Below are 57,671 nucleotides of genomic sequence, written 5' to 3'. Positions count from 1 at the left end.
ATAAAGTTCATCAACCAACCCCACCAGAAGTTCCAAATGGAGTTCCTTCGGATTTGTTATTAAGAAGAGCTGATGTTGCTGCAAGCCTAGAAAGACTAAAGGCAACAAACTTCTTAGTAGGCGTAGCAAGAGCTGGTTATTTTCCAAGTTTTTCATTAACTGGAATGTTTGGATACACAAGTATGGAATTTGATAGATTATTTATAGAAAATGCCAATAGCTGGAGCGCTGGAGGATCTTTAGTCGGTCCGTTGCTTGATTTTGGAAGAAGTGCAAAAAGAGTTGAGATAGCAAATTTAGAACAAAATGCAAGTTTTATAAACTATGATAAAACTTTAAAAAATGCCTTTGGAGAAGTTAGAAACGCCCTTGTTAGCAGAGAAAACGCGATTTCAAAACAGGCCAATATGGCAAATTTACTAAACTCACAAGAAAAACTTTATAACATTGCAAATGAAAGATTTAAAACTGGCTATAGTGACAACTTAGAATTGCTAGATGCCCAAAGAGGATATTTATCAGCTAGACTTGAATATGCAGCTTCAAATTTAGAAGTTTCAAATAGCATTGTTGAAGTATTTAAGGCTTTAGGTGGCGGGTTTAAAGTTGAAGATAACAAAACAAAGCAGATGCTTGAATCAAACGCAACTATTATTCCAACCTCATCAATAAATCCATTTAAAAATTTGAAATAATCATACTTAACCAAGTTAAAAAGCTTGGTTAAGTTTTTTAAATTTATTCTTTAATAAAAGCTTTTAAAATAAATATTAAAAAATTTATAAATTGCTATAGTTTTATAATGTAACCTCCCTATTATGTTGTAAAATTTAATCTACGAAAATTAGTGAAATTTAAGATATAATCATGGTCATATCTTAAATTTTTTACTACAAATTTTGTAAAAATACATTTTATGCAAGAAATAAGGATAAAATTTGATTTTTCTTGACATTTATAAAAAAATCTTGTATAATTCTCCTTTACTTTTAAGTTACGGGGCGTAGCGCAGTCTGGTAGCGCATCTGGTTTGGGACCAGAGGGCCGAAGGTTCGAATCCTTTCGCCCCGACCATTTACAGATGGTGAGTGTAGCTCAGTTGGTTAGAGCATCAGATTGTGGTCCTGAGGGTCGTGGGTTCGATCCCCATCACTCACCCCATTTAAAGAATGTTTGTTGCGTTCGTAGCTCAACTGGATAGAGCAACAGACTTCGGATCTGTAGGTTGAAGGTTCGAGTCCTTTCGAGCGTACCATTGTTAATAATATTTTATGCGTCCTTAGCTCAGCTGGATAGAGCAACGCCCTTCTAAGGCGTAGGCCAAAGGTTCGAATCCTTTAGGGCGTACCATTTATAGCTAGTGCGGATGTGGTGAAATTGGCAGACACGCCAGACTTAGGATCTGGTGCCTCACGGCGTGAAGGTTCAAGTCCTTTCATCCGCACCATTAAGCTACTTTTATACTTTACTTTTTTTATCTTTATAAAATTAACAAAATCATAAATTTTAGTCTTAATTGATGTAAAAAATTCTTGTTCAACTTTAATAACTAAAATTTTATTTTTATATAAATTTAAAATTTAAAGTGATAAAATATATTAAATTTTCAAAAAAAGGACTAAAAATGGATATTGTAACTCGTTTTATAAACTACATTAAAATAAATACTACAACAAACAGAAAAAATGGAAGTCTTGGTATAATGCCTTCAAATCCAAACGAAACAAAGCTTGCCAAACTACTTGAAAGTGAGCTAAAAGAACTAGGTCTAACAAATATAAAAAGAAGAGATAATGCCATCACAACTGCCGTACTTCCCTCAAATTCATCTAAAAAATTACCCAAAATAGCATTTTTTGCACATCTTGATACAAGTGCAGAGCAAACAAACGACACAAAAGCTCAAATCCACAAATTTAATGGTGGTGAAATTTGTCTAAATAAAGAACTCAATATCTATTTAAAAGATGAAAGTTTAAAAAACTACATAGGTGATGAAATTATAACAACTGATGGAACAAGCTTGCTTGGAGCTGATGATAAAGCTGCAATTGCTTCTATTATGAATGCGGTGAAGTATTTCGTTGATAATCCAAAAATAGAGCATGGTGATGTTACAGTATGTTTTGTGCCAGATGAAGAACAAGGATTACGTGGTGCAAAAGCCTTAGATATAAATGAAATTGATGCAGATTTTGGATATTGTTTGGACTGCTGCGAAATTGGAGAGCTTATCTATGAAAACTGGAACGCAGGAAATGCAGAAGTTACATTTAATGGGGTTTCAGCTCACCCTATGAATGCAAAAGGAAATTTAATAAACTCACTTTTACTAGCACATAAATTTATATCAATGCTTCCAAGTGGCGAAGCACCAGAATATACAGAAAATAAAGAGGGATATTTTTGGGTAAAAGAGTTAAGTGGAAATAGTGCTCAAACTATTTTAAAGCTTGATATTAGAGAATTCGATGAAAAAAAATACCATGAAAGAATGAAATTTTTAAATGAGCTTACAAATTCTTTAAAAAAACTTTGGGGTGATGAAAGAATTTCTATAGACTTAAGTCATAGATATAAAAATGTATTTAATTATCTAAAAAGCGAGGATGCAACTCCTATAAAACTTGCTAAAAAAGCGTTTAAAAATTTAAACATTACTCCAAAAATAAAACCGATGAGAGGTGGATATGATGGCTCAGTAATATCAGAAAAAGGAATTCCATGCCCTAACTTATTCACAGGAGCACATAATTTTCACTCAATTTATGAGTTTTTGCCAGTTAGTTCATTAAAAGCTTCGAGCAACACAGTAATTGAAATAATCAAACTCGCTGCTAATTTAGAAAAATAACTAAAAAATTTAAGGCTAAAATATTATTAAATTTAGCCTTAAAAAAACATCGCTTTAAATTTGCTAAATTCAAAGAGTAAAGCCTTAGAAAATCTAAGACTTTTTAAATTTTATAAGACGAAAAACGCTATCGCACAAACTGATAAAAACATTCCAAGAGCTGTTCTTTTAGCTATTTCTATAGGATTTACTCCAGCAAGTCCTGCACAAACTATGCAAGCTCCTGCTATTGGGGAAGCACTTCTTCCAAGAGCACCTGAAATAGCAGCTGCCATACCAAGCTTATCTTGTGCAAAACCTAAATCATTTGCATGTATTGTTACTGCTTGATTAAAAGCAAATGCTGCTGCATCGCCTGAGCCGGTTACAACACCCATTATAAATGGCACGAAAGTTCCACCAAATTTAACAAAACTTTGGTCATTTTTAAGCCAACTTATAACAAAATCAATTGCCCCACAAGCAGAAAGTCCTGCAACAAACACTCCTGCTGCTATGATAATACCGATAATATTTGCATACGCATTTCCCATTCCATTAAAAAATTCTTTTGTAATTTTTTCAGGATTTGTAAGAGTTACAATTATAGTTATAACAGCTCCTAAAATCATCGCTTCTGCAACACCCATTTTTGTCCAAGTTAAAAATGAAATTTTATTTAAACTAGTTCCTCCAATTATCAAAATAACAAGTGGAACAATTGGCATTAATGCATGAAGTGGATTTATTTTTTCACTATTTTCAGATGTGCTTTTGGAATTTGTTGCATCTAAAAGATAGTTTTTTCCTTTTGAGTAGTCCTTTAAGATTAGCGCCATAATAGAAATCATAATTAAAACTATAACTAAAGAAATAACAGCACTTTGAAACTGTACCTTTATAACATCTTGAACTGTATAAAGTGGATTTGTAGCTTTTACCATATCTGTTATAAATATATTGTGAGCTGAACCTGGACTTAAAACACCTCCAAAAGTTCCAGCAAAAACAGCTGCTCCAGCCATCGCTGGTCTAACACCTGAAGCCATTAAAAGTGGTATCAATGTCGCTCCAACGGCAGCTGAACATCCAGCAGCTGATGGAATAGCTATGTTTATAAGATAAGTTAAAAACATAGTAAATGGAATTAGCAAAAAGCCAATGTTTTTCATAGGAAGAGTCAAAGCATTAACGAGCTGCTTATCACATTTTGTATATTTCATAACAAATGCAAAACCCATTGAGGCACAAATTGCTTTTATAAGTCCTGCTTTTGTCATATACTCAGTAAATGCATCAAACGCATTCATAGGCTTTAAACAAAGTAAGCACAAAATTAGCCCAACGCCTATTAAAACGGTTTTAGTTTCTTTTTTCATAACCAAAAGCACAACAACAACGACAATGCCAAGAAGTGCTAAAATAAGCCTTAAGGTATCCATCATATTCCTTTAATTTGAAATTTTTGGAATTTTAGCAAATTTTAAATTTTATTTAAATAAATTTTTATATCTTTTAAGTGTAATAGTATTTTTAATATCTTAAATAAAAATACTTTTTTTTATAAACATAAATTTATATCACATCTATAATATTAAGATACTTTTTATATTTATATTTTTACTATTTTGATAAATTTGGCTTAAAGGGCTTATCCAAAAATATTTAAAATGCTAAACTACTGCTTAGCTTTATTAAATTTAATGTAAAATTTACTATATCTATCCAACAAAAAACTCTTTTGCCCTATCTTTGCTTTCAAAAGCTTTTACACTAAATTCATCACCACCAACTATCATCTTATAGTTTTTTGAAATATCTGCTTTTGAATAAGTTAATGCAAATCTTGCTGCTAAAATTTTATCATCCAAACAGGCGTTCTTACTTATTAAAACATACGCTCCAACTATCCCACTTGGCAAATTAATTTCTATAAATTTATCATTTCGTATATTTTTTAGTTTTAAATTATCATTTTCATCTTTGCCAATTATTAGCTTTGCTCCACCTTCTAGTCTTAAATGCCTTCCAAATTTTAAAATTTCACAATCATTTGGTGTATCAAGCCCTTCATGATTTAATGCATCAGTTAGTTTTTTACTATAATTATCAAGAGTTAGTAAGCATCCTCCAGCTGGACTTTCAAAATCATCAAAACCAAACTCTTTAGCTAAATTTAACTGAGTATGACGCCCACGACCGCTGATACTGAGAAGCTTTTCTCTATCAACCCAGCCATTTATTTCAGGTGCTGTTGGCTTTAAAAGCTTAGCACAAAGTGGTCTTAAAATAAGTAAATCTTCATCGCCTGATAAACTTAAAACTTGATTTAAAGCTTCTTTTCTTTGGCTCATCGGACGCTGCCCTAAAACTTCACCCGTGATTAAAAAGCTAGCATCTTGGCTTTTAAGCATACTTAAAGCAGTTTTAAACATATAAGCGTGACAGTCAATACAGGGATTAAAGTGCTTTCCATAGCCATATTTTGGATTTAAAAGTACATTTTGAAGATATTTATCTCTTATATCAACGATTTTAAAATCAGCTCCTGCCATATTAGCCCTTTTTTTTAAAAGCTCGCTTTTATCTTCCTTGCCGCCAAATCCTATATCCATATAAATTGCCGTTACTTTAATGCCTTGCAAGGTTATAAGTTTTATAGCAAGCATACTATCAAGTCCGCCACTAAAAAGTGCTAATGCTTTCATTTTACTCCTTTAAGCTTTATTATTCTTCTTTGTATTTGTTTGATTTCTTCTTGTTTATTTTCCAAATCACTATTTTTCAATTTTTTTAACATATTTTCATAAGTATTTATAATTAAAATTTTATAAGCTTCAGAAAGCTCATCAATGCTTTTAAACTCATCGATGCTTATATCAATGCTTATTTCCCTTAGCATTATCTCATCTTCTGGGGTTTTTTGAGTATGTAATAAGGCCTTAAATTCATCTTCATGAGTTTGAAATTTAGCATCTAAAAACATATCCTTGCACTTATTGAAAAACTCCTTATTCAAATAAAGGGTTTTTATAATCTGAAGCTCCAAATAGTCCTTTTTTTTCTCAAATTTAGCAAAATTTGGAATACTTTTTATACTATTTTTACCAGAATTTGAAAGCGAAAAACTATCTATTGATATTCCTAAAATCATACTTACCAAACTTTTATAGCTATCAGCAACTATTGGATTTAATGTTTTTGTAAAATTAACTATTTCGTCTAATGCAAGTTGTTTTTGAACTGGTCTTTGAAGCTCAAATTTATTTGCAATTTGACGGATTACAAACTCACCAGCTTCTGTTTTTAAGTTTAAAATTTTATCTAATTCTTTTAAATTTCCAGCTTGAACCAAATCTGCTGGATCAGCACCCTTTGGGATTACAACGACACTTGTATCAAAATCGTTTTGAAGTAGAAGTTTTGAACTTTTAAAAGCTGCATTTATACCAGCACTATCGCCGTCAAAACAAAGAGTTATTTTTGCATTACTTCTTCTTAAAAGTGGCAGATGTTTTGGAGTTAGAGCTGTTCCAAGTACGGCAACTGCATTTTTATGACCAGCTTTATGAAGCATTATGGTGTCCATATAACCCTCAGTTATAATTATCTCTTTTAGTTTGTAAATTTCATCTTTTGCCTTATCATAAGCATAAAAAATTTGAGATTTATCAAACACAGAACTTTGTGGGCTATTTACATATTTTGCTGGATGATTTGTGATAGTTCGTCCTCCAAAACCAACAATTTTTCCTGCATGATTATTTATAGTAAAAATTATCCTATCTATAAAACTTGCATATAAATTTCCACCCTCGCCTACTTTTACAATACCCAAATTTATAGTATCTTTTGGATCTATTTTTTCATTTGCAAGTAAATTTAGTGTATTTTGCGAATTTGGAGCATAACCTAGCTCAAATCTAGCAATCAACTCATCGTTAAAACCTCTACTATAAAGATAGTTTATAGCAGCTTTGTTTTGATATAAAAGACTTTGATAGTAAGCTTTTACAATGCTTAAAGCCTCTTTATCAAGCTTTTTAAAATTACTTTTTTCATCTGTATATTCAAGTGTAAAATTTTGCATGGAGGCTAGTTTTTCAACAGCTTCTGGGTAATTTAGTTTTTCATACTCTTTTATGAAATTTACAGCATTTCCCCCAGCCTTGCAAGAAAAACAGTGATATATATTAAGTTCTGGACTTACACTCATACTTGGATTTTTATCATCATGAAATGGGCAAATTCCTACGAAATTTCGCCCACTTCTTTTTAAATTTACATATCTTGAAACAACATCTACGATATCAGTTTGTTCAATAAGTCTTTGGATGCTTTCAGGTTTTATCATAAGCTAGATTATACAAAAACTTTGTTATAATTAGGCTAAATTTTTTTAAAGAGGTTTTTTGGAAAGTTTTTTTATAGATTACAGAGATCCTATTTTTGGACTTATTATCCTGATTGCGGTTGCTTTTGTAGTGGCATTTTCAAGTTATGTTTGGGCGATTTTTTCTAAAAAAGATGAAGAGACAAAACTTAAAAATTTCATTAGCAAATTTGAAGATTCAAGCTCACTTAGTCAAAAACATATTGATCTTTTAAAATCTATTAATCTTGATATTGATACTTTTAGTGCTTTAGGGCTTGTCTTTACTAAAACAGGAGATTTTTCAAGGGCTATAAATATCTATTTAATCGCACTCGAACAAGCAAAAACAAAGGCTCAAAAAAACTTTATTTTATTAAATTTAGCAAAAGCATACTTTGAGGCAGGATTTTTAAAAAAAGCTGAAAATGTCTTTTTGCAAATTTTAAAATTTAATCCAAGAAATGAAGAAGCTTTGCGTCTTTTAAGTGTAATTTATGAAAAACTAAAAATGTATAATGAAGAGCTTGATGCACTTGATGCTTTAAAAGAACAAGGTGTTGATGTGGATGAAAACTTAGCTCTTATAAAAGCTCAAATTATCGCAAACGACAATAGCCTTAAATTTGACAAAAAAATAAAAGAAATCTCAAAAATAGAATTTGATTTTACAAAGCGTTTTATACTTGAACTTTTTATTAAAACGAACGAACCACTTTCTAAAATCAAAAAATTTCCACCTTTAAAAAATGTAGTTGACATAATATGGTTTTTAAACGAACCTATAAATTTAAAAGATGATGAATATAAAGCTTTATTTTACGCCAAAGCTTTGAGTAATGAGTATAAACAAAGTTCATTTTTTGAGATAAATGCCATCTCAGCGATGCGAAACTCAGGCTTTTTTGACGCGGATTTAAGTTTTAAATTTATGTGCAGTAAGTGTAAAAACTCATTTCCATCATTTTTTTATAGATGCCCTGTTTGCTATACCTTAAACAGTATTCAAATTCTACCAAAAATTATAAGAAAAGATAATGAAGCAAATCTTACTTTTTAGTGATGGATCTTGCCTTGGAAATCCTGGAATTGGTGGCTGGGCATATATATTAAGGTATAAAAACCATGAAAAAAAAGAATTTGGAGCAAATGAGCTTACTACAAATAACCAAATGGAATTAACAGCAGTTTTAAAAGCTTTAAAATCACTAAAAGAGCCTTGCAAAATCGAGCTTTTTACTGATAGTAGCTATGTTGCAAACTCGATAAATTTATGGCTTGATGGCTGGGTTAAAAAAAATTTTAAAAATGTTAAAAATGTTGAGCTGTGGAAAGAGTATTTGTCTCTTTCAAAATCTCATCAAATAACGGCATTTTGGGTAAAAGCTCATGCTGGACATAAAGAAAATGAAGAGTGCGATGATATGGCAAGAAATGCAGCACTAAAACTAAAAGAACAACTAAAAAATGGATAAAAAATGCTAGAAAAATTACAAAAAAAATTAAATTATAACTTTCAAGATTTAGACCTTTTGCAAAGAGCCCTTACTCACAAAAGTTCAAATAAACCTTATAGCAATGAAAGATTAGAGTATTTAGGTGATGCGGTTATGGATCTTGTAGTTGCAAAATATCTTTTTGAAAAATTTAAAAATACGCCCGAGGGTGATTTATCAAAATTAAGAGCTGCTTTAGTAAATGAAACAAGCTTTGCAAAACTGGCAAAAGCTTTAAATTTAGGTGATTTCATTATAATTTCAAGTGCTGAAGAAAGAAATAATGGAAGAAATAAAAACTCGCTTTTATCTGATGCATTTGAAGCGCTCATAGGAGCTGTTTTTTTAGAAACAGGCTTTGAAAAAACAAGCAAAATTGCTTTAAATTTACTTGAAAAAGAGTATCATCATATAAGTCTTGAAGAGATTGTAAAAGACTATAAAACAAAGCTTCAAGAAATAACTCAAAGCATTTTAGGGTTAATTCCTACTTATATACTACTTGATTCAAAAGGACCAGATCACAAAAAAGAGTTTAAAATAGGTGTTTTTTTAGGAGATGAAAAATATGGCGAAGCAGTTGGAAAAAGTAAAAAAGATGCCGAACAAAAAGCTGCTAAAATAGCTATTGAAATTCTACATAAAAAAGGAAGAGCTTGAATACTTTTGGAGCAAAACTTAGACTTACAACTTTTGGAGAAAGCCATGGCATAGCAATTGGCGGCGTACTTGATGGTTTTCCTGCTGGAGTTAAGATAGATTTTGATTTTTTACAAAATGAACTTGATAAAAGAAAACCTGGCTCAAAATTTGCTACAAAAAGAAAAGAAAGTGATAAAGTAGAAGTTTTAAGCGGAGTTTTTGAAGGGCTTAGCACTGGAACTCCAATTGGTTTTATTATAAAAAACGAAGATCAAAAAAGCAAAGACTATGGAAATTTAAAAGATATTTTTAGACCAGGACATGCAGACTACACATATTTTCATAAATACGGCATAAGAGATTATAGAGGTGGTGGCAGAAGTAGCGCAAGAGAAAGTGCGATAAGAGTTGCTAGCGGGGCATTTTGTCAAATGCTTTTAAATGAGTTTAAAATAAGCGTTGAAAGTGGAGTTTTTAGCGTTGGAGGGATAAATTTTAACGCCGATTTTAACGAGGAGTTTAAAAAAGGAAATTTAGACTTTGAATTTGCTAAAACTTCGGAAATTTTCTCACTTTTTAAAGGTTTTGATGAAGAGTTTAAATCTGAAATATTAAAAGCCAAAAACTCTCATAATAGTGTTGGAGCCTCAGTTATAACTATCATAAAAAACTCACCTATAGGACTTGGGGAAGTTTTATATGATAAATTCGATGCAAGATTAGCAGCTGCCATGATGGGGATAAATGCTGTAAAAGCTGTTGAAATTGGAAATGGAATAAAATCAGCCAAAATTTATGGCGATGAAAACAATGATGAAATTTCAAAAAATGGTTTTTTAACAAATAATTCAGGTGGAATTTTGGGTGGCATTACAAACGGCAATGATATTTTAATAAAATCGTATTTTAAACCAACACCATCAATTTTTTTAGAACAAAATACTATAAATTTAAGTGGAGAAGATGAAATTTGTAAGCTCAAAGGAAGGCACGATCCTTGCGTTGGAACTAGAGGAAGTGTAGTTGCAACTGCTATGGCAAGGTTAGTTACGGCTGATATGTTACTATTAAACACAAGTTCAAATTTACAAAATCTTAAAAAAATTTATGGCTAAATCTAAATTTAACACAACTAAATCACTAAATAAATAAAAAATAAATAAATTTAAAATTTAATTTTATATTTTTAAATTTATTTAAGATATTTCATATAAAAATTAAGATAAAATTCCAAATATAGCTTTTTTATAAAAGATGCCTTCTATGAAAAAGCCGATCTCAAGCTAAGGAAAGAATATGAAAAAGATATTTTGCTTAATGTTTATTTCGATCTTAGTTGCTTTTGCAAAACCAACTGTCTACATACTTGCAACTGGTGGAACTATCGCCGGTGGAGCAGATAACGAGTTAAGTGGAGCTTACAAATCAGGTGCTATCGGTGTTGATAAATTAATTGCAGCAGTTCCTAAAATAAATGAAATTGCAAACATTAAAGGTGAACAAATTTCAAACATAGGCTCTCATCATATGAATAATGATGTTTGGCTAAAACTTGCTAAGCGTGTAAATGAAATTTTAAATGATGAAAACGCTGACGGGGTTATCATAACTCATGGAACTGATAGTATTGAGGAAAGCGCATATTTTTTAAATCTAGTGATTAAAAGCAATAAACCTGTTGTTTTTGTAGGTGCTATGAGAGCAGCAACTTCAATAAGTGCTGATGGTCCTTTGAACATTTACAATGCAGTCAGTGTTGCTACAAACAAAAAAAGTTTTGGTAAAGGTGTCTTGCTTGTAATGAATGATGAAATTCATAAAGCTCGTGAAGTTACCAAGTCAAACACCACAAATGTTGCTACTTTTACTTCACCAAATAGCGGTAAAATAGGCATTGTAAATTATGGAAAGATTGAATATTTTGATGATAAATTACACACTACGAATAGCGAATTTTCAACTGAAGATTTTAAAGAACTTCCAAAAGTTGATATTTTATATGCTCACACAACAGACAATGGTGATTTGGTTGATTTTTGTGTAGAAAATGGAGCAAAAGGCATAGTTATTGCTGGAATGGGCAGCGGAAGCCTTTATCCAAGCGTAGAAAAAGCTTTAGTAAATGCTATGAAAAAAGGTGTGGTTATCGTCAGATCAAGCAGAGTTGCGAGTGGATCTACAGATATGGGTCCAGGTGTTAATCTATATGACGAAAAATATGGTTTTATTGCAGCTGATACGCTTAATCCACAAAAAGCAAGAATTCTTTTAATGCTTGCACTAACTAAAACAAATGAAATAGAAAAAATAAGAGAAATCTTTAGAACATATTAAAGGAGATAAAATGGATCAAATTTCACAAAAAATAGTTAATTTAAAAGATGAGATTGTAAAAACAAGAAGATATTTTCACTCTCACCCAGAAACTGGTTGGTTTACATTTTTTACAACGGCAGTAATTGCTGATAAAATGGCTAAAATGGGCTTTGATGTAAAACTTGGAAGAGAAGTTGTAGATCCTGATGCAAGACAAGGTCTTGGTTCAAAAGAAGATTGCGAAAAATATCTAAAAAGAGCAAGAACTCTTTTAAATGAAGAGCAAGCTAAATATTTAGACAAAATGGAAGATGGACTAACTGGACTTGTTGCAGAAATCGATACCAAAAAACCAGGCAAACTTGTAGCATTTAGATTTGATATTGATGGTGTTGATGTAACTGAGTGTAAAGAAGAAACTCACCGTCCTTTCAAAGATGGCTTTAGAGCCGATATTGATGGTATAACTCACGCTTGTGGGCATGATGGACATATCACAATAGGACTTTTTACAGCAAAATTAATAAGTGAAAATTTAGATAAATTTCAAGGAAAATTTAGATTTATTTTCCAAACTGCAGAAGAGGGAACAAGAGGTGCTGTAGCAATGGAAAAAGCAGGAGTTGTAAAAGGTGTGGATTATTTGCTTGGCGGACACATCGGCTTTCAAGCAACTACAATGAAAGGTATAATTTGCAAAACTGACAAACTTCTTGCAACAACTAAATTTGATGTTATTTTAACTGGTAAATCAGCTCACGCAGCAGGAGCACCACAAGAGGGAAATAACGCACTTTTAGCGGCTGCTCAAATGGCACTTAACATGCATGGAATCACACGAAATGCAAAAGGTGTCACTCGCATAAATGTAGGTGTTTTAAAAGCTGGAGAAGGAAGAAACGTAATTGCACCAAATGCCTATCTTGCATGCGAAACAAGAGGTGAAACAACAGAGCTTAATGAGTTTATGAAAAACGAATGCGATAAAATAATTAAAGGTGTTAGTGAAATTTATGGCGTAAAATACGAAGTAAAAGTCACAGGCGGAACAAGTGGTGGAGATAGTGATTATGAAGTTGCACAAATTTATGAAAACGCAGCTAAACAAAGTCCATTTATCGATAATGATAAAATAGAAAATGAGCTTAGCTTTGGAGCGTGTGAAGATTTTGCTCATTTTATGCACGCAGTTCAAAATCAAGGTGGAAAAAGCTCATATTTAATGATAGGAACAACATTAAAAGCAGGTCACCATAATGCTAAATTTGACTTTGATGAAGACTCACTTTTAGCTGGAATTGATGTTTTTGTAAGAAGCGCATATGCAATAAATAAAAACGAAAATAAATAAGGATTAAAAAAATGAAAGCTTTACTTTTAAGCGCATCAGGCTATAAAGATACAGGATATTTAAACCATTCAAAAGGTTGGATAAAAGAGTTTTTAGGCAAAGATTGGGATGAGGAAATTTTATTTATCCCATTTGCAGGAGTTACTCGAACAAATGATGAATATGAAAAAAGAGTTAGGGATGCATTAGAAAATCAAAACATAAAAAGCATTCACCGCTACAGCGATATGAAAAAAGCTATAAAAAATGCAAAGTCAATCTGCGTTGGTGGTGGAAATACATTTATGTTAATGGCAAAAATTTATGAATTTGACCTATTGGAAGAAATTCAAAATGCAGTAAAAAATGGAACAAAATATTTTGGTTGGAGTGCAGGAGCAAATATAGCTGGAAAAACTATGATGACAACAAATGATATGCCTATCATTATGCCAAAAAGCTTTAAAACATTAAATTTATTCCCATATCAAATAAATCCTCACTTTATAAGCGGCCAGATAAAAGGACATAATGGCGAAAGTAGAGAAACTAGGCTAAATGAGTTTTTAATAGCAAACCAAAACGAGATAATTTATGCTCTACCTGAGGGAACTGGTTTTTTAATAAATGGCAATGAGGCCGAACTTATAGGTCATTGCGACGCACTAAAATTTGAATACAAAAAAGATGTTGCCACTGTAAAACTTGGTGAAAAGATAAAAATTTAAGGATATTTTATGGAAGATTTAAGATTGATTCTCGCAATTGTTGGAATAATTGCAGTTATTGTTTTGCTGATTAAGAAAGTAGAAACTAGAACTGCGTTAATTGGTGTTGGACTTATTTTATGTGTGCTTTGTTTTAAACCAATGGATGCATTTACCGCATTTACCGCATCTATGACAAAAGCTGGACTTATAAAAGCAATTTGTGCTTCAATGGGTTTTGCTTTTGTTATGAAATTCACAAAATGCGATCAACATCTTGTAAATGCCCTTACAAAACCTCTTGGAAATATCGGTTTTTTCCTTATTCCTATGGTTACACTTTTAACATATATGATAAATATAGCAATTCCATCAGCTGCTGGATGTTCGGCCGCTGTTGGAGCGACATTAATACCACTTTTAATGGCTTCAGGAGTTAGACCTGCGATGGCTGGAGCTGCTGTTTTTGCTGGAGTTTTTGGCTCGGTTTTGAGTCCTGGAAATGCCCACAATATCTTTGTTACAGAAATGGTTGTAAAAAGTGGTAACGCAGGATACACAGTTCAAGATGTTATAAAGGTTCAAATGCCAAGTGCGTTTGTAGCATTAGGAATAGTTTTGGTATGTATAACACTAATGGCATTTGTTTTTAAAGACTATTCAAAAGGTAAAAACTATCTTATAGAAACTGGAATTGAAGAAAAAAATACAAAAGATTTAAAAGTAAATTATTTATACGCTTTAATGCCTCTTGTTCCGCTTATAATTTTAATAATTGGAGGAACTAGCTTAAACAAAGTTCCATTTTTAGCTTGGACAAAAATGGGAGTCGCAGAAGCGATGCTTATAGGTGGGGTTTTATCAATTTTTGTAACCATGACAAATCCTCAAACTATCGTAAAAGAATTTTTCAATGGAATGGGAAGTGCTTATGCAAATGTTATAGGTATTATCATTGCAGCTGGAGTTTTTGTCGCAGGACTTACAGCTTGTGGGGCAATTGATTTTATAATCGAACTTTTAAAAAGCGAACAAAATTATGTAAAATTTGGTGGAACCTTTATACCTTACCTTATGGGAATCATAACAGGTTCTGGTGATGCGGCAACTTTTGCATTTAATGAAGCAATTACCTCTCAAGCAATTCAGCTTGGTTTTGAGCAAGACAAACTTGGTATGGCAGCATCAATTGCAGGAGCACTTGGTAGAGGAAGTTCACCAATTGCAGGAGCTTGCATAGTTTGTGCGGGTTTAGCTCTAGCAAATCCAGTTGAACTTGCTAAAAGAACTGCTCTTGGAATGTTTATATCAATAGTTGTAATTGCATTTTTCATTTTATAGTTGAACTATTTGTTAATTATTTAATGATAAAATCTATTAAATTAAAAAATAAGGAGAAAAAATGAAAAAAATTATTTTAGCAAGCCTTGTGGCTTCAACCATGCTTTTTGCAAATGAGCTTAATCATGATAGCGATGCAAATATGATAAATGAGTTTAATCCAAAAAGTGTTGAGCACATTGTTGTTGAGATGAATATGCTTGGTGAAAAAGCAGATAAAAAAGTTGGTGAAGTTGTAGCTATAAATACAAACTACGGAGTTGCTCTATTTCCAAATATGAGTGGCTTAGGCGAAGGTGGAATGCACGGATTTCACATTCATGTAAATGCTGATTGCGGTGCAACAGATAAAGGTCTTGGTATGAAAGCTGGCGGCCACTGGGATCCAAATGATACAAAAAAACACTCATTTACATGGGATGACAGCGGTCATAAGGGTGATTTACCAGCTCTTTATGTTGATAAAAATGGAGTTGCAAACTATCCTGTTTTAGCTCCAAAAATCAAAAACATAGATGAACTTAAAGGTCATTCTATAATGGTTCATGTAGGTGGAGATAACCATAGCGATAACCCTGCTAAACTTGGCGGTGGCGGCGCAAGAATGATTTGTGGTGTTATTAAATAACTTATAAATTGCAAGCATAAAGCATCATAGTGCTTTATGCTTTTTGTTACTAAATGTTATACTTATATAAAAAAACTTTTAAAACTTCTTCAATTTATTGTATTTTAGGCTTTTATCTATTAAAATGTAACATTAAATACAATTAAAAGGCTTATTGATGAAAAAACTTATAGACAGATTAATCTCCTCAGAAAGCGGAGCTGGGATGCTACTACTATTTGCGGCATTTTTAGCGCTTGTTTTTGCAAATATCCCAGGTCTTGATAAACTTTATAATTGGTTTGTTCATTTTACCCCTTTTACAATACCATCTTTTAACATCTTAGGAAGTATGCACTTTTGGATAAATGATGCTTTGATGGCTTTATTTTTCTTTGCAATTGGGCTTGAACTAAAAAGAGAGATGTTAGAAGGACAACTAAAACATTTTTCTCAAGTTTTACTTCCTGTTTTTGCAGCTCTTGGTGGAGTTATAGTTCCTGCATTAGTATTTGTTATAATAAATTTAAATGCACAAAATCATGCTATCCATGGTTGGGCTATACCAACAGCAACTGATATTGCCTTTGCGGTTGGAGTTTTAGCACTTCTTGGAAGAAGAATTCCATCAAGCCTTAAAATATTTGTTTTAACTCTAGCCATAATGGATGACTTGTGCGCTATTGTTATAATTGCACTTTTTTATACAGGGGATTTAAGCTTTTTATACCTTTTACTTTCTTTTGTGCTAGTTGGAGTTTTAATTTTTATAAATAGAATTGGAGTTAGCAGCAAAACACCGTATGTAGTTCTTTCACTAATCCTTTGGTTTTTTGTCTTAAACTCAGGCATTCACGCAAGTATTGCAGGCGTTGTAGCAGCATTTACCATACCTCTTTATACAAAAAAAGGTAACTCAATGTCAAAAGAAATGGAGCAAATCTTAGGACTACCAGTAAATTACATAATACTTCCTCTTTTTGCTTTTGTAAATGCTGGAGTTAGCATGCACGGACTTGATGCAAGTCATATTTTTGGAACAGTTCCTATGGGAATTTTCCTAGGACTTTTTGTAGGAAAACAGATAGGAATATTTTTATTTAGTTTTATTATTATAAAAGCAGGCTTTGCCTATATGCCTGAAAAAGCAAACTGGAAACAACTCTATGCTATAGCCATAATTTGTGGTATTGGCTTTACAATGAGCTTATTTGTTGATGGACTAGCATACGGAGAAAATTCAATTCTTCTTTACCACGGAACTGACAAGTTGGCTATTTTATGTGGCTCTTTAGTCTCAGGTGTAGTTGGATATTTTGCTGCCAAAATAGTTGGCAACAACCCAGACGGAAGTCCAAAAAAAGCAAAAAATTAAATTTGAGTGTTATCAGTACACTCAAATTTTAACTATTTTTTTTAGTTAAAATAAGCAAAGATAGATTTTAAAGTTCAAATTTATAATAACTTGATATAATCTTGGCTTAAAATTTATGGTCTCGTAGCTCAGTTGGTAGAGCACCACCTTGACATGGTGGTGGTCGTTGGTTCAAGTCCAATCGAGGCCACCACTACCTATCCTTAATTATCCATATTGTTTTAATTTAAAGAAAAAAATTTAAAGCTAAAAAATTAGCTGCAAATTAAAAGCGCCAAGCATAAAATAATGAACTTATAAGGAAACTTATTTATAAAAAATGTGATGCTTTTTGAAATTTTAAAATATGATATCTACATTTTAGTGATTTTAAAGCATCCTTGGAAAGAAAAATATTAAAATTTTCATTACTACAATAACCAAGCAAGGTACCAAAAGGTACCTTGAAAAATTTTATTTTATCTCCAAACAACAACTTCATCTAAACTTTGTCTAATTTTTGGAGTACTTTTTTCATCGCTTAAACCTAAAGCTACAACAATACAAGGCCTAAGCTCATTTGGTAAATTTAAAAATTTAGTTAATTTTTCTTTGTCAAATCCGCCTATTATGCAACTTTTAACTCTTTTTGAATAAGCAATATTTACCAAATTTGCCAAAGCCATATAGCACTGAAGTGATGCATAATTAAAAAGTTCATCCTTAGTCATTAAATCAGTTTTTGATGAAACCATTTTTAAAAATTTAATTGCCTTATCCTCGCCTTTATTTTTGCTATAAACAATGTGTTTTAAATACTCATCTTTGCTTTGCAAATCAGTCCTAGCAGTTATGACAACTACATGGGAGCAACTTGATACTTGTGGCTGGTTAAGACAAATTTCACCCATTTTTTTAATATCATCATCTTTTGATATAACTACAAATTTCCACGGCTCAAGTGCCAAAGAGCTTGGAGTTAGACGAGTAAGGTCTAAAATTTCATTTATAACTCCATCTTTTATCTTTTCATCTTTAAAATTTCTGCATGAATATCTATTTTGCATAATATTTTCTATATATTCCATATTTTCTCCTTTTTACGAATTTTACTATTTTCATTTATTTTTTTAAATTTACAATAAACCTACTTTTTTATCGCTATCAAAAGCTGAAATTTGTTCTTTTTTAATCTCATCAATAAAATCTCTCAAGGTAAAAACATCATCGTCTCTAACAGCCACCTTTAATGCCGTATTTTTTAAAACAAGAGTTATTTGCGCACCACTTAGTTCAAATTTAGCAAGCTCATTAAAGCTAAAATTTTCTTCAAAATTTGCATTTTCTGGCATTATTTTTTGCCAAATTATAAGCCTTTCATTAAAATTTGGTTTTTTAAATTCTATTTTGAAATCAAATCTTCTTGAAAAAGCACTATCTAAGCTTTGTAAGAAATTTGTTGTAGCTATTAAAACACCTTCAAATCTCTCAATTTGCTCTAAAAAAATATTTTGCATTTGATTGTGCATTTTATCAGCACTACTTGTTCCACTTTCCATTCTACTTGATAAAAACTGGTCCGCTTCATTTAGCAAAAGCACAGGCTCAATTTTCGCCTCTTTACAAATGCTTTTGTAAGTATCAAAAATTTTCCTTACATTTTGCTCGCTTTCGCCAACATATTTTGATAAAATTTTTGAACAATCAAAACTTAAAACTTGCTTTTTTAAGCTTTTTGCTAAACTTAAAGCACTCATTGTTTTGCCAGTTCCAGCAGGTCCGTAAAAAATAATTTTAGCATCGATTCCTTTTTTTGTCTTTATGCCCCAACTACTAAGTTTATTTATAACATCTTTATCAAGTTGTTTTAAAATAGAATTTAAAACTTCTTTAATTTTTGGATTTAAAACAACATCATCGATGTCAGTATTTGGCTCGATAAGCTCAAAAATTTCGCTTTCTTTTACTATATTTTCAAGCATTGCTTTTTTTGTTTTTTTATCATTTTTTTGTGGATGCATTATGCTATAAAGCACATCTTCACAAATAAAATAGCTTTTATTTATAGAAGTAGCTCCTAAAATTTCATCATAATCTATCAGTCCCAAACTCATTAATTTTGCATTTTCTTCTAACAAGGTTCTATTTTTTAACTTGTGCATCTCATCTTTGCTAATCATTGAAATAAGAGTATTAGAATCTCTTAATATTTCATCCTCGTTTGAATATTCCTCTTTTAAAAGCACTAAAAATATGATTTTTTCTTCTTGGCTTAATGAATATTTTTTAAAAAGCTGTTCAACGCTTAAATTTATCTTAGTTAAATTTACTCTTTGAGTGATTATATTTGTAAGTTTTTCTATTTTTTCATCAAGTTTTGTTCTTATGTCTTTACTTTGTGAATTTAACTTTTTTTTATATAAATTCACGAGTAAAAACTGATCTTCTAAATATTTAAGCTCATCATCGTATTTGGTTATTTCAGGGAGTGTTGTTTTAGTTATGCCACACTCTAAAACAGACAAAAAATATTCGCTTAATTCGATTTCACTATGCAAAAGTGATAGTTTTGTGTTTTGTTTGCTTTTTGAAAATATATTAATATTTTGTGTGATATATCCTAAATTTAATAAATTTTTTATATCATCAAGATATATTAAAAAACCATAACCACTTTCCTCAAAGGCAGTTGATAAGACACTAAAAACACTATTTATCGGCGAGCCTTCAATATAGCTTTTTGTCAAAAACTGAAGTATCCTTGCCTCATTTTCATTAAGCTTTAATAAAGAATAAATCTGAGTTTTTGAAGCAGGTTTTTGCAAAAAATCCATTAAATATTTCAAATTTTTCCTTTTATTTGTTTGAATTTAAATTTTAGCACATTTGTCTTAAAAGTTTTATTTCATCAGCCCAAATTTCAGGATTTATAGTCTCTAAAATAAGAGGAATTTCATCTATGTTTTCATCTCTCATGATATTTTCAAATGCCTCAAGCCCCAAAGTACCTTTTCCAATACTTTCATGACGATCTTTTTTTACACCAAGACTATTTTTACTATCATTTAAATGCATGCCGCTTAGATACTTATATCCAACCAGCCTATCGAACTCACTCATTGTTTTTTTATAATTTTCTTTTGAACGAATATCATACCCGCCAGCAAAGAAATGACAAGTATCAATACAAACGCCAATTCTTTGTTTGTTTTGTGTTTTATCTATTAAATACGCTAGGTGTTCGAGCTTATATCCCAAATTTGAACCCTGCCCAGCTGTATTTTCAATGACTAGCTTAACATCGCTTGTATTTGCAATAATAAAATTTATAGAATTTGAAATATTTTCTAAACATTCATTTTCTGAAATTTCTCTTAAGTGTGAGCCTGGATGAAAATTTATCATCTTTAATCCAAGTAAATTTGCTCTACTAATCTCATCTATAAAAGCATTAATTGATTTTTTTCTTTTTTCAGCATCTGGATGACCCAAATTTATAAGATAGCTATTATGTGGTAAAATATGTTCTTTTTTAATATTTGCAAGTTTTAAATTCTCATCAAATTTATTTATACTTTCAACCTCAAGGGCTTTTGCACTCCATTGTCTTTGATTTTTTACAAATAAGGCAAAGGCATCAGCTCCTATAGTAAGAGCATTTAAAGGTGCATTTTCTACTCCACCAGCTGCACTTACGTGAGCTCCTATTTTTTTCAATTAATCTCCTTAATTACTATTTTTACGCCTTTTTGGTTTTTAAAATAGACTTTATTATCACAAATTTGATAAGTTATATTACTTAAATTTTGATCAAATCCACAATCTGTTTTAACCAAATCTCTTCCATTATAAATAGGTTTTTTGCCTAAAATTTCAGCAAAAAAGCCTTTATAATACGGCATTTTTAAAAAACTTTTGTTAAATTCTATCTCATCTTTACAAACGCCGTTATAACAAATTTTATCTTTTATATTAATTTTTAATATATTAACACCACTGCTGTAAATTTGAAACTCAGTCGATTTATTGCTAGTTTTGATAAAACCTGCATCGCTAAATTTAAAATCTGGACTAACCATAGTAAAAAAAACGCCGTTTTGTTTAATGAAATTTTTTGTGACACATCCACCAAACACAATAATGTAAATTAGAAAAAATATTTTTAAAATTTTATTCATTTTTAAGTAGCCTTTAAGTTAAACTAAAGTATAATCATATTTCATTTATTTTAAAGCGTGGCCCCTTCGTCTAGCGGTTAGGACATCGCCCTTTCACGGCGGTAACACGAGTTCAATTCTCGTAGGGGTCACCATTTAATCCCAACTTATCAAAATATTTAAAAATTAAAATACTCTAAGAAATTCCATACAATTAATAATAATCATATTTTTATAAAAACATATACCAAACCCTAAAAAAATAAACAATATAAAGTAGCTTTTAGCATCATATTATTTATTGTGTAAAGATAAAAATAAGCCTTTTTTAAAGGCTTATTTTTTAGGAACAACAAGCATATTTACGTATCTTCCTTCAAATTTTGGCTCGCTGTCTTTATCACAAACATCGCTTATTGAGTTGTAAACATCGTTTAAAAGCTCAACACCAACTTCAGGGTTTGCCATCTCTCGTCCTTTTAAAAATACGCGAAATCTAACATGCTTTCCACCCTCTAAAAAGTTCATAGCGTGCTTTATCTTATAGTTTATATCATTTTGTGCTATTTTAGCCGATAGTTTTATCTCTTTAATCTCAATAACTTTTTGCCTTTTCTTAGCTTCTTTTTGCTTTTTTTCTTGCTGGTATCTAAATTTACCATAATCCATAATCTTACAAACTGGCGGTTTTGCATCAGGAGCTATTAGCACTAAATCGAGACCTTGTTTGTTTGCTAAGTCTAAAGCCTCATCTTTTGATATGACTCCGTAATTCTCGCCATCATCTCCAACACATCTAACCTCTTTTGCACGAATATCCTCATTTAGATAAACCATCTTTTCCTTACTCAAAAGTGCACCTCATCAAGTTTTTCCTTTATAAATTTAATAAACTCATCAAAGCTTAAATTGCTTTGAGTTCTAGCTCTTCTATCTCTAAGAGCAACACTATTTTTTTCAACTTCTTCATCGCCTATTACTAAAATATAAGGAATGTGAGCCTTCTCAGCTGTTCTTATTCTTTTATTTAAAGTTTCATTTTTACTTAAAATTTCACTATCAACTTCAAGTTTTCTAAGCTCTAAAGCTATTTTTTTCGCATAATCAAAATGCTTATCACTTATAGGAACTATTGCCACGCCAGTTGGTGCTATAAAAAATGGAAGCTCACCTGCAGTATGCTCAATTAAAATTCCTATAAATCTTTCAAAGCTTCCTAAAATTGCCCTATGAAGCATTACAGGGCGCTTTTTTTCATTATTTTCATCAATATATGCTAAATCAAATCTTTCAGGCAAATTAAAATCAACTTGAATTGTTCCGCACTGCCATTTTCTTTTTAAAGCATCGGTTATTTTAATATCAATTTTTGGTCCATAAAATGCACCACCACCTTCATCTATGCCGTATTTATAGCCATTTTCATCAAGTGCTTCTTTTAATGCGTTTGTTGCTACTTCCCATACTTTTTCATCACCTATTGCCTTATCTGGCCTAGTTGAGATTTCCATTTCATAATCAAAATTGAAAGTTTTCATTATATTTTCAACAAAATTTAAAATTTCAAGCACATTTTCTTTTATTTGATTTGGAGCACAAAATATATGAGCATCATCTTGAGTAAATTCTCTAACTCTAAAAAGTCCATGCATAACGCCACTTTTTTCATGCCTATGAACTACTCCGTATTCAAAAAATTTAAGTGGTAAATCACGATAAGACCTAATTTCACTTTGATAAACTTTGATATGTCCTACGCAATTCATAGGCTTTATCCCATATTCTTGTTCATCAATTTTAGTAAAATACATATTTTCTCTATAGTTATCGTAATGACCTGAGGTTTTCCAAGCATCAGCTTTTAAAATTTCTGGTCCTCTAACTGGCTCATAGCCCCTATCTCTATGAATTTTAAACAAAGCTTTTTCAAGTTTTGAGCGCATTCTTGCACCATTTGGAAGCCATATAGCAAGCCCAGCTCCAACCTCTTCATCGAATGTGAAAAGCTTCATTTCATTGCCAAGTTTTCTATGATCTCTCTTTTTTGCTTCTTCAAGCATTTTTAAATGCTCATTTAAGCTTTCTTTATCGGCAAATGCAACCCCATAAATTCTTGTAAGCATTTCACGTTTTTCATCACCACCCAAATATGCACCAGCAACTCTGGTTAGTTTAAAAAATCTTAAATATTTTGTATTTGGAACATGTGGTCCTCTACAAATATCTTCAAATTTGCCTTGTGAATAAATACTTACAACGCCATCAGGTATTCTTTTTAAAACTTCTTGTTTTAAATCATCACCTTTAAATTTAGCGCTAACCTCAGTTTTTGTTGAGTTTGTTTTTATAAAATCAGCCTTTTTTTCGATAAGGCTTTTCATCTTTTTTTCTATTTCTTTTAAATCAGCTTCACCAATTTTGCTACCATCTTCTTTAAAAGCTCTAAAATCATAGTAAAATCCATCTTCAATAGCTGGTCCTACAAAAAATTTTGCATCTGGATAAAGCTCTAAAATGGCTTCTGCCATAAGATGAGCACAGGAGTGTCTAATAACCTCTAATGCTTCTGTTGAGTTGTCAAAATATATTGGCTCTAAGCCTTTTTCGTTTTCATCCACACTAAGAGTGTCTATAATATTTCCATTTAATTTATATGCGATAATATCGCTCATTTTTCTTCCTTTTAAATTTACCGATTTGTCTTTTTTACGATAAAAGAACAACTATTATTCTAGCTTATTATGATTTAAGTTTAACTTAAAGTTGTTATTTAAACTCCTACATTTTTACCTTTTGTTAATCATTTAATTTTTTCGTAACTTTTTTATGCCACAAATTTAGAGTTTTTTCAAAACCAATGTCATTTGCGAAGTAAAATTTAAGTGGAATTTCTAGATAGTCTTGCTCCACAAATCCACCAAAATCATGCGGATATAGATAGTTCTTTATAGCTGGATCTGTGTTTATAAGATATCTTGGAACATTTAATTTGGGGTTGTTTTTAATATATTTTAAAGCTTCATTTATCGCTTTATAGCTTGAGTTTGACTTTGGAGAACTAGCCAAATATACAACACATTGAGATAAAATTATCCTAGCCTCAGGATATCCTATCTTTGAAACAGCTAAAAGCGTATTTGTGGCCAAATTTAATGCACTTGGATTTGCATTTGATATATCTTCACTTGCAAAAATAACAAGGCGTCTTGCGATAAAATCAGCACTTTCACCACCATCAATAAGCCTTGCAAGATAGTAAATACTAGCATCAATATCACTCCCCCTTAAGCTTTTTATCAAAGCACTTGCTAGATTATAGTGCGTATCATCACTACTAACGCCATCTTTTAATGGAAAAGCTCTTAACTCTTTTAATGTTTTTAAGGTGATATTTTTTGAAATTTCTAACGCAAAATCAAGCAAATTAAGCATTGCTCTTGCATCTCCTCCACTTGAGTTTAAGAGATAAGTTTTTGCATCATTTTCAATACTAAATTTAAGTTTATTTTGCACTCTTTGCAAAAGTTCATCTAAATCACTACTTGTTAGGGGTTTAAATTCAAAAAGCATAGACCTAGATCTAATTCCACTGCTTAGCACAAAGTATGGGTTTTCTGTACTGGCACCAATTATTGTTGCTTCACTGTTTTCCATTGGTATAAGCAAGATTTCTTGCTGTGTTTTAGAAAGGCGATGAACCTCATCTATAAAAATAATTGGTTTAATAAGTGAGTTTTTATGCAAATTTAATATTTTTCTAATATCTTCAACTTTTAAACTACTTCCATCAAGTTCATAAAAACTTGTATCAAGCTCATTTGCTATAACTTTTGCAAGAGTTGTTTTTCCACTTCCTGCTGGTCCAAACAACATAATATGCGGAATTTTACCAGATTTTATCAAAGCATAAAGAGCTTTATCTTTGGCTATTATATGTTTTTGTCCGCAAATTTCATCTATGTTTTTTGGCCTAAAATCAAGTGCTAAGTTCATAAAATTCCTAAATTCAGATATGTTTTATTATATCAAATTTGAAATTTATACTTTCTTAGCATTTTAAGATATTGCAATTTTTAAATTTTTTGGCTGCTATGATGATAATTTTAAATAAATACGAAATTTTAGGAAAATTAAAGTTTTAATTGTGTATAATTACAATTCTTTATTTTACAAGTGGGTTCATAGCTCAGTTGGTTAGAGCATCCGGCTCATAACCGGATGGTCCTAGGTTCGAGTCCTAGTGAACCCACCATTTCTTATTCTTAAACATTCATATCAATTCATTTCTACTTTATTAACCACGATTTTTAGGTATTTTAAGAAAATATTAAGCAGTATTAGTTTAAAATTATTTAACTTAATTAATGAAATTTAGTTACCAAAAAAGTTACCTAAAATATAATTTCCTATAAAATAATAAAACCGGTAACTTTTTAACTACACATTCAAACAAAGGAGGTGCTTAGCATGAAAGATAGACCAGATATTTATATAAAAAAACTGAAATCCAAGGATAAGGAGTATTCTGAAAGATTAAGCAACAATCTCTACATTAGAGTTTATCCAACAGGATCAAAGAAATTTTACTATATTTATAGAAACTCTGACAATAAGCAAAGAAAAATTGTTATTGGTAAATATGACGAGGTAACTTTGGCTGATGCAAGACAAAAAGTTACTGAGTTTAATGCTCTTAGACAAAACGGCATAGATGACATAAAAACTTATTTGGATAATGAAGCATCTCTTATAAAAGAAGAGCTTAACAACACTTTTGAAAAAATTTACAATGAATTTGTCAATGAAAAATGGGAAGTAGGCAAAAATATCGATGCGTCAACAGCTAATAGATACAAAAAAGAAATAGAAGAATGGGTGCTTTATGCGATAGGAAACAAACCTATGAGTTCTATTGGGAAGAAAGACATATCTACACTGATATTAAAAAGAGCAAAATCTAGCCCTGTGTGGGCACGTAGATTACACGGATTACTAAATCGAATTTTTAGATATGCTTTATCTTTGGGTTATATAGAAGCAAATGTTGTTTCTAGTATAGAAATGAACGATATCGTAAAAAGACCAGTGACTGTAAATTTCCAAGCTATAACAACAGAGCCATACTTTACAAATTTATGTAAAGCTATTTATAAAAATAGTAATTTAACTACAAAAAATATTCTAAAATTTATGCTTCACATCCCACTTAGATCAAAAAATGCTATATCTTTAAAATGGAACTATGTTGATTTTAATGAAAAACTGCTAATCATACCAAGAGATGAGATGAAAGTAAATAATGTAAATTTAAACGATTTTGTCTTACCACTTAGTGATGAGGTTATTAAAATTCTTAAAAATCAAGAAAAACTTTGTAAAGACTTTGGACTTTTTGGAGATTATGTATTTCCAAGCCTTAAAAACTCAGAATCTGAAAATTCAGAATCTGAAAACTCAAAACCAAAACACATCGCAGCAAATACTATAAATGAAAAATTAAGAGAGATGGGATTTAATAAAGACTTAAACTATCAAAGATCTCATGGCTTTAGAAAAACATATAGCACAATTATTAAAAATGAAAAAGCCTCTAAATTTAGCTTTGAAGCAAGAGAGCTATTTTTAGATCATAGGGTTGGAAATCAAATCTCACTAGCATATAGCTCAGGAGCTATGATGCTAAAGGAACTCAAAGAGATCGCTTCTTGGTGGAGTGGTTTTATCTTAGAGCGAGTTGAAAATCAACTTTAAGGCTATAGTGTTGTTTTAAAAAATTTGTTTGTTTTTTTTAATATTTTTTGTTGTTGGTATTTTTTATAAAAAATTATTTAATATTTACAAATACAAATTTCCCAAATTTTTCTAGATAAACTCATTATTTATGTCTTATATATGATTTTTTTAATTCTAAATTCATTATCTATATATTTTATTCTCAAACCTACAAATAAAACTTATCATAATCCTCTTAAAATCGTATTTTAAGACTTTTTTCAAAATTTATTTTATTATTATTCATCGCTTTTTGACAAAAACAATAAAATGATTAAAAGCTGGTAATATAGGACTTTCATCGTATTTTATAAAACTAAGCTAGCTTAAATTTTTCTATATTTAGTTCATAATTATGTTTATAAATTCTCATTTTACTATAAACCTCACATGTAATTTAATGTTTATGCAGCAAATAAACTAATTTTATTTTTCATATTACTATTTGTAAATTTATGCGTCAAAGCACGCTATATGCCTTATTTACGATTATTTTATTTTTTCATTTTTTGAAATTTTCATCATTAAATTTGTATATATCAACGAAATCAAGTTTTTTATTTTAAACAATGTTTGTCCAAATAAATTCATATCGGCTCAAATAAACTTTTTTAAACATAAAACATCTCCAACTAAAAAGAAAAAAGTTTTTGAAACGCATAAGTTTTAAAAATATTCTTCTTCTTAGAAATACATTATAAAAGGGAGACGACATGATTGTTGAAAATCCTGTATATATAAGAGTTGGCGATGTCGCAAAACTTTGTTCAATATGCAAAACTACCGTTTGGAAGCTAGTAAAAGAAGAAAAATTAAAAACCTACAAGCTTACAGGCGGAATAACACTTTTTAAAAGAGATGAGGTTTTGGAGTATTTTAACTCTCTTACTAGCTGTTCTAAAACTAATGGGTGAATGTATAAAAACTCACAGTCTAGCAAAAAATTTGTAAGCCATATCGTAGCTTCAAATTTATAAATAGTAAATATGAATGGCGTTATTTATGCCGTATATGCTCATTAAAGCCATAAGACGGCACAGTTCATATATACTTGAGTTAGGCTAAATCATATTGCCAAGTTTTTAAAAATTTAACAATCATACTTGGCAAAAAAATATGATAAAAGGAGGTAAAATAATTAAAAATTTCAATAATGCTAGATATATAATTAGTATAAATAACAATAAAAATACTATAAAATTATAAACTGGCTATAAAAAACAAATAAATTTATAGCAATAAATATTTCAGTTAAGCTTTTTAATATTTGCAAAAAACTCTTTACTACTTTTTAAAATTTACTACAATTAAGATTTAGTTTCTTTAGATTTTTTAAAATTTGTATCATACGGACTATCAAACTCATCTTCTTCTACGAAGTTAATTTCTATTTTATGATTAAGAAAAGAACTTGGTGCCAATACTTCTGGTAAAACAAAAAACTCTCTTATATCCACTCCAAAAAGTTTACTAAGTTTAAAAAGATGGATGGTATTAAATCTCTTATCTTTAGAGCAGTTTTCCATGTTTGCATAAGAGCCTTGAGATGCCATTCCTATGCCAAGAGCTGCTTCAAGTTGAGTAATGCCTTTGCTTGATCTAATTTCTTTTACATTTTTAGCAACAGTTGATAGAAACATCTCCTCTTCTTGTTTTGTTGTGATTTGCGGTAGTTGAAGCATTTATTATTTCCTACGGTAAAGTTTTTTATAAGAGTATTTATATTACAATTACGCCTTGTTATCAATCTACTAAAACAATATTTACCAAAAGAAATACTACATCTATATCTCTGGCTTAATGCATTTTTTATAAATTTATAGTATTGATGTTTCAAAAGACAAGCAAATATAATCAAAAAAACTTGATTAAACGCAAAAAATTGTACAAAGATAGTTATTATTATAGACAAATTAAATGCTCTAAATTTCCACGCATATTAATGCCAAACACTATAAAATTTATCATAAGTAGTATTATATGAGAGACTATATACCTTTATTTATCTTTGTATTTTTTAAATCTAGCTTTATAGAGATTTTTGGCGAGAGTTTTTTAAAACTCCAATGCAAATTTAGTTGAGTTTGGAATGCTTACTTCAAAAGGCAATATTTATTAAATTTCTTACATTTTAAAAATTGACATAAATTTTTTGTGTCAAATTTTAGCTGACTTAGCCGCTAATTTACTTTTATCAAATTGCAACATATAATAACACAAAGATTTGTAGCTTTTTATAAATTTCTCTTAAAAGTCACTACCATGCATTTTAACTATACACTATATCAAAACAACTACTTTTTTAAATTTCTATCAATGATTTATAGTGTTACCAAGATATTTTTTATTTTTTAGCATATAACAAAAATATAAATTTTACCAGCCACTATTTGGCGATAAGGATAAAAATATTGCAAAGATTTCTATTTTGCTTCATTTAAAGCTAGAAATGCTTAATAAAAACTCTAGTTCCCTTTTAGGGAAATTAACAAAGAAAAAATCATAGTACATAGCATTAAATATATTGTTTTGTTCTATGGATTAAATAGTTGTATAAAATCTTATTTTAGATGATAAGATAAATACTAACAAAAGAGTCATAACACTTTTAAAACTATAGGTGTTATAACATTTAAAACATTAAAAAGGATGAGATATGAAATCATATCACAACAATGAGCAAATAAAAACTTTGCCTATAGAAAATTTCGGTGCGGCGTTGAATAAAATTACGCCTACTAATAAAGAGTTTAAGCTTGAATTATTTACAGATGATAATTTTAGCAATATGATTATTATTCCAATGCTTTATAACACTGTAGTTACACCCATAACGCCAATAAATCAGCTCTTATCCATAACAACAAGGCACGATAATATTGCAGATTTTAAAATCCCTAACAATCAAAAGCAAACTGACAAATTAAGTGCTAATTTTACAGTAAAGAAAAGGCACTTTAATGTCAAGGATAAAGATGGCAATAATAAAAAAATAGTACTTTATACACCAGAATGGCTAAATAAAAAACAAATTACCATGATAAATTCTTTTTTTAAAGAAGCGTTTTATCGCTTTGAAAATGAGCTAGGGATTAAGAATCCACTAGAAAAAATAAAAGATAAAGCAAAATCGCTAAGCCAGTCTTGTAAGGCTGGAGATTTATCTAGTTTATTTGCAATATATGAATATAAGATCCTAGACAATCAAGTAATAAAGTGGATAAAAGCTTACAAAATAAATGATTATAAACGTTTTATGGCTGTAATAAACAGGCTATAAAGCTTATACTATACAATTTAAGAGTGTGCTTTGCATACTCTTAAATTTATATTTATTTACCTTAACTGCATTAATTTTTTAATAAATTTAAACCAAAAAACACAAATTCTAAAATTAAAAAGAATATCTACCATAGTAAAAGTTAATCATAAGAATAGTTATTGTAAAATTGCTAATCAATATAAATATCTTACTAAATTTTCATTTGGTTAGCTAATAAAATAGCAAAAAGACAAAATTTGGACTTTGAAATTTATATAATTTCTTAGTTAAATCTTAATTAAGTTACAAAAAAAGGAGGAACTGTGACTGAGTATTCAAAACAAATTTTAAGCGATCCTAAGCTTTTAAGAGAAAAGCTATCTATTTATTTAAACGGTTCAAAAAGTGTAGAGAGCTATGCAAAGGCTTGCGAGAAGTTTTTTGAGGCCGGAAAAGGTGAGAAGCTTAAAGAGAAAATGACTTGGAGTTGGACAGCATTTTTATCTAGTTTTTTAGGACCACAGTGGTTTTTACTATATAGAGGAGCTATTAAAAGCTTTTGTTATGTTGTTCTTTTTCTAGTGTGGATAGGTTACAAAGGAACTAATCCTGGAAATGAAACCGATTTTATACTTTTTTGGATACTTTTAAGTTTTATGATCTTTCCAATATGGTATGGAGGTCGTGCTAAATTTGTAGTATGCAAAAGCTTTGTTGAAAAACTAAATTTAGAAAATGATGAAGCCTTAAAGCCAAACAGAAGCTTTCTATATCTCTTTATCGCAGCAAACATAGTTCTACTTTGCGTAGCTGGTTATGATGCTTTCACAGGCGGAGCAAGCAATTATGACGAGTTTGTATCAGTCGTAGAAAATAGTGATAGTTTCAATGCTTTTTCGTTTATATTAACTGCAATACCATTTTTCCTTATAGGTGCATTTTTTGCCCTTATAGGTGGTATATTTTTTTAAAAGGAAAACGATATGAAAAGTATTTTAGAGTTTATATTTAGTGCTGTTGTTATAGCGGCTATTTATTTTGGTTATCAATTTTTTACTGGGAAGATGACTTTTGAAGAAATTAAATTTTATTTGAAAAATTTATCAGTAGAAAGCGTCTTATCAAAGCCTTATGACTGCGATACTGACTACGCTCAAATTTCAGCTTTGTGTTTAGCATTTAAAGGAAATAGTTGTGATGAAAATAGTATTGGCTCATTTCAAAGTGAGTTTTTACCAAAACTTGGCGATGTGGCAACCATAAAAAGATCTCTTTTTAAACTAGACTCATCTTCAAAAAGTTCAGTTTGTAGTATAGACTTTGATTATGATTTGAGTGCAAACTCACTCGATGAAGCTAAGAAAAAATTTGAGTCTTATAACTATGTTGGTGAGAACATTACAAATTATGGCATGAGAATATTTTTCAATATGAATAATATGCTTGATTTTGATAACAAAAACCCCAAAAGTTTTGATGATAGATTTAAAACCTTAGATGATTATAATAAATTTTTAGAGCAACGAGAAGCTTCACAAAACATGATGGCTATGTTTGGAGGCGTGAATTTAAACAAAATTTATTATAAAATTTTTGATAATGGAAGGGGTGAAATTTGGACTCAGACATCTTTTAATTTAGAAGATTTAAGATAAACCTTTAAAACCAAAGGAGAAAAAATGAAAAAATTTATTTCAAAAAAAATTATTTCAATGTTTGGCTTAGCAATATTAAGCTTTATTTTAGTTGGTTGTTTTCAGCCTAAAACCCCAGAACAAATCATAGCTGAGTCAAAAAATCCATCTTTAGCAAAAAGCTATTTAGCTATAAGGGATTTGCCTCATAGATATGTTGAGTTTAATGAAGATTTTATAAGAGTGCAAGACTACATATCAGGCATTAAAGGCAGCATTGATGATAGTGTAAGAAGTGCACAAAGTGCTTATTTAGGAAATTTTGATAGCTCAGACGATGACATAGCAAAAACTTTTATAAACAATGCAAAAGCTAACGGCAATAGCGTAAAAATGTATAAAAGAGATGTAAATGCCATTATGTCAGCCTCTCTTCCAAAAACTTGGGAATTAGCAAATTTAGATAGTGCATATAACCTTGATAATGCCTTTATAGAGTATGATAAAGATGGCAGAATGGTAGCTGTGCTTGTTAGAATGCACTACTACGGCAGATCGCTTGGATACTCAAACACTAGGATAAGTTTTGTAGGATTTAAATACTGGGCTAGACAAGTTGAAAACCAAGTAGGCAACGCTTATCTTACAAATGGTTTTATAACTGAATTTAAGTAAAAAAGAGAAAAAATGAAAAAAGTTATTTTAGGAATTTTGGTTTTGGTTTTCGGCAATGGACTTTTAGCAAACAATATTGATTTTTTAAAGAAAGAATGCGAAGATGGGAATATTGATAATTGTTTTGTAGTTGGTCAAATTTATGGCAGTGGGCAAGGCGTAAAAATTGATTACGAAAAAGCTTTTAAGTATTTAAAAAAAGCTGCCGATGGTGGACATATACTGGGATGCGCTCTTGTTGGTAGCTCGTATCAACTTGGATATGGAGTAGATATAGATTATAAAAAAGCTTTTGATTATTTTAAAATAGCTTGTGATGGCGGAGTGCCTCTTGCTTGTGGCTCTATTGGTTCGCTATATGATAATGCTTTAGGTGTAAAACAAGATTATAAAATAGCTTTAGAGTATTATCAAAAAGCTTGTGAAATGGAAGATGGTATGTCATGCGATAGTGCTGGTACAATATATGCAGAAGGTGAGCATGTAGAGAAAAATAGTAAAAAGGCTTTTGAGTATTTTACTATAGCTTGCAATAAAAATGTTGCTAGTGGCTGCTATAACCTTGGATATATGTATGAGATAGGCGACGGTATCAATCAAGACAACATTAAGGCCTTATCATACTACAATAAAGCTTGCAGCCTTGGGCATGAAAACAGTTGTAAATACTATGCGGGATTAAAAAAGCTTACAGGTGGAAAAAATGCTGACAATTATTATATCCAAACAATAACCAAAGCTACAGGGTTGAAAAACAAAAAGGAAGTTTGGGAGTATATAAAAAATTTATCTTCAAATGGCAATATGGTTGCCAATAGTTATATCTTGGGAACATTAATGAGAACAGTTCCGCAAGATTATAAAGAAATAGTTAAGGAATCTGAAAAAATTTGTGCCGGCGGTTATGCTTATGGATGTAATTTGATAGGCTTTTTATATAGTGATGGAAAAAAGGTTGAAAAAGATATTAGGCTTTCAAAAGAGTATTTTAATAAATCATGCAAACTAGGTAATAATATAGGTTGTCAAAACTATAAAGCTATAACAAAATAAATCATAAAGAATTTTTAAAACTTCTTACTTGAGTATGAAGCTTAAATTTATTTATTTTATTTACGTGATGAGGCAGTATAAAAGGAAAAATATGAATGGATTTATAAAAACTTACCTTGATAGCGGTGGCTTTATAAGTGGCAGTGATGAAAACGACTACTACTTTTCTAAAAAAGATTTTAGCGATGAGTTTCAAGTGGGCGATTTTGTTAAATTTGAGCCTAGACTTAGTAAAAAGGGCTACTATGCAAAAGAAGTGAAGCTAAAAGCTAGTTTTATGTATAAAACCTCTGATGAAATAGTGATATCTATCGATAAAGATGAGATTGATGACTATAAAATGGTTGATGTCTTAAATTTCATCAAGTTAGGCGAGGAAAATCTGGTTTTATGAAACTTCAAGATAGACATTTTGTTTAAGGGTTAAATTTTAAAAAGGAGAAAAGATGAAAAAAGTTATTTTAGGAATTTTAGTTTTGGTTTTTGGTAATGTGTTAAATGCAGATGATTCTAATTTGGAAATCATTAAAAAAGAGTGCGAGAAAGGAACTTCCTCACTATTTTGTGCCTTATATTACAGTATGAAATTTGAGATAGAAAAACCTAATATTGATAAATTAGAAAAAGAGTGCAAAAAAGGAAATATGGATAGTTGTTTTGAACTTAGTTTTGCTTATTTATCTGGTTCTGGTGTAGAAAAAGACAAGAAAAAAATGAATGAATATTTAAATATGTGTTGCCAAAAAGACAATCTAATAGCATGCGATTTTATCGCATATGTTTATGAGATGGAGCAAAATTATAGCAAAGCAGTAGAGCATTATGAAGCAAATTGCAATAAAGGTTATGTTGATAGTTGTTTTAGTCTTGGAGGTTTATATAATGATGGTAATAAAATAACACAAGACTATAAAAAAGCCAATGACTATTTTAGTAAAGCTTGTGATGGTGGTGAAGCTAGAGGATGCTTTAATCTTGGTGTTGCATATAGAGATGGTAAAGGGGTAAAACAAGACACACATAAAGCACTTAAATATTTTGATATTGCTTGCAATGGCGAAGTTGCTAAGGGGTGCACAAGTGTCGGGGGTTTTTACTATATGGGCAAAGGTGTAGAAAAAGACTATAAAAAAGCTTTTGATAATTTTAAAAAGGCTTGCGACTTAGAGGATGGATCTGGGTGTTATTTTCTTAGTGGCCTATTTGCTAGAGGTGAAGGTGTTGCTGCAAATTCTACTAAGGCTTTGGAATATTTAGACAAAGCTTGCGATTTAGACTATGAGGATGCTTGCCTTAATAAATTAAAGAAATAAAAAACCACTTCTTATTGAAATCATCGCTTTTATGATATTAGTAAGCTATTTTAAGCTTCAAATTCAGAGCAAAAGTTTTGATTTCTTTGGGAGGTGCTTTGTTTATTTTTAAAAAAACTATAAGCTGTTATAATACCTAGATTAAAATAATAAATTTGGCTTTACTGTAAAGGAAAAATATGAATGGAGTTATAAAAACTCACCTTGATAGCGGTGGCTATGGATTTATAAGTGGCACGGATGAAAACGACTACTACTTTTCTAAAAAAGATTTTAGTGGCGAGTTTCAAGTGGGCGATTTTGTTAAATTTGAGCCTGGACTTAGTAAAAAGGGCTACTATGCAAAGGATATTACGCTAGAGACTAACTTTTTTTATGAAATTCCAAATGAGGTGATATCTACTGAAAAAGATAATATTAATGGCTATGAGATGGTGGATTTATCAAATTTTATCGTCTGTGTTGCAGACAGAGGAGATCCAAACATCGCAAAAGAAAACATTAAAATATATGCTAAAATTTTAGGCGCAAATGCTCTTCTTGGTAGGAGATATTTCCAAACAACAGGGAGTGAGCACTCAAATGCAGGCAGTGGAACTCATCACTTTACCATACATAATTTTGAAGCAAGACTTGCCTTTATAGCAAAAAAATCCCTTGATAAAACTACTCTAACCAAAGAGCAGTTAGAAAAAAAGGCAAAAATAGATAGTATCGCAAGAGTAGTCAAAAAAGAACTTAGTCAAAAAAGTAGCTCAAATACCTTTGGAACTATACTTTTTTGGGCCGTTTTTATACTGCTTATTTTAACTATGTTCTCTAAAGGCGAAAGCTACATTGTGGCTCTTATACCTTTGGTAATCTCACTTTATATCTTTGATCTTAGTATAGATTTTGATAGTTGGCTAAGGGAGATATAATGGAAAATTTAGATCATTTTTTTAAATTTCTATACGCCAAAATAGCTCATTTTCATCTCTTATTTAGTAATTTTGTCGGAAGTTATTTTATAGATAAAGAAATTTGCCACATTGTGATTTTTAGTGTGTATTTGTTGGCGTTTTATCTATTTTATCTTTTTTGTGTAAGTGGAAAAGTGTTTCACAAATTTGCTAAGATTTATCTAAGTTATGCTTCGATAGTAGGGCTTTACTCCATTTGCGTTTATAAGGGTGAGATTATCATAAATGTAGTTTGTGCAATCATATCTTTAATTATTTTTGTTCGGTTTTCTCGCTCGTTTTCTAGCTTTTTACTCCAATATGAAACTGCAAAAGCTATCAAAAAAGCATATGAAATTTACGGATATAAAAATGAAACAATAACACCAAAAAGGAAACAAAATGAAATAATTTAAAAAAAGATAAACAAGAGTCTAGCCAGAGACAATGGCTTAAACTATATAACAAAATACAACAAACATTATAAATTAAATAAGTCAATGACTTAAGGAGGAAAATATGAAAAATATAATTAAACTTACAATAATATCAGCCACAACAGCAATCTTTTTTAGTGGATGTATAATGCACACTCTTGGCACAACAACTGTTGGAATTGTTTCAGGCAAAAAAGTTGCTAAGGATTTGTGGTATTGGGGCAATGGACAAAAACCAAAAGGATTATTAGATCATGATGGTTGGTGTCAAAAAAATGAAGTACAAATGAATGAAATAATAGCAAAAAATATAGAAAGGGCTAAAAAAAGAGTTGCACAAGGAAAAAGCAATGTATCTGGACCAACAAAAGAACATCCATATATTCATATTACAGACACCTATGCTTACTATGATGATTTTAGAACAGGTGTTTATATACAACCTTACGCAATTAGGATGGATTCTTATAAATGTGATGTAAACAATAAAAAATTATATAATTTCTTATCTACAAATCCAAGCGATATGGATAGTTTTTATACAAATTTATCAACAAAAAAAGAAAGAAGACTTGCCTTTGTTAATGACCTTTATAAAGGGATGTTAAAATCAATGTGCTTAGCAAAGGCTTCTCATTATGCTATGGATGAGGGTGGATATGAAATAATAAAATATCTCAACAATATAAATACTGGAAAACCTGTAGCAATAATGAAATATAACTACGATGACTGTTATGAATATCTTTATAGTAATGATTATTACATGTTTGACGATCCAAAGAAAATGGAAGAGATTAAACAAAGAAAAGCTCAGTTAAAAGAACCTAGAATACAGATTTTTGAAGAAAATTTATTTGTAGGATTAGAATAAAGAATAAAAAACTTAAAAGGTTTTTGCGGTCAAGTTTTTCGTCCTTTGACCGCTTTTTTATTTCAACTAAAAATCTCAATCACATTATAGACTGTTTTGATGTTGCTTTTTTAAAAAGCAGTATATTTTATTAGCATTTAACAAAAACCTAGAAAATAAAAGGCAATAATAGCAAAGGCTAATTCGTTAACCTTTGCTAATTTACTTTTGCATTATTATTTAAAAGCTTCCCAATTTCTTAATTAAAATTGGGAAAGTATTTTCAATTAAATTAAAAAGATCCACCTGCACCAGGATTAATTATCCCAGCATCCATACCTTGAAAGCTTAAATCATTCCAGAACATTTCAAAATCACCCATTGATATATCTGTGCCAATAGTAGCTTGTAAATACTCTATAAACTCTCTCATATCAACACATTTATTTTTATATTGATAAGAATCTTTTGGGTTATGATTACTTCCTTCGGCTGCACCATCGATTCCAGTTTTCATTTCTGCAACACTACATTGCCTTAAAGAAACATAGTTTAAATCTCTTAATGTAATGCCCGTACAATGAGTATAATCTCGTCCTAATTGTGCTTTTAGCTGAACTACTAAGATTCTAGTTAATATTTGGTCATAGCAACAATACCAATATCCGGTTAAGGTACAACCCCCTCCACTAAATAAAGCTGCTAAAAAGTTATTATCAACACACTCCTCTTTTACAAAATGACATAAATTAAATTTAAGAGCTTTTTGTGTTTTTTCATGTCTTTTACCTGCTTCTTTTGCATCGTCTTCATCATGGCAAGTGTCTATACTTTCAAAAGATGTTATAGCGTAAGGATTTGCAACACTTGTTTAGAAGAGATTAAATATTGCAAATAAAATTGATAAAAAGTTTTCTTGTTTATCTAAGAAAAATTTAGTTTATTAAATTTCTAGTCATAAAAAACAAAAAAACATGTTGAAAAAAATGTTCAACAGTACTATACAACAAATAACCTGGATAAAAATGACAACAATTAGCTGCATAATAGTTGTTACTTATCCGTGCTATTATTTTTTAACTTATCTAATTTTCACTTAACTTTTGCTATTTTATAATTAAGTGCACATGTGTTATACTTTTTCATATAATTCATTTCTTTTATTAAATTCTTTTAATTTTATGTAATATAATCCATCTTTTTTATGATATAATTGTATCGCATTACATAAAAAGGATAAAAAATGTTAGATGAGCTGTTTATAAAAAGCAATGCCCTAATAAAACTAAATAATCAAAAATTTAAAAGATACTTTATACAAACTACTGATTTAACTCACAGGTTAAGCATAGTCTTAGGAAGTCGTGGCATTGGTAAAACAACTACTCTTGCACAGCTTGCAAACAAAAACCAAGGAAGTCTTTATTTAAGCCTTGATGATATAGAAATTTCAAATGACATTACAGAGATTATTAAAGAGTTTGTATTAAATGGTGGAAAATATCTCTACCTTGATGAAATTCATAAAAACAAAGATATTTCTGGGGTTTTAAAATTTGCTTATGATAATTTTAAAGATTTAAATATTGTAGCGACTGGCTCATCAGCTCTTGAGATTTTAAAAAGTTCACATGATTTAAGTAGAAGAGCAATTATTTATAAAATGTATGGGATGAGTTTTAGGGAGTATTTAGGACTTTTTTATGACATTGATTTTAAAACTTTTGATTTAGATACTATTTTAACTACCCATCAAGATATTGCTAGTGGCGTTATAGAAAACTTAAAAGAAAAGGATTTATACATCATCAAACTTTTTAAAGAGTATTTGAAATTTGGATATTATCCATATTACAAAGAGTTGCCAAATGAGATAGTGTTTTTTCAAACTCTAAGACAAAGCATAGAAACAACTATTGATAGTGATTTGCTTAGTGTATATCCAAATTTGAGTGGAAATACAGCTAGAAAGTTAAAGTTACTACTTCACGCAATTAGTGGAAATGTTCCCTACTCTCCAAACTATACTGATTTAAAAAAGATGATAGATGTAAAAGATGATAGAACTTTAAAAGAATATCTTACAATGTTAGAAAATGCTGGACTCATAAGGCTTCTTATGAGAAATGAGCTCTCTTTAAAAAATATGGATAAAGCTGATAAAATCTACCTTGAAAATACAAATTTAATGTATTTAAATAGACCAGAAGTCGGAAATTTAAGAGAAACATTTTTTGTAAATCAACTTGGAAATGTTGGTGAAATTTATTTTAGCAAAAATGGGGATTTTAGAGTTGGTGAGTTTGTTTTTGAAATAGGCGGAGCTAAAAAAAGTTTTAATCAAATAAAAGATGATAAAAACTCATTTGTAGCCTCTGATAATTTAGAGATTGGATTTGGAAGTAAAATACCAATTTGGCTTTTTGGGCTAATGTATTAAAATAAGCTGCATAAAACAATAAAGGAATCAAACAATGAATTGGAATAATATAATACCTGTGAACAATTCGCAAAATAATGCATTTGAAGAGCTAGTTTGCCAGTTAGCATACAAAGAAAATTTTAAAAATAAGGATAATTTTATAAGAGTTGGTAATCCAGATGCTGGAGTAGAATGCTATATTGTATTAGAAAATGGTGATGAAATAGGCTTTCAAGCAAAATATTTTACAAACGCTGTAGGCAAATCCCAGTGGGAGCAACTTGACATCTCTTTAAAGACTGCTTTGGAAAAGCATCCAAAGTTAACTAAATACTATGTCGCCATACCACAAGATAGACCTGATCCAAGAAATGGTAGAAAATATTTTATGGATAAATGGAATGAATGGGTGGAAAAATGGCAAAATGAAGCACAAAAAAAGTATGATAAATATTTAGAAATTGCATACTGGGGAAGCCATGAGCTGATTACAATGTTAGGAAAAGATAGAAATTCTGGTATGAAAAAATTCTTTTTTAACGAAATAGACTTATCGGACAAATGGTTCAAAAATCAAAATAAAAACTCTATATTAAATTTAGGTGTTAGGTATTCTCCGGCGATAAATGTTAATATAGAGTATTTAAACACATATTTTGAAGCTTTAAATTTAAACTCTACCGTTATAAAAGAATTAAAAATAAAGTTTTATGAAATTTATCATAAGTTCAATAAGACTTTCAGTATTTTAAAAGATATACCAGATAGTCTAAATTGTCTGGTTGATGATTTTAAAGATACTATATCAAAAGAGATTGATTTTAACAAAATAGTTAATATACTTAATAAGATGCAAGATGAAATATTTAATAATAATTTGGTGAGGATAATTTCCACTACTGATGGTTCTAATATGGATAAATTTCAAGACACTATATATGAATTTTTTAATTTTATTCGAGAAAATAAAAAATTTTTGAATGTTCATAAAAATCCATTTATAATTCTAAAAGGCAAGGCAGGTGTAGGCAAATCCCATCTCCTAGCTGATGTTGTTAACAATAGAAATGCAAATTCTTTATTTTTATTGGGACAACATTTTAAAGAGGCAAGAGAGCCTTGGAATCAAATTTTAGAGTTGCTTCATATTAAAAATTGCAATAAGGATGAGTTCCTAGATGCTTTAAATTCTAAAGCAATGACAGATAATGAGAGAATTATTATATTTATAGATGCTATTAATGAAGGAAGAGGTAAGGATTTTTGGAATGATTATTTAATTGGCTTTATAGAAGATATTAAAAAATATGAGTATTTAGGATTAGTTCTTAGTATAAGAAGCGAATATTATGAGTATATTATTCCGGAAGTATTTGTAAATGGCAATAAAATTAAAACTATAGAACATAACGGATTTGATAGATATGATGCATCTGAGATATTTTTTAAACACTATAATATAAGACCAAATATTCCAATTTTAGCTGAAGAGTTTTTAAATCCTTTATTTCTAAAAATGTTTTGCGAAGGGTTTAGTCAAGATAAATCTTATGTCAATAAATTAAATTTTCAATTTATCATAAAATTCTACATAGAAGATCTTGAAAATAGGTTGCGTAAAAAATATCCGAAATATCCACGCAATATAAGTCTTATAGATGAGGGTATAAGCGCTCTGATGCCGATGTTTATAAAAGAAAATTCTAAGTTAATAAAATATAAAGATGCTTTTGTTGTATTAAAAAATGAACTCTTAAAATATATTGACTCTTTAGATGAAAGCTTTTTGGATATTTTTGTAAGCGAGGGTATTTTTTCAAAAACTATGCTAGAGAGCAAAAGTGATGAATATATCTACTTTTCTTATGAAAAATTATACGATTATTTTGTCTCAATTTATATCCTAAAACCATTTAAAACCAAAGATGATTTGCACAAAGATTTTAATAGCAAAGTATTTTTGCCATTTATCAATGGAGAAAATAGATATCGAAACAAGGGAATAATACAAATTTTAAGTATTATAATTCCTGAACAATTTGACGGAGTTGAACTATTTGAGCTAGTAGAAACAATAGAGCAGATAAAATCCAAAGAAGTCATACTTGATTGTTTTCTAGAAGGCCTAATGTGGAGAAATTCTAGTAGTATAAAAGAAAAGACGATTCAAAGAGTATTAAAAAATATTTCTAACTTTGCTTTTCAAGAAGCTATTTTTCAAATGCTTTTTTCATGTGCCACTATTTTAGAGCATCCATTTAATGCAAATTTTTTATTTGATTATTTATCTAAATTTTCAATGAAAGAGCGAGATAAATTTTTTATACCACTACTAAACAAAATTTATTTAGCTGGCGATTTTAACTTTATAGAAAGGCTTATAAATTGGGCATGGTTAGATAGAGATAAAAGTCATATTAACAAAGATGTTTTATTTTTAACATCTATAACTCTTTCATGGTGCTTAACTTCATCAAATAGAGAGCTAAGAGATAAGGCTACAAAAGCTACTATTTCTTTACTAGATGAAAATGCTCAACTGGTTTTAAAATTACTTTATAAATTTAAAGAAATTGATGATTTATATATACATGAGAGACTTTTTGCAATTGCTTACGGAGTTGTGATTAGATCTCAAAGTAATATTTACTTTAAAAAACTTGGTGAATATGTTTATGATGTTGTCTTTAAAAAAGATGAAACTTATCCTCATGTTTTAATAAGAGATTATGCTAAAAATTTAATAGAGCATATATTAAATATTGGAATACAATTAGATATAAATAAAAATGATATAAATCCACCATATAAAAGTTATTTTCCAGATATAAGTAGCTTACCTAAAGATAACTATGTGGAACAATACGAAGAAAAAAGCATATACAATACCTTTATTATTTCATCTATGACTACAAATGTAGGAAGCCAAAAAGTTCGTTATGGAGATTTTGGAAGATATATTTTTGAGAGTGCTTTATATGATTTTGAATGTTATGAATACGCACAGCTTATAAGCAATTATGCTGCAAAACAAATTTTTGAAAAATATAAATATGATGGAGAGTATTTTAATGAAGCTGAAAAAAGTATAACCAATATACAAAAAGCAAATAGGTATGATTTAGATAGATATTCTCATAAAATAGAGAGAATAGGCAAAAAATACCAATGGATAGCTTTCTATGAAACTATGGCTAGAATAACAGATAATTTCCAAATGAAAAACAGTGCTAAATACAATGGTGCTTTTGAGCCGTTTATGCGAAATATAGACCCAACAGTTTTATTGACAAATTATAAAAAACATCAACTACATGATAGTTGGTGGAGTTTAAAAAGAGATATAAAATGGGATGAGGATAATAAAAAATGGCTAGAACAAAAAGAGGATGATTGGTTGAAATTTGACGAATATCTAAATAGGATAGATAATAATGGTAATGAATGGCTAGCTTTATATATAGGTGAAAAATTAAAAAAATCAACTAAAAAAGGAGAAGAAAAAGAAATCATCTATTTCATAAGAAGTTATTTGATAAAAAATGATAGTTTTAATAAATTTAAAAATGCTTTTGAAAGTGCTAACGATGTGATATCCGCTTTTCCTAATGACCATTTACATTGTTATAAGATTTACGACAAGGAGTGTTATAGCTCTACAGCTTACAATCTTTTAAAAGATGAATATGAATTTGAAGAAATAAAGCTAAGAGGAGTAAATTTAAAAGTATATCCTACAACGATTGAATATTTTTGGGAAAGTGAATTTGATGCTTCAAAAGAAGGCGCAATCCAAATTTTAAAGCCTTCTAAGCTAATTTATGATGGATTACATATGAAATATTCCAAAAAAGATTTTTATTTTATAGACGAAAATAATGATTTTGTATGTTTTGATCCAAGTTCTGGCTACGAAACCGATTCTTCTTTATTGATAAGAAAAGATAAAATTGCTGAGTTTTTAAATAAAAATAACTTGAAACTTATCTATGTTTTTCATTGTGAAAAAAATATTTATTTACCGCATGAGTATATACTCCTTGGGAAAATAGATTATTTTGGTTATGGTTCGGTAGAAGATAATGGGAGTTTTAAAATTGAAATGATGAATAAAAATGATGGTTGAATTTTATAACATTATTACATATCAATAGGAAGTAAAGGACTTTTATGAATTTTGAAGAAACTTTAACAAACAAATATAAAAATAGTTAGAAAAGTATGAAAAATTACTAAAAGTTAAAAAATTGTTTTTAAATATGTTTTATTTACTAAAAACTATGAGGTGGCTTTATTTTTTGAATTTAATCTTATGATATATCTTATTATTTTGCAGCAATGTTTCTTTTATTTTTGAGCAAGAATTTATCATTATAGTTACTAACATTATTTTTTATATAGATTTTTGATATTATATCTTAGTAAATTTTTCTTATTCTTTTTAAAATAAAATTTCACTCTTATGCTAGAAGCAGTGTATTTTACAGTATAGGTGGGTTTTTTATTATTTATTTTTTAGTTTATTATTATTAGCTAAATATGAAAATTTTTTCTATTAATATTAGTTTTGAGTGTTATTTATCTTCTTATCTTGCTTATAGGGCTAGACAATATTAATTTGTACTTTTTTATTCTTGCTATTTTTGTAGATATTGTATTTTTAAAGACACAGATAAAAAATTTTGTTTATATTTCAGCCATAAGCCCAATTGGCATTTTAAAAATAAAAAAAGTCAAACTTTAACAATGCGGAGCACATTAAACCGTAAATGTTCATAATCATTTGCATTTTAAAGGATAAAAATGTTAAAAACTATAGAGCAATACTAAGAAAAATTTCTTAAAAGCTTTAACACTACATATAAAAGATATCTCTATGATGAAATAAATTTGGATGAAAAACTTATAGGTATAGTTGGAGCAAGAGGCGTAGGTAAAACTACTATACTTTTTCAAAAACTGTTAGAATTAAAAAGTCTTGGTAAAAAAGCTCTTTATATATAAGTCTTGATTATCCATTTTTAAGCTCTGTGAATTTAAATGAGTTAGCAAATGATTTAAATGACTTTAAAAACTATCTAAATTTGGATATTATTAATTTTATTTTAGTAAAAAACTCATATTTTGAAAACTTATTAAACACTATAAATTTAAAGCATTAACATAGATTTAACTTCTATTGGCTTGATTGAGCAAAGATTTACTTACAAACTTAAAAGCTTCTTGAAGCAATATGTGCTAGTGAGCCATTTGAGGCTAACTACACAAAGAGAAATTAGCAGAGTAAAACTATATGATTATATAACTTACTTAAATGATGCAAAGTTAATAAGCATAGTAGATGAACAAAGTAGTGGATTAAGCAAGCTTGTAAAACCACCTAAAAATTTATATGAATAATACAAATCTGATTTATACTTATGGCAATAGCTATAAAGTTGAAATTATAAGAGAAACATTTTTTGCTAATCAACTAAAACAATCTCATAAAGTAAATATCCCAAAACAAGGTGATTTCATCGTAGATGATAAATTTACATTTGAAATCGGTGGTGCTAAAAATGATTCGAACAAATTAAAAACATTTCAAATTCTTTTGTTGTAGCCGATGAAATCAAAACAGAAAGTGGCAATAAAATACCACTTTGGCTTTTTGGGCTAATGTATTGATTTATAAATTTTAATAAAACAATTATTTGTATGTATAAAAAATGATAAAAGTTTGTTAGACAATATAACATTGGCCAAACAAAAAACTTTTAAACTTAATTAAGTTAAATTTAAATACAATTACAAATAAGTGAAAGTTGTCACATATATCTAAAAATTTGTATGCTTTTAACAATAGTTACCGAAAAAGTTACCTATTAATTAAAACAGAGTTTTCTTAATCGGAGATAAAGCCCATACAATAGTAGTTTTATACTTTTTGATATTGGTTAAAGTGAACCCACCACTTACTATTTTTTAATGTTTTTTATAATTCAAGCCATACAGCTAAAAATATAAAAATTTAAGAAGCCTGAAATTAATCCAAGCCTCCAATATATCTTTTTCTTTTTGCTTCTTTTATCTTGTCTGTTTGAACCAAAATAAATCCATCAGCGCAATCTTCAAAATCTGTATCTATACCAAAATCTAAAAACTCAACACCGCCTTCATCGCAAAGTTCGCTATATTGTTTATATAAAGTTGGAACCGATAAATCAAAATTTGCCAAACTTTCTTTTAGGATTTTAAAATCTTCTTCATAGCTTTGTCCGCAAAACAAAATATCTAACTCCTCTTTTTCAGCTTGGGAAATAAAATATCTGTTTTTAGAAACTACTATTTCTTTTTTAGAAGTAAAATGTTTTTTATAAAAATAAATCATCATATCTCTTGCGGTTTTTGGGTAGTTTGCACTTATGCTAACAGGTCCAAACATATATTTTGTCTCTGGGAATTTTTTAATATAAGCACCAATTCCATACCATAAATAATCTAACGCCCTTGTACCCCAAAATTTTGGCTGAACAAAACTTCTGCCAAGCTCAATTGAGTCTTTTAGTAAAAATTTGGCTTCATTTTTAAAACTAAATAGGGTTTGAGTGTAAAGTTTTTTACTATCTAAAGTAGGATTTATTTCATTTGCAACGCCGATTCTATAGGCTCCAACTATCTCTTTTATCTCTGTGTCAAATAAAACTAAATGCTCATAGTATAAATCAAACTCATCAACATCACACTCTTTTCCAGTTCCCTCACCAACTCTTCTAAAAGTAAGCTCTCTAAGCCTTCCAATTTCTGTAAGAAGTGCTGATTTATTCGGAGTTTTGCAAAGATAAATTTCCTTGCCATCTCTTGTTTTTCCTAAATTTAAACCTTTTAAAACCTCTTCATAGACTTCATTTGAATCAACCTTATCAACCAAACATCTTTGAGTTTTAAAAATAGTTTTTCTGTTTTTTCCAATATTATAAAGATGCCTTTGAATGAGTTTTAATGTGTTATCTGGAGATTTTATCTCAGGTAAAATTAAATTTTTATAAGGTATCATCTCGCCTATTTTTATAGTTATGCTTTTATTTTTTTTATTCATAACCTCATGACCTAGTAAAAGCCCAGCAAGTGGCTTATAAATAGCTGAAATTGCGTAAAATAAAGAAGAATTTCTAGCACTTACAAATATCGGAACAATCGGAGCTTGAGCCCTTTTGGCAAATTTTAAAAATCCACCCTTCCAATTTAAGTCTTTTATGCCAAAAACTTTTGCACGAGATACTTCTCCAGCTGGAAATATAATAATTGCGCCTTCGTTTTTAAGATGCTCATCAACTGATTTTATAGCTTTACGAGAGCTTTGATTTGAGATATTATCAATTGGAATTAGCATATCGCTAATTGGATCAAGTTTCATTAAAAACTCATTTGCTAAAATTTTCACATCTTTTCTAACGCCACTTATTAAATGCATCAAAGATAACGCATCAAGTCCGCCAAGTGGATGATTTGAGATAAATATCACTCGACCGCTTTTTGGGATATTTTGAAGTGAGATATTGTCTATTTTATAAGTAAAATTTATGGATTTTAAAAATCTATCAATTATTTCTTTATTTTTTGCATCTTTGTTTTGTGCTAAAAAATTATTAATCCTATCTTCATAAAAAAGTTTTTTCAATAAGCTTATAAGCAAATTTGAAATAAATTTAGGATATTTTGTGAAAAGTTTTGGGTATTTATCATTTAGTGCTTTTTCTAAGTCTACTATCTTTTTTTCTTGCAAATTTAATTCTCCAAAATATGTAATTATACAAGGACTAATTATAGCTAAATTTTAGTTTATAAATTTAAGAACTTTTAGTTTAAAACAAATTTGCAAAACTAAGCTAGAAAATTTTATAAACCAAATTAGTCTTTTATATAATCGTATAGTTCTTTAATCAATTTTGGATGCTTCATCTTTTTTATAGCTTGATCTTGGATTTGTCTAACACGCTCTCTTGTTATATTTCCAAGGACAATGCCGATTTCTTCCAGGGTATAAGAGTTAGAATCAGAGCTTGGTTTTATTTTGTTTTCTTTTAAGATTTCTTTTATTTTTTTAGCTTCTAAATCTTTTATTTGGCAATAAATGTCAAATTTTAGCACTTTAAGATCAAAAACTTCCTTGTCCGAAGCAGTTTTTAAAAGCTCGTTTACTTCATCTAATTGAGAATTTGCTTCAAAAAGTAACTCGTTGATTTTTTGCAAATTAGTGGAAGGCATTTATTATCTCCTAGAATAAACATAAAGCAAATGCATAAAAAACTAACGCGAGAATGGTGGTTAGAGGCAGAATCGAACTGCCGACACGCAGATTTTCAGTCTGCTGCTCTACCGACTGAGCTATCCAACCACTGAAAAAAGAATTATAATTATATATAAATCAATCTTAAAATAAGGTTAAATTTTATCAAATTATTGAAAATTTATAGTTCTTGAACAAATTTTTTAAATAAATTTCCCCTCTCTTCGTATGAGCTAAACTGATCTAAACTCGCGCAAGCTGGACTCAAAAGTGCAACTTCATCATTTTTTAAATTTATATCTATGTTTTTTACAGCATCTTGTAAAAACTCACACTTATATGCTTTAATGTTAAATTTCAAAGCCAAATTTAAAATTTTTAAAGTATTTGAGCCAATCGCATAAATTTCTAAATTATAGCCTTTAAAATTTTCAAACAAAGGTGTTAAATCAACACCTTTATCATCCCCACCCAAAATTAAATGAATTTTTTTATCTCTATATCTTTTTAGAGCCTGAATTACAGCATCTAAATTTGTAGCTTTTGTATCATTAACCCAAAGTCTATTTTTACTATCTTTAAACTCTTCAACCCTATTTTTATCAATTTTAAATGTGTTTAAAAGATCTAAATTTAAACTATTTGTAGCAAATTTTTCTATGCACAAGGCAAGCAATGCATCCATTAAAAATGGCACTTTAAAATTAATATCTTTTAAATTTGCACCGCAAATTTTAGCTAGGTCACTTTCATCTTCATAAAAATAAATTTTTGCTTTTGATTTAATGTCATTGTATTTTTTAGGAATAATGGCAACTGAGTCTTTGCTCATCATACTCAATGGTTTTAATTTTGTCTTTTCATACTCTTCAAAGCTTCCATGCCAGCTTATATGATCTGGAGTTATTGGCAGTAGAGCATAAATTTGTGGAGTTGCAAATTTGGTATAGTAAATTGTAAAAGAACTTGTTTCAAGTATCCAAAATTTAGCTAATTTATCTAAATTTGCCAAAGGCTCACCAACATTTCCACCAATTACTGCACCGTTATTTTTTAAAACAAGTCCAGCCATTTGCGTGGTTGTAGTTTTACCATTTGTTCCACTTATCCAAATTTTAATAGGTGTTGTATCTTTAAAATAATCGTACTCGCTTATTAAATTCTTAGCTTTTTTTACTAATTCGTGAGTCCTTGGAAAGCCTGGGCTTGGGATTTCAAGAGTGCTTTTAAACGGATCAAACTCACTTGTTGGAAGCAAATTATTTCCAAACTCATCTTTTGAAATTTCACTAAATTTATCATCATAAATATCCCAAACGCCATCAAATTTGACATTTTTAGCAATTGCCTTAGTTGTTTTTCCATAACCAAAAAGTGATTTTTTCATAACACTACCTTAATTTTATAGAGGCTAGGGCAATAATATTTGCAATTAATGCAATTATCCAAAACCTTATAATTATTTTGTTTTCAACCCAGCCTTTTAACTCAAAATGATGGTGTAAAGGCGCCATCAAAAAAACTCTTTTTTTAAAAATTTTAAAACTTCCAACTTGTAAAATTACGCTTAATGTCTCAGCAACAAATATAAATCCAACCAACAAAAGTAAAAATTCATTTTTACTTATAATTGCGCTATATCCGATAAAAGCTCCAACGCTTAAACTTCCACTATCTCCCATAAAAATTTCAGCTGGGTGGCAATTGTACCACAAAAACCCTAGCATTGAGCCAATTAGTGCAGCACAAACAACCACAACTTCGCCAACTAAGCTTACCTTTGGCAAAAACAGATATTCGCTAAAAAGTGCATGTCCACTAAGATAGATAAAAACACCCAATGTAAGCACAGCAAAAACTGAAGGAATAGTAGCTAGACCATCAAGTCCATCAGTTAAATTTACAGAATTTGAGCTAGCCGTAATAACTAAAACCCAAAAAAGTATAACGCCATACTTTAAATCAATTATAGAATTTTTATAAAATGGGATAAAAATCTCACTAGAAAGCCCTGAAAACATAAATAAAATTAGAGCAATTACTAAAGAAAATAAAATTTGAAGCCTAAATTTTGTTTTAGCCTTTAAGCCTGCTTCATTTTTTTTACCAGCAATTTTAGAAAAATCATCCTTAAAGCCAATATATGAAAAAAACACAAGCGTCATAAGGGCTGATAACACATAAATATTTGTAAGTTTTGCACATAAAAATGATGCGATAATAGAACTTCCCACAAAAACTATTCCACCCATTGTTGGAGTATGATTTTTTGACTTGTGAGATTTTGGAGCAAGATCGTAAATTGGCTGATTTGCCTTTTTTATTTTTGCCCATCTTATAAATTTGGGCATTAAAAAAATAGTCATAAAAAATGATATAAAAAATGCAAGTCCGGCTCTTGCAGTGATATAGCTAAATATATTAATATTAAAAAATTCATATAAAAAATAAAACATCAAACACCTTTTGGTAGCTTTTAAAAATTTAAAAGGGTAATTTTACTATAATATTGCTTAGATAATTATTTTAAAGAGAGTTTTGATGAAGCAAAAAGTAGTTTTAGTTATAACCGATGGGATTGGATTTAATAAAAGCGATGAATTTAATGCATTTAGCAATGCAAAAAAACCAAATTATGAGTGGCTGTTTGAAAACAGTGCAAATTCACTTTTAAAAACTTCTGGTGAGGCTGTAGGTCTTCCAAAAGGACAAATGGGAAATAGTGAAGTTGGACATATGAGCATTGGAAGTGGGCGGATTTTATACCAAAACCTAGTTAAAATAGACAAAGCTATAAAAAACGGCTCACTAGAACAAAATAAGGCTTTATTAAATTTATTAGAAAAACATAAAAGAATACACATTATTGGACTTTATAGCGATGGCGGGGTACATTCTCACCTAAATCATTTTGATTTTATGTGTAAATTTGCAAAGGAAAATGGTTGCGAAGTTTTTGCTCACGCAATAACTGATGGACGCGATGTGGCACCAACAAGCGGAATAAATTTTATAAAAAAACTTGAAAAAAATGTAAATTTAGTAAGTATTAGTGGTAGATTTTATGCCATGGATAGAGATAATAGATGGGATAGAATAAAGGCTTTTTATGAGGTTGTGGCAGAAAATAAAAACAAATTTGAAATTTCACCTTCAAAATATTTAGAAAACTCTTATAATGAAGGCATTACAGATGAGTTTATAAAACCTGCGAGCTTTAAAGATTTTGGTGGCATTAAAGAAAACGATGGTGTGATTATAATAAATTTTAGAAGTGACCGTGCAAGAGAGATGTGTATGGCATTTGGTAATGAGAGTTTTAATGAATTTAAAAGAGATCATAATATAAAAAACATCATAACCATGACCTCTTATGATGATAATTTTAATTTTGAGGTTCTTTTTAAAAATGAGGAAATTAAAAATACTTTGAGTCAAACTATTGCAGATGCTGGCTTAAGACAGCTTCACACTGCTGAAACTGAAAAATATGCACATGTGACATTTTTCTTTAATGGAGGAATTGAAGAACCATGCCTAAATGAAACTAGAATTTTAGTACCAAGTCCAAAAGTAAAAACTTATGATGAAAAGCCAGAAATGAGTGCTTATGATGTTTGCAAAAATGTAATAAAAGGAATCGATGATGGGTTTGATTTTATTGTAGTAAATTTTGCAAATGGTGATATGGTCGGACATACTGGAAATTATGAGGCATCTATCAAGGCTGTTGAAGCTGTTGATGAATGCGTAGGAAAGATACTAAAGGCTGCAAAAAAGCAAAATTATGCTTATATTCAAATTTCAGACCATGGAAACTGTGAAGCAATGCGGGATAAAAAAGGCGAAATTTTAACAAATCATACCACTTTTGATGTATTTTGCTTTGTAATGGCAAATGAAGTTAGTAAAATCAAAAACGGTGGATTAAATAATGTCGCACCGACAATTTTGAAAATAATGGGACTTGATATTCCAAAGCAGATGGATGAAGCGTTATTTTAACAACCTTAAGGAAAATATTTGAAAATAAATGAAAAAAATAAAAGAGTAAAATACTTAAGAGCTCTTGATAGATTTGTAAAATCAGCCATTAATATTTTAAAAAGAGAAGATTTTGATGATGAAATTTTTAGAAAAAGAGTTGAAAAAAATACACAAATATTAGAAAAAGTAGAGCCGGTCTTATTAAATGATCCATACACAAAAGCTTTAGAGAATTTCGCTAACTCAGTGATACAAAATAAAAATAAAGATGAACTTTTAAAGGAAGCAAATTTACTCGATAAGCTTAAAAATTCAAAAAACTATAAAAAAGAAAAGCATAAAAAATTTGATGAATGTTAATAAATAATCATTTTAATTGTATATTCTTATGCCTTTAAAGATGCTTTTATAGTTGTACGTACAAATTTAAGTGTCTTTAAAAATAAAATAATATTTGCAACAACAGTTTTTTATTTATTCACATAATAGCTGAATCTAATAAGCAAACAACATGAATACTATAATTCCACCATAATGAATTATACAAAAAATACTAGTTTTTTAATTTTTTTGCTAAAAACTACTTTATTTTATTAATATTGCTATTATTAGCAATATTGCAACATTAGAAAAACAAAGTCTAAAATTCATAAAAATCGCAATAAAACAATAAATATCACATCTAGCTATTTTAGATTATTGCAAAACAAACGCACCCTTATATTAAATATTAAAGTGCTTAAAATAATATAAGTATAACTCTTAAAATTCGAACCTATACTATTTTCATGTAGTTGCCGAACCAAAGATTCGGCAATATTTAAACGCATGCTTTATAACAATGCTAGTTAATATCAAAGCATATTTTGATATTTATGTGGCTTATTCCATTTAGCTTTATAATCTCTATCAACGAAAAAGACTTTTATATCAGCCTTATTTTCGCTGCTAACCCAAGCAATAGTTGAGGTGGCCCCAGACTCTTTGTCTTGCATATACCAAAGCGCATCACCTTTTGCTTTATAATCTCTATCAACAACAAAAACCAATAAATCCGCTTTATAATCTCTATCTACTTTAAAAACCTTAAATTTTGCTTTATTTTCAGAAACTACACAAAGTTTTGCCATTGCTCCCTCCTTAAAATGATATACCTTGATAGCGGGATTGTATCTCTTTAAGCTTAAAAAAAGCATAAATATTAATTTAAAAAATAATGGCAGATAGGTGGTGATCTACTTAAAAGAATCTTATTAAAATTATATTTATAACAAAATTTTTATTAAATTATATGGCAATATAAAGCAAAATATATAAGCTTTGACTTTTAAAAATTTTTATATATTTTAAAACTCAACTATATCATAGATACAATTTCTAAAAAACCATAGACACCCTAACACTATATTAGAGTGTCTATACAGTTTAAAGCCTATAGAAGTAATATTATCTAATAAAAATAATATTTCTAAAGTTATTTCTTGCTATCTTTAACCTCAATATCTTCTTTTATTGATTCAAACTTCTTATCACCTATGCCTTTTACATTTTTAATGTCTTCTATTTTTGTAAATTTATTCTCTTTTCTATATTCTATTATAGCTTCTGCTGTAGCCTCTCCAATACCTTTAAGGCTCATAAGCTCCTCTTTAGATGCAGTGTTTATATTTACAGCACCAAACAACAAACTAAAACTAAAAACAAATAATAACAGTAGTCTTTTCATAAATATATCCTTTAAAAATAATATAAATTTAGTATATAAAAGAGTTATTAATATATTCTAAACTAGCATATATTATTTAACATATTTGCTAGCACTATAAAGCAAAAAGAATATAATTAAATGAAAAATTAATTAAATTGAGACTAAAGATGACTTGTATGATACACCTAAATGATAAATTTTTTTAGACATAGAAAAATAACTTAAAGGAATATTCTCTTATTAATTTTAATAAAATAAAATATATGCTCAGCACAAGCCTAGAAGTAATCAATTCCACTTATACAGTTTTTACAGATTATAAACTCATTCTTGTAAAATTTTATTCTAAAATGTTCTTTATCTCTATAATCCAACTAAACCATTATAAAGCTTTCCAGTTATTAGAATAAATTTAACAAGCAAATAACTATTTGATAAAGCAGTTTTAACGATTTAAGTAAAAATATCCATCTGTTTTAACACTCCAGACAGATTGTTTTTTTGCCTGCTCCCCCACCTCTTTTAGCTCTTTCTACTTGCAATTATGAGCTTTAGTAAAATAAAAAATAGATTTTAACTCTTTTCATTTAAGATTTAATCAATATTGTATATTTAAAAAATAACTTAGATTTATTATCTTTAAAAAATAAACCACCGTTATCTAAATAAACACATAAACAAGATAAGATAAACAAGCAAATAAATAAAAGTCTTTAAGATTTAATTTTACTAGATAGATTTTTTAAAATAAACATTGTAATAAATACTGGATAAATTAATAATTAAAAATATATAGTTAGTATAAAAACAAAGTCCGCAGTGACCTACTTTCCCAACATCCCAGTAAGGGAGAGTATCATCAGCCACGATGTGCTTAGCTTCTTGGTTCGGGATGGAGCAAGGCGTTTCCACATCTGTATAACCACGGACAGTGTTAAATAAAAATATTTAAATAAATATTCTTATTAAACACTGTTAGTTAAATTGTTAAAAGTCTAAGTTTTAATATTTAAAACTATAAAACTTGTTTAAAGAATAATTTATCCTTAACAAGGAAGTGATGCTTAACTCTACTTATTATATTAAGTAGATAAAAATAAGATAAGCAAACGAGCTATTAGTACTGGTCAGCTAAATGACTTACATCACTTACACACCCAGCCTATCAAACTTATAGTCTATAAGAGCTCTTAAAAGAAGATTAATCTTGGAGTTGGCTTCGAGCTTAGATGCTTTCAGCTCTTATCACATCCCAACTTAGCTACTAAGCGGTGCCCTTGGCAGGACAACTTATACACCAGTGGTTGGTTCAACCCGGTCCTCTCGTACTAGGGTCAACTCTCCTCAATCTTCTTACGCCCACGGCAGATAGGGACCGAACTGTCTCACGACGTTCTGAACCCAGCTCGCGTACCGCTTTAAATGGCGAACAGCCATACCCTTGGGACCTGCTCCAGCCCCAGGATGCGATGAGCCGACATCGAGGTGCCAAACCTCCCCGTCGATGTGAGCTCTTGGGGGAGATCAGCCTGTTATCCCCGGGGTACCTTTTATCCTTTGAGCGATGGCCCTTCCACACAGAACCACCGGATCACTAAGACCGACTTTCGTCTCTGCTCCACTTGTCGGTGTCGCAGTTAAGCTGGTTTTTGCCTTTATACTCTATAAACGATTTCCAACCGTTTTGAACCAACCTTTGTAAGCCTCCGTTATTATTTGGGAGGCGACCGCCCCAGTCAAACTACCCACCAGACATTGTCCTACCTAAGGATAACTTAGGCTAGTTAGCTACCCGAATAAAGAAGAGTGGTATCTCAAGGATGACTCCTTATAGACTAGCATCTATAGATCATAATCTCCCACCTATCCTGCACATCTTTATCCAAGTAGCAGTGTCAAGCTATAGTAAAGGTCCACGGGGTCTTTCCGTCTTGCCGCGGGTAGGAGGAATTTTCACCTCCACTACAATTTCACTGGATCCCTCTTTGAGACAGCTCCCATCTCGTTACGCCATTCATGCAGGTCGGTATTTAACCGACAAGGAATTTCGCTACCTTAGGACCGTTATAGTTACGGCCGCCGTTTACTCGGGCTTCGATCAAGAGCTTTGCTAATGCTAACTCCATCAATTAACCTTCGAGCACCGGGCAGGCGTCACACCCTATACATCCACTTACGTGTTAGCAGAGTGCTGTGTTTTTGGTAAACAGTCGGGAGGGACTCTTTGTTGTAACCTCTAGGGCTTGCACCCTGGTAGGCACACCTTATACCGAAGATACGGTGCTATTTTGCAGAGTTCCTTAAAGAGAGTTCTTCCACGCGCCTTAGAATACTCATCCCACCCACCTGTGTCGGTTTACGGTACGGGCAATTATTACTAAACTTAGAAACTTTTCTTGGCTCGATAGTATCATGGATTCTTACGCTACTCCGAAGAGTTTTGTAAGCCTTTAAGATTTTGGATAAAGAGTTACGGATTTGCCTATAACTCAACCTACGTCCTTAGACTAACTATTCCATCAGTTAGCTCCACTAACTTTAAGCGTCCTTCCATCGCACATAATAATTGGTATTGGAATATTAACCAATTTTCCATCGCATACCCCTTTCGGACTTTGCTTAGGACCCGACTAACCCTACGATGACGAGCATCGCGTAGGAAACCTTGGGTTTTCGGCGATCAGGATTCTCACCTGATTTAACGCTACTCATGCCTGCATGCTCACTTGTATTTGCTCCAACGCTCCTTACCGGTACATCTTCAACGCTAAATACAACGCTCTCCTACCACTTAGTAAAACTAAGTCTACGACTTCGGTACTTATTTTAGCCCCGTTATATTTTCCGCGCAAAATCACTAGACCAGTGAGCTATTACGCTATCTTTAAAGGATGGCTGCTTCTAAGCCAACCTCCTGGTTGTTTAAGTAACTTCACATCGTTTTCCACTTAAATAAGATTTTGGGACCTTAGTCGGTAGTCTGGGTTGTTCCCCTCTTGACGACGGATTTTATCACTCGCCGCCTGACTGCTATGATTACATTAAAGGTATTCGGAGTTTGATAGGGTTTGGTACATTGGTGTATGCCCTAGCCCATTCAGTGCTCTACCCCCTCTAATTACTACATAACGCTATACCTAAATATATTTCGGAGAGAACCAGCTATCACGAAGTTTGATTGGCCTTTCACCCCTATCCACAAGTCATCCCAAGACTTTTCAACGTCAGCGGGTTCGGTCCTCCGCCGGCTCTTACACCGGTTTCAACCTGCTCATGGATAGATCACTTCGTTTCGGGTCTGCAATATCTGACTAAACGCCCTATTAAGACTTGCTTTCGCTACGGCTCCGGATTTCCTTAACCTTGCCAGATATCACAACTCGCAGGCTCATTATGCAAAAGGCAGTCCATCACACGTCATAAAGAATCGTGCTCTGAATGATTGTAAGCAAATGGTTTCAGGTTCTATTTCACTCGGGTCACCCCCGTTCTTTTCACCTTTCCCTCACGGTACTTGTTCACTATCGGTTTGGTAGTAGTATTTAGGGTTGGAAAGTGGTCTTCCCAGATTCAGACAAGGTTTCACGTGCCTCGCCTTACTCAGGATACTGTTAAGTAAAAAAGAGTTTTCATATACGGGAGTATCACCCTCTATGCTTAAACTTTCCAGATTATTCTATTAACTCTTTTTAGTCTATGTTACAGTCCTACAACCCCACTAGTAAACTAGTGGTTTGCCCTTTTACGATTTCGCTCGCCGCTACTTTCGTAATCTCATTTGATTTCTTTTCCTGTGGGTACTAAGATGTTTCAATTCCCCACGTTTGCTCCATATAGGTAGTATATATCACTATATACTGGGTTTCCCCATTCAGAAATTCCCGGATCAAAGTTCCTTGACAACTCCCCGAGACTTATCGCAGTCTAGCACGTCTTTCATCGCCTCTACCAACCAAGGCATCCACCATTCGCTCTTAGTAGCTTACCTTTTTTGACTTCTCATAAGAGCAAAGCTCTTATTGCGGCAAGGAGTGTAAACACTCCTTTGAACCACCTAAAGCACAAAGTTGCTAAAGCAACTTCGTATTACTTTTAAATAGATGTTATCGCTTAATGAAAAGTCTTATTAGAATTATTTATTATGTTGATATTCTAATTCGCATCACTTCCTTGTTAAAGATAAAATT

Annotated in this window: 48 protein-coding genes, 9 tRNA genes and 2 rRNA genes (1 of these 59 cut by a window edge); 38 read left to right on the top strand and 21 right to left on the bottom strand. The window is 30.2% G+C overall.

Going from position 1 to position 57,671, the window contains the following annotated elements; translation table 11 throughout:
• From HMPREF9309_RS03105 to pepT, 7 genes are all read left to right on the top strand, one after another.
• Positions 1-695, top strand: the final stretch of a protein-coding gene (locus HMPREF9309_RS03105) for a TolC family protein (RefSeq protein ID WP_016646468.1). It extends 751 nt beyond the left edge of the window; 695 of the gene's 1,446 nt are visible here — the last part of the coding sequence; the start codon falls outside the window, past its left edge; it ends in the stop codon at positions 693-695.
• A gap of 302 nt (positions 696-997) precedes the next feature.
• Positions 998-1,074 (top strand) — tRNA-Pro (locus tag HMPREF9309_RS03100).
• Positions 1,075-1,084: 10 nt separating this feature from the next.
• Positions 1,085-1,161: transfer RNA gene (locus tag HMPREF9309_RS03095), tRNA-His, on the top strand.
• A gap of 17 nt (positions 1,162-1,178) precedes the next feature.
• Positions 1,179-1,255 (top strand) — tRNA-Arg (locus HMPREF9309_RS03090).
• Between the two features lie 18 nt (positions 1,256-1,273).
• Positions 1,274-1,350, top strand: a tRNA-Arg gene (locus HMPREF9309_RS03085).
• Positions 1,351-1,362: 12 nt separating this feature from the next.
• Positions 1,363-1,447, top strand: a tRNA-Leu gene (locus HMPREF9309_RS03080).
• Between the two features lie 177 nt (positions 1,448-1,624).
• Positions 1,625-2,854: a peptidase T gene (gene pepT / locus HMPREF9309_RS03075; protein WP_016646467.1), complete on the top strand. Its 1,230-nt coding sequence runs from the start codon at positions 1,625-1,627 to the stop codon at positions 2,852-2,854.
• 110 nt (positions 2,855-2,964) lie between these two features.
• On the opposite strand, the gene dcuC (HMPREF9309_RS03070) is transcribed toward pepT, so the two are convergent.
• From dcuC (HMPREF9309_RS03070) to dnaG, 3 genes are all read right to left on the bottom strand, one after another.
• Positions 2,965-4,275 carry a C4-dicarboxylate transporter DcuC gene (dcuC, locus tag HMPREF9309_RS03070; protein ID WP_016646466.1) on the bottom strand — a complete coding sequence of 437 codons (1,311 nt, stop codon included), beginning with the start codon at positions 4,273-4,275 and terminating at the stop codon, positions 2,965-2,967.
• Positions 4,276-4,554: 279 nt separating this feature from the next.
• On the bottom strand, positions 4,555-5,541 hold the full coding sequence (locus HMPREF9309_RS03065; protein WP_016646465.1) for an argininosuccinate synthase domain-containing protein: 987 nt from the start codon (positions 5,539-5,541) through the stop codon (positions 4,555-4,557).
• On the bottom strand, positions 5,538-7,187 hold the full coding sequence (dnaG, locus tag HMPREF9309_RS03060; RefSeq protein WP_016646464.1) for a DNA primase: 1,650 nt from the start codon (positions 7,185-7,187) through the stop codon (positions 5,538-5,540). Before dnaG ends, HMPREF9309_RS03065 begins: the two co-directional genes overlap by 4 nt.
• Positions 7,188-7,245: 58 nt before the next feature.
• Here dnaG and HMPREF9309_RS03055 point away from each other — a divergent pair, with 58 nt between their 5' ends.
• The 11 genes from HMPREF9309_RS03055 (at position 7,246) to HMPREF9309_RS03005 (ending at position 17,212) form a co-directional block, all read left to right on the top strand.
• A complete protein-coding gene (locus HMPREF9309_RS03055) occupies positions 7,246-8,265 on the top strand; it encodes a tetratricopeptide repeat protein (RefSeq protein ID WP_016646463.1) in 1,020 nt (339 codons plus the stop codon).
• Positions 8,243-8,680 (top strand): ribonuclease HI, encoded by a 438-nt coding sequence (gene rnhA, locus HMPREF9309_RS03050; protein ID WP_016646462.1) that lies wholly within the window; start codon positions 8,243-8,245, stop codon positions 8,678-8,680. The genes HMPREF9309_RS03055 and rnhA overlap by 23 nt, the downstream gene beginning before the upstream one ends.
• 3 nt (positions 8,681-8,683) lie before the next feature.
• Positions 8,684-9,361, top strand: coding sequence for a ribonuclease III (gene rnc / locus HMPREF9309_RS03045; protein ID WP_016646461.1), 678 nt, complete (start codon positions 8,684-8,686; stop codon positions 9,359-9,361).
• The gene (gene aroC / locus HMPREF9309_RS03040) at positions 9,358-10,458 is read left to right on the top strand and encodes a chorismate synthase (protein WP_016646460.1); all 1,101 of its coding nucleotides are present in this window, start codon (positions 9,358-9,360) and stop codon (positions 10,456-10,458) included. The genes rnc and aroC overlap by 4 nt, the downstream gene beginning before the upstream one ends.
• 181 nt (positions 10,459-10,639) lie before the next feature.
• Positions 10,640-11,677, top strand: a complete 1,038-nt coding sequence (locus HMPREF9309_RS03035; protein ID WP_016646459.1) for a type II asparaginase — start codon at positions 10,640-10,642, stop codon at positions 11,675-11,677.
• A gap of 10 nt (positions 11,678-11,687) precedes the next feature.
• Positions 11,688-13,010, top strand: a complete 1,323-nt coding sequence (locus tag HMPREF9309_RS03030; RefSeq protein ID WP_016646458.1) for an amidohydrolase — start codon at positions 11,688-11,690, stop codon at positions 13,008-13,010.
• Between the two features lie 11 nt (positions 13,011-13,021).
• Positions 13,022-13,717: a dipeptidase PepE gene (gene pepE / locus HMPREF9309_RS03025; protein WP_016646457.1), complete on the top strand. Its 696-nt coding sequence runs from the start codon at positions 13,022-13,024 to the stop codon at positions 13,715-13,717.
• A gap of 9 nt (positions 13,718-13,726) precedes the next feature.
• Positions 13,727-15,037: a C4-dicarboxylate transporter DcuC gene (gene dcuC / locus HMPREF9309_RS03020; protein ID WP_016646456.1), complete on the top strand. Its 1,311-nt coding sequence runs from the start codon at positions 13,727-13,729 to the stop codon at positions 15,035-15,037.
• A gap of 61 nt (positions 15,038-15,098) precedes the next feature.
• Complete coding sequence (locus tag HMPREF9309_RS03015) at positions 15,099-15,665, top strand: superoxide dismutase family protein (RefSeq protein ID WP_016646455.1); 567 nt, start codon at positions 15,099-15,101, stop codon at positions 15,663-15,665.
• A 157-nt stretch (positions 15,666-15,822) separates the two neighbouring features.
• Positions 15,823-17,019: a Na+/H+ antiporter NhaA gene (nhaA, locus tag HMPREF9309_RS03010; protein WP_016646454.1), complete on the top strand. Its 1,197-nt coding sequence runs from the start codon at positions 15,823-15,825 to the stop codon at positions 17,017-17,019.
• A 117-nt stretch (positions 17,020-17,136) separates the two neighbouring features.
• Positions 17,137-17,212: transfer RNA gene (locus tag HMPREF9309_RS03005), tRNA-Val, on the top strand.
• 265 nt (positions 17,213-17,477) lie between these two features.
• Here HMPREF9309_RS03005 and HMPREF9309_RS03000 read toward each other — a convergent pair.
• From HMPREF9309_RS03000 to HMPREF9309_RS02985, 4 genes are read right to left on the bottom strand one after another with little or no spacing between them, the layout of a single operon-like run.
• Positions 17,478-18,086, bottom strand: a complete 609-nt coding sequence (locus HMPREF9309_RS03000; protein ID WP_016646453.1) for a nitroreductase family protein — start codon at positions 18,084-18,086, stop codon at positions 17,478-17,480.
• A gap of 48 nt (positions 18,087-18,134) precedes the next feature.
• Positions 18,135-19,844, bottom strand: coding sequence for an ATP-binding protein (locus tag HMPREF9309_RS02995; RefSeq protein ID WP_016646452.1), 1,710 nt, complete (start codon positions 19,842-19,844; stop codon positions 18,135-18,137).
• 31 nt (positions 19,845-19,875) lie between these two features.
• Complete coding sequence (nfo, locus tag HMPREF9309_RS02990) at positions 19,876-20,715, bottom strand: deoxyribonuclease IV (RefSeq protein ID WP_016646451.1); 840 nt, start codon at positions 20,713-20,715, stop codon at positions 19,876-19,878.
• Positions 20,712-21,176 (bottom strand): hypothetical protein, encoded by a 465-nt coding sequence (locus HMPREF9309_RS02985; protein ID WP_016646450.1) that lies wholly within the window; start codon positions 21,174-21,176, stop codon positions 20,712-20,714. The genes nfo and HMPREF9309_RS02985 overlap by 4 nt, the downstream gene beginning before the upstream one ends.
• A 59-nt stretch (positions 21,177-21,235) precedes the next feature.
• On the opposite strand from HMPREF9309_RS02985, the gene HMPREF9309_RS02980 reads away from it, so the two are divergent.
• Positions 21,236-21,310, top strand: a tRNA-Glu gene (locus HMPREF9309_RS02980).
• A 181-nt stretch (positions 21,311-21,491) separates the two neighbouring features.
• Here the strand turns inward: HMPREF9309_RS02980 and infC are convergent.
• The 3 genes from infC to HMPREF9309_RS02965 all read right to left on the bottom strand — a co-directional run bounded on the left by infC (position 21,492) and on the right by HMPREF9309_RS02965 (position 25,148).
• Positions 21,492-22,007 (bottom strand): translation initiation factor IF-3, encoded by a 516-nt coding sequence (gene infC / locus HMPREF9309_RS02975; protein ID WP_034907669.1) that lies wholly within the window; start codon positions 22,005-22,007, stop codon positions 21,492-21,494.
• Positions 22,004-23,827: a threonine--tRNA ligase gene (gene thrS / locus HMPREF9309_RS02970; RefSeq protein ID WP_016646448.1), complete on the bottom strand. Its 1,824-nt coding sequence runs from the start codon at positions 23,825-23,827 to the stop codon at positions 22,004-22,006. The genes infC and thrS overlap by 4 nt, the downstream gene beginning before the upstream one ends.
• Positions 23,828-23,951: 124 nt before the next feature.
• Positions 23,952-25,148 carry a replication-associated recombination protein A gene (locus HMPREF9309_RS02965; RefSeq protein WP_016646447.1) on the bottom strand — a complete coding sequence of 399 codons (1,197 nt, stop codon included), beginning with the start codon at positions 25,146-25,148 and terminating at the stop codon, positions 23,952-23,954.
• Positions 25,149-25,330: 182 nt separating this feature from the next.
• Between HMPREF9309_RS02965 and HMPREF9309_RS02960 the strand changes: the two genes are divergently transcribed.
• The 3 genes from HMPREF9309_RS02960 to HMPREF9309_RS02950 all read left to right on the top strand — a co-directional run bounded on the left by HMPREF9309_RS02960 (position 25,331) and on the right by HMPREF9309_RS02950 (position 27,841).
• Positions 25,331-25,407, top strand: a tRNA-Ile gene (locus tag HMPREF9309_RS02960).
• A gap of 215 nt (positions 25,408-25,622) precedes the next feature.
• Entirely contained in the window at positions 25,623-26,906 is a 1,284-nt protein-coding gene (locus HMPREF9309_RS02955) for a tyrosine-type recombinase/integrase (protein WP_016646446.1), read from the top strand.
• A gap of 734 nt (positions 26,907-27,640) precedes the next feature.
• Entirely contained in the window at positions 27,641-27,841 is a 201-nt protein-coding gene (locus HMPREF9309_RS02950; RefSeq protein WP_016646445.1) for a helix-turn-helix transcriptional regulator, read from the top strand.
• A 393-nt stretch (positions 27,842-28,234) separates the two neighbouring features.
• Here HMPREF9309_RS02950 and HMPREF9309_RS02945 read toward each other — a convergent pair whose 3' ends face one another.
• The gene (locus HMPREF9309_RS02945) at positions 28,235-28,609 is read right to left on the bottom strand and encodes a helix-turn-helix transcriptional regulator (RefSeq protein WP_016646444.1); all 375 of its coding nucleotides are present in this window, start codon (positions 28,607-28,609) and stop codon (positions 28,235-28,237) included.
• A 974-nt stretch (positions 28,610-29,583) separates the two neighbouring features.
• Here HMPREF9309_RS02945 and HMPREF9309_RS02940 point away from each other — a divergent pair.
• From HMPREF9309_RS02940 to HMPREF9309_RS02895, 10 genes are all read left to right on the top strand, one after another.
• Complete coding sequence (locus tag HMPREF9309_RS02940; protein WP_016646443.1) at positions 29,584-30,207, top strand: hypothetical protein; 624 nt, start codon at positions 29,584-29,586, stop codon at positions 30,205-30,207.
• A gap of 305 nt (positions 30,208-30,512) precedes the next feature.
• On the top strand, positions 30,513-31,160 hold the full coding sequence (locus HMPREF9309_RS02935; RefSeq protein WP_016646442.1) for a hypothetical protein: 648 nt from the start codon (positions 30,513-30,515) through the stop codon (positions 31,158-31,160).
• 12 nt (positions 31,161-31,172) lie between these two features.
• Positions 31,173-31,844, top strand: coding sequence for a hypothetical protein (locus tag HMPREF9309_RS02930; protein ID WP_016646441.1), 672 nt, complete (start codon positions 31,173-31,175; stop codon positions 31,842-31,844).
• 24 nt (positions 31,845-31,868) lie between these two features.
• Positions 31,869-32,498 carry a hypothetical protein gene (locus HMPREF9309_RS02925; protein ID WP_016646440.1) on the top strand — a complete coding sequence of 210 codons (630 nt, stop codon included), beginning with the start codon at positions 31,869-31,871 and terminating at the stop codon, positions 32,496-32,498.
• Between the two features lie 12 nt (positions 32,499-32,510).
• Complete coding sequence (locus tag HMPREF9309_RS08755; protein WP_016646439.1) at positions 32,511-33,551, top strand: tetratricopeptide repeat protein; 1,041 nt, start codon at positions 32,511-32,513, stop codon at positions 33,549-33,551.
• A 91-nt stretch (positions 33,552-33,642) separates the two neighbouring features.
• The gene (locus HMPREF9309_RS02915) at positions 33,643-33,945 is read left to right on the top strand and encodes a hypothetical protein (RefSeq protein WP_016646438.1); all 303 of its coding nucleotides are present in this window, start codon (positions 33,643-33,645) and stop codon (positions 33,943-33,945) included.
• 52 nt (positions 33,946-33,997) lie between these two features.
• Complete coding sequence (locus HMPREF9309_RS08750; protein ID WP_016646437.1) at positions 33,998-34,864, top strand: tetratricopeptide repeat protein; 867 nt, start codon at positions 33,998-34,000, stop codon at positions 34,862-34,864.
• A gap of 179 nt (positions 34,865-35,043) precedes the next feature.
• A complete protein-coding gene (locus HMPREF9309_RS02905) occupies positions 35,044-35,784 on the top strand; it encodes a S1 domain-containing protein (protein WP_016646436.1) in 741 nt (246 codons plus the stop codon).
• Positions 35,784-36,221 (top strand): hypothetical protein, encoded by a 438-nt coding sequence (locus tag HMPREF9309_RS02900; RefSeq protein ID WP_016646435.1) that lies wholly within the window; start codon positions 35,784-35,786, stop codon positions 36,219-36,221. Before HMPREF9309_RS02905 ends, HMPREF9309_RS02900 begins: the two co-directional genes overlap by 1 nt.
• Before the next feature lie 103 nt (positions 36,222-36,324).
• Positions 36,325-37,116 carry a hypothetical protein gene (locus tag HMPREF9309_RS02895; RefSeq protein WP_016646434.1) on the top strand — a complete coding sequence of 264 codons (792 nt, stop codon included), beginning with the start codon at positions 36,325-36,327 and terminating at the stop codon, positions 37,114-37,116.
• Positions 37,117-37,387: 271 nt separating this feature from the next.
• Here the strand turns inward: HMPREF9309_RS02895 and HMPREF9309_RS02890 are convergent, their stop codons facing one another.
• On the bottom strand, positions 37,388-37,612 hold the full coding sequence (locus HMPREF9309_RS02890) for a hypothetical protein (protein ID WP_016646433.1): 225 nt from the start codon (positions 37,610-37,612) through the stop codon (positions 37,388-37,390).
• A 726-nt stretch (positions 37,613-38,338) separates the two neighbouring features.
• Here HMPREF9309_RS02890 and HMPREF9309_RS02885 point away from each other — a divergent pair.
• From HMPREF9309_RS02885 to HMPREF9309_RS09115, 4 genes are all read left to right on the top strand, one after another.
• A complete protein-coding gene (locus tag HMPREF9309_RS02885; RefSeq protein WP_016646432.1) occupies positions 38,339-39,535 on the top strand; it encodes an ATP-binding protein in 1,197 nt (398 codons plus the stop codon).
• A 34-nt stretch (positions 39,536-39,569) separates the two neighbouring features.
• Positions 39,570-43,643, top strand: a complete 4,074-nt coding sequence (locus tag HMPREF9309_RS02880; protein ID WP_016646431.1) for an NACHT domain-containing protein — start codon at positions 39,570-39,572, stop codon at positions 43,641-43,643.
• 1,124 nt (positions 43,644-44,767) lie between these two features.
• Positions 44,768-44,917, top strand: coding sequence for a hypothetical protein (locus HMPREF9309_RS09120; protein ID WP_231370838.1), 150 nt, complete (start codon positions 44,768-44,770; stop codon positions 44,915-44,917).
• Positions 44,910-45,122 (top strand): hypothetical protein, encoded by a 213-nt coding sequence (locus HMPREF9309_RS09115; protein WP_016646430.1) that lies wholly within the window; start codon positions 44,910-44,912, stop codon positions 45,120-45,122. Before HMPREF9309_RS09120 ends, HMPREF9309_RS09115 begins: the two co-directional genes overlap by 8 nt.
• A 423-nt stretch (positions 45,123-45,545) precedes the next feature.
• Here the strand turns inward: HMPREF9309_RS09115 and olsF are convergent, their stop codons facing one another.
• The 5 genes from olsF to mraY all read right to left on the bottom strand — a co-directional run bounded on the left by olsF (position 45,546) and on the right by mraY (position 50,245).
• Positions 45,546-47,285: a bifunctional ornithine lipid synthase OlsF gene (olsF, locus tag HMPREF9309_RS02870; RefSeq protein ID WP_016646429.1), complete on the bottom strand. Its 1,740-nt coding sequence runs from the start codon at positions 47,283-47,285 to the stop codon at positions 45,546-45,548.
• Positions 47,286-47,410: 125 nt separating this feature from the next.
• Positions 47,411-47,767, bottom strand: a complete 357-nt coding sequence (locus tag HMPREF9309_RS09290; protein ID WP_016646428.1) for a sigma factor-like helix-turn-helix DNA-binding protein — start codon at positions 47,765-47,767, stop codon at positions 47,411-47,413.
• Between the two features lie 54 nt (positions 47,768-47,821).
• Positions 47,822-47,897 (bottom strand) — tRNA-Phe (locus HMPREF9309_RS02860).
• A gap of 73 nt (positions 47,898-47,970) precedes the next feature.
• Entirely contained in the window at positions 47,971-49,176 is a 1,206-nt protein-coding gene (gene murD, locus HMPREF9309_RS02855; RefSeq protein WP_016646427.1) for a UDP-N-acetylmuramoyl-L-alanine--D-glutamate ligase, read from the bottom strand.
• Positions 49,177-49,180: 4 nt separating this feature from the next.
• Positions 49,181-50,245 (bottom strand): phospho-N-acetylmuramoyl-pentapeptide-transferase, encoded by a 1,065-nt coding sequence (mraY, locus tag HMPREF9309_RS02850; RefSeq protein ID WP_016646426.1) that lies wholly within the window; start codon positions 50,243-50,245, stop codon positions 49,181-49,183.
• Positions 50,246-50,330: 85 nt separating this feature from the next.
• Between mraY and gpmI the strand changes: the two genes are divergently transcribed.
• The gene (gpmI, locus tag HMPREF9309_RS02845) at positions 50,331-51,794 is read left to right on the top strand and encodes a 2,3-bisphosphoglycerate-independent phosphoglycerate mutase (RefSeq protein ID WP_016646425.1); all 1,464 of its coding nucleotides are present in this window, start codon (positions 50,331-50,333) and stop codon (positions 51,792-51,794) included.
• 18 nt (positions 51,795-51,812) lie between these two features.
• On the top strand, positions 51,813-52,136 hold the full coding sequence (locus HMPREF9309_RS02840; protein ID WP_016646424.1) for a hypothetical protein: 324 nt from the start codon (positions 51,813-51,815) through the stop codon (positions 52,134-52,136).
• Positions 52,137-52,630: 494 nt separating this feature from the next.
• On the opposite strand, the gene HMPREF9309_RS02835 is transcribed toward HMPREF9309_RS02840, so the two are convergent.
• The 4 genes from HMPREF9309_RS02835 to HMPREF9309_RS02820 all read right to left on the bottom strand — a co-directional run bounded on the left by HMPREF9309_RS02835 (position 52,631) and on the right by HMPREF9309_RS02820 (position 57,472).
• Positions 52,631-52,906: a DUF6150 family protein gene (locus tag HMPREF9309_RS02835; protein ID WP_016646423.1), complete on the bottom strand. Its 276-nt coding sequence runs from the start codon at positions 52,904-52,906 to the stop codon at positions 52,631-52,633.
• 344 nt (positions 52,907-53,250) lie between these two features.
• On the bottom strand, positions 53,251-53,502 hold the full coding sequence (locus HMPREF9309_RS02830; protein WP_016646422.1) for a ComEA family DNA-binding protein: 252 nt from the start codon (positions 53,500-53,502) through the stop codon (positions 53,251-53,253).
• Between the two features lie 793 nt (positions 53,503-54,295).
• Positions 54,296-54,414, bottom strand: a 5S ribosomal RNA gene (gene rrf / locus HMPREF9309_RS02825).
• Between the two features lie 167 nt (positions 54,415-54,581).
• A 23S ribosomal RNA gene (locus HMPREF9309_RS02820) occupies positions 54,582-57,472 on the bottom strand.
• Positions 57,473-57,671: the final 199 nt, after the last annotated feature.

The sequence above is a fragment of the Campylobacter ureolyticus ACS-301-V-Sch3b genome, assembly GCF_000413435.1.
Classification (GTDB): domain Bacteria; phylum Campylobacterota; class Campylobacteria; order Campylobacterales; family Campylobacteraceae; genus Campylobacter_B; species Campylobacter_B ureolyticus_A.
Note: the sequence above shows the minus strand (reverse complement) of the source record. Positions and strands in the feature narration are given on the sequence as shown.

Bases quoted from the DNA above. Each gene is read 5' to 3' on its own strand.
- pepT (WP_016646467.1), top strand. From the start codon at position 1,625: ATGGATATTGTAACTCGTTTTATAAACTACATTAAAATAAATACTACA.
- dcuC (WP_016646466.1), bottom strand. From the start codon at position 4,275: ATGGATACCTTAAGGCTTATTTTAGCACTTCTTGGCATTGTCGTTGTT.
- HMPREF9309_RS03065 (WP_016646465.1), bottom strand. From the start codon at position 5,541: ATGAAAGCATTAGCACTTTTTAGTGGCGGACTTGATAGTATGCTTGCT.
- dnaG (WP_016646464.1), bottom strand. From the start codon at position 7,187: ATGATAAAACCTGAAAGCATCCAAAGACTTATTGAACAAACTGATATC.
- rnhA (WP_016646462.1), top strand. From the start codon at position 8,243: ATGAAGCAAATCTTACTTTTTAGTGATGGATCTTGCCTTGGAAATCCT.
- rnc (WP_016646461.1), top strand. From the start codon at position 8,684: ATGCTAGAAAAATTACAAAAAAAATTAAATTATAACTTTCAAGATTTA.
- HMPREF9309_RS03035 (WP_016646459.1), top strand. From the start codon at position 10,640: ATGAAAAAGATATTTTGCTTAATGTTTATTTCGATCTTAGTTGCTTTT.
- HMPREF9309_RS03030 (WP_016646458.1), top strand. From the start codon at position 11,688: ATGGATCAAATTTCACAAAAAATAGTTAATTTAAAAGATGAGATTGTA.
- pepE (WP_016646457.1), top strand. From the start codon at position 13,022: ATGAAAGCTTTACTTTTAAGCGCATCAGGCTATAAAGATACAGGATAT.
- dcuC (WP_016646456.1), top strand. From the start codon at position 13,727: ATGGAAGATTTAAGATTGATTCTCGCAATTGTTGGAATAATTGCAGTT.
- HMPREF9309_RS03015 (WP_016646455.1), top strand. From the start codon at position 15,099: ATGAAAAAAATTATTTTAGCAAGCCTTGTGGCTTCAACCATGCTTTTT.
- nhaA (WP_016646454.1), top strand. From the start codon at position 15,823: ATGAAAAAACTTATAGACAGATTAATCTCCTCAGAAAGCGGAGCTGGG.
- HMPREF9309_RS03000 (WP_016646453.1), bottom strand. From the start codon at position 18,086: ATGGAATATATAGAAAATATTATGCAAAATAGATATTCATGCAGAAAT.
- HMPREF9309_RS02985 (WP_016646450.1), bottom strand. From the start codon at position 21,176: ATGAATAAAATTTTAAAAATATTTTTTCTAATTTACATTATTGTGTTT.
- thrS (WP_016646448.1), bottom strand. From the start codon at position 23,827: ATGAGCGATATTATCGCATATAAATTAAATGGAAATATTATAGACACT.
- HMPREF9309_RS02965 (WP_016646447.1), bottom strand. From the start codon at position 25,148: ATGAACTTAGCACTTGATTTTAGGCCAAAAAACATAGATGAAATTTGC.
- HMPREF9309_RS02955 (WP_016646446.1), top strand. From the start codon at position 25,623: ATGAAAGATAGACCAGATATTTATATAAAAAAACTGAAATCCAAGGAT.
- HMPREF9309_RS02950 (WP_016646445.1), top strand. From the start codon at position 27,641: ATGATTGTTGAAAATCCTGTATATATAAGAGTTGGCGATGTCGCAAAA.
- HMPREF9309_RS02945 (WP_016646444.1), bottom strand. From the start codon at position 28,609: ATGCTTCAACTACCGCAAATCACAACAAAACAAGAAGAGGAGATGTTT.
- HMPREF9309_RS02940 (WP_016646443.1), top strand. From the start codon at position 29,584: ATGAAATCATATCACAACAATGAGCAAATAAAAACTTTGCCTATAGAA.
- HMPREF9309_RS02930 (WP_016646441.1), top strand. From the start codon at position 31,173: ATGAAAAGTATTTTAGAGTTTATATTTAGTGCTGTTGTTATAGCGGCT.
- HMPREF9309_RS02925 (WP_016646440.1), top strand. From the start codon at position 31,869: ATGAAAAAATTTATTTCAAAAAAAATTATTTCAATGTTTGGCTTAGCA.
- HMPREF9309_RS08755 (WP_016646439.1), top strand. From the start codon at position 32,511: ATGAAAAAAGTTATTTTAGGAATTTTGGTTTTGGTTTTCGGCAATGGA.
- HMPREF9309_RS02915 (WP_016646438.1), top strand. From the start codon at position 33,643: ATGAATGGATTTATAAAAACTTACCTTGATAGCGGTGGCTTTATAAGT.
- HMPREF9309_RS08750 (WP_016646437.1), top strand. From the start codon at position 33,998: ATGAAAAAAGTTATTTTAGGAATTTTAGTTTTGGTTTTTGGTAATGTG.
- HMPREF9309_RS02905 (WP_016646436.1), top strand. From the start codon at position 35,044: ATGAATGGAGTTATAAAAACTCACCTTGATAGCGGTGGCTATGGATTT.
- HMPREF9309_RS02900 (WP_016646435.1), top strand. From the start codon at position 35,784: ATGGAAAATTTAGATCATTTTTTTAAATTTCTATACGCCAAAATAGCT.
- HMPREF9309_RS02895 (WP_016646434.1), top strand. From the start codon at position 36,325: ATGAAAAATATAATTAAACTTACAATAATATCAGCCACAACAGCAATC.
- HMPREF9309_RS02890 (WP_016646433.1), bottom strand. From the start codon at position 37,612: ATGAAAACTGGAATCGATGGTGCAGCCGAAGGAAGTAATCATAACCCA.
- HMPREF9309_RS02885 (WP_016646432.1), top strand. From the start codon at position 38,339: ATGTTAGATGAGCTGTTTATAAAAAGCAATGCCCTAATAAAACTAAAT.
- HMPREF9309_RS02880 (WP_016646431.1), top strand. From the start codon at position 39,570: ATGAATTGGAATAATATAATACCTGTGAACAATTCGCAAAATAATGCA.
- HMPREF9309_RS09115 (WP_016646430.1), top strand. From the start codon at position 44,910: ATGAATAATACAAATCTGATTTATACTTATGGCAATAGCTATAAAGTT.
- HMPREF9309_RS09290 (WP_016646428.1), bottom strand. From the start codon at position 47,767: ATGCCTTCCACTAATTTGCAAAAAATCAACGAGTTACTTTTTGAAGCA.
- murD (WP_016646427.1), bottom strand. From the start codon at position 49,176: ATGAAAAAATCACTTTTTGGTTATGGAAAAACAACTAAGGCAATTGCT.
- mraY (WP_016646426.1), bottom strand. From the start codon at position 50,245: ATGTTTTATTTTTTATATGAATTTTTTAATATTAATATATTTAGCTAT.
- gpmI (WP_016646425.1), top strand. From the start codon at position 50,331: ATGAAGCAAAAAGTAGTTTTAGTTATAACCGATGGGATTGGATTTAAT.
- HMPREF9309_RS02835 (WP_016646423.1), bottom strand. From the start codon at position 52,906: ATGGCAAAACTTTGTGTAGTTTCTGAAAATAAAGCAAAATTTAAGGTT.
- HMPREF9309_RS02830 (WP_016646422.1), bottom strand. From the start codon at position 53,502: ATGAAAAGACTACTGTTATTATTTGTTTTTAGTTTTAGTTTGTTGTTT.